We start from the raw sequence: 42,677 nt of genomic DNA, 5'->3' as shown, positions 1-42,677 counted from the left end.
GCACTACATTGATCCTGTACGAGGAAAGCCTCTGCCGAGCATGGCTCGGCACTACGCTGATGCTGTACGGGGAAAGCCTCTGCCGAGCACGGCTCGGCACTACAGGAGCTTAGAACTTCAAACCCTCGGCGCTGGCCTCGGCCGCCTCGATCGTGTTCTGCATCAGCGTGGCCACCGTCATCGGGCCAACGCCACCCGGCACCGGGGTGATCCAGCTGGCGCGCTGCGCTGCCGCTTCAAAACCGACGTCACCGACCAGTCGACCATCTTCCAGGCGGTTGATGCCGACATCGATCACCACCGCGCCCGGCTTCACCCATTCACCCGGAATCAGCTGCGGAATGCCCACCGCGACGACCAGGATGTCGGCGTTGCGCACGGCCTGTTCCAGCACGTCCTTGGGGGTGAACTTGTGGCAGCTGGTCACCGTGCAACCGGCAATCAGCAACTCCAAACCCATCGGCCGGCCGACGTGATTGCTGACACCGACGATGGTGGCATTGCGGCCGCGTACCGGCTGGTCGGTATGGCCGAGCAGCGTGGTGATGCCACGCGGGGTGCACGGGCGCAGGCCAAACTCGCGCAGCACCAGGTGACCGACGTTCTGCGGGTGGAAGCCGTCCACGTCCTTGCGCGGGTCGATGCGCTGGATCAGCCGGTTGGCATCTGGGATACCCGGCAGCGGCAGCTGGATCAGGATGCCGTGGATCTTCGGATCGGCGTTGAGCTGGTCAATCAAATCCAGCAGCTGAGCCTCGCTGGTGCCTTCCGGCAGATCGTAATCAAACGCCTCGATACCCACCTTCTCCGCAGCACGGCGCTTGTTGCGCACGTATACCGAAGACGCTGGGTCGCCGCCCACCAGCACCACCGCCAGACCAGGGCGAGCACCGCCAGCGGCCAGGCGGGCGTCAACGCGCACCTTCAAATCGTCGAGCAGTTCTTCGGCGATGCGGCGGCCATCAAGGATGCGGGAGGTCTGGGTGGAGGCGTCGGCGAGGACAGTCATGGGGTATGGCGGTGAACACGGGGGCGGCTATTGTCCCTGATTCCGGCCAAGGCCACACCTTGTCATGGCCCCGCCACCCTGCCTGAATCGGCAGCGGCCGCCTCCCCTGCCCCGGCAATGGCATCAGGATTGAGTGGACGCGACTCACGCCGCGGCGGGGTGAACGGCGTCGGCATCGGCGCCCCGGGGGTATTGCGGTACATCAAGCCGGTGTCGGCCTGCAGCCCGCCACCTGCCATTTCCAGCTCGAAACGTTCGGCATCGCGGCGGCGGATTTCGCGCGCTACCAGGTCGGCTTCGCCCTCATCCACCCCCAGCTGCAACAAGGCTGCGCGACCAAATTCCACCGCCGACTCGAAGGTCTCGCGGATCTGGAAATCGACCCCGGCATGTATCAACGACAACGAATGCTCGCGGTCGAACGAACGTACCAGCAGCTTGGCCAGCGGGAACTCATGCCGCACCAGTTCGACAATGCGATCAGCGGCAGCGCGATCATCCACACACACCGCAATGGCGCGCGCGGTTTCTGCTCCGGACGCGCGCAGCACGTCCAGTCGCGTGCCATCGCCGTAATAGATTTTGAAACCGAACCGGGTGGCACTGCGGATCATGTCGATATCGTTGTCGATGATGGTCACGTCCACATCGCGCGCCAGCAGCGACTGACTGGACACCTGACCGAATCGACCAAAACCAATAACCAGCACACTGCCCGTGAGCCCATCGGCTGCATCCACGCCATCGGTGGAGACCTGCCCTTCTTTCACCAACAGCCGGTATACCAGCATGCACAGCGGCGTCAGTGCCATCGACAGCACCACAACCGCGGTGAGGTTGGCATTGACCTTGGCATCGATCACGCCAGTGGTCGCGGCGGCGGCAAACAGCACGAAGGCGAACTCGCCACCCTGCGCCATCAGCACGCCGCGATCCAGCGCCTGCCGGTGATCACTGCCCATCACCCGCGCCACGGCGTATATACAGATCGCCTTGGCCAGCATCATGGCCGGCACCAGCAACGCGATCACCTTCCAGTTGGCCGCCACCACCGACAGATCCAGCGCCATGCCGACACTGAGGAAGAACAGGCCCAGCAGGATGCCGCGGAACGGCTCGATATCGGCCTCGATCTGATGGCGGAAAGTAGACTCGGACAGCAGCACACCAGCGAGGAAGGCCCCCATCGCCATCGACAGCCCACCCAGCTGCATCAGCAGCGCCGCGCCCAACACCACCAGCAAGGCCGCCGCCGTCATCACTTCGCGCGCCTTGGCGGCGGCCAGGATGCGGAACAAGGGATTGAGCAGGTAGCGGCCAACCAGCACCAGGCCAACGATAGCGCCGGCCCCAATGGCAATGCTCGCCCAGCGCGAGCCCTCGTGCGCACCGATCTGCGCCGGTGCCATCCACGCAACCACCGCCAACAACGGCACGATCAACAGATCTTCAAACAACAGGATGGAGACAATCTTCTGCCCTGACGGCAGGGTCAGGTCGCCGCGCTCACCCAGCAACTGCATCACCACCGCAGTGGAGGTCAGCACGAAACCGGCGGCGGCAATGAAGGCAATCTGCGGGCGGTAGCCGAACAGGATTGCAACGCCGGTGAGGACCACGGCGCAGGTGACGATCTGCGCCGTGCCAAGACCAAAGATCTCGCCGCGCAGGCTCCACAGGTGCGAGGGCCGCATTTCCAGGCCGATCACGAACAGGAACATGACCACGCCGAGCTCGGCGACATGCAGGATGGCCTGCGGATCGGAGAACCAACCGAAGCCGAACGGGCCGATGGCCAGACCTGCCACGAAATAGCCCAGTACCGAACCCAGGCCGAGACGCCTGAACAAGGGCACGGCCACCACCGCAGCACCCAACAGGGCAACTACCTTTACCAGTTCCTGCGAGGATTCCGCTGACATGCCGCACCGCCTTGTAGTCGTCCAGATGCACGATAAAGCAAAAAACGTGCAGAACCGGTCAGCGCCTGCCGCTTTTCAACTCATGGCGAATGCGAACAGAACGCTGCGTAATCGATATACCCAGGGAATGGCACGCCAGGCGCGCACAACGGACAGGCCGGATCGGCATGCACGCGGGTCTCGCGGAAGCGCATCTGCAGGGCGTCGAAGCGCAGCAAACGCCCGGTCAACGGCTCGCCGATATCCAGCAGCAGCTTCAATACCTCGGTTGCCTGCATCACCCCGGCCAGCCCAGGCAGCACACCGAGCACCCCGGCCTCGGAACAGTTGGGAGCGAATTCAGGCGGCGGCGGCTCCGGGAAGAGGCAGCGGTAGCACGGCGCCACGCCGCGCTGGCGGCCCGCATCGAACACGCTGACCTGCCCGTCGAAGCGCTCGATGGCAGCGTAGACCAAGGGCTTGGCGTGCTGGATGCAGGCATCGTTGAGCAGATAGCGCAACGGAAAATTGTCCGAGCCATCGAGCACAACATCCACGTCCTGTAGCAGGACATCGATATTGGCCGAGGTGACGCGCTCGGTGATCGCCTCGACGGCGATGTGCGGATTCAAGGCCAACAGGCGCTGTCGTGCCGAGTCCACCTTGGCTGTACCCAAGGCCGCCTCGGTATGGATGATCTGCCGCTGCAGGTTGCTGCGCTCGACCACGTCATCATCGACGATACGCAGCCTGCCCACCCCGGCTGCAGCGAGATAGAACGCTGCCGGAGCACCCAAGCCACCCGCGCCCAGCACCAGCACCCGCGATTGCTGCAAGCGGCGCTGGCCAGCCTCGCCTACGTGGGGCAACAACAGATGGCGCGAGTAGCGGTCGTAGAAATCGCGCTCACCGGCATCCAGTATCGGCTGGACCAAGGGCAACCCCGAAGCCCGCCAAGCAACGGCGCCGCCGCTTACCGAGGACAGATTTGTATAGCCGGCGCCCTGCAGCGCCAGCGCAGCGTCGGCCGAGCGTTTGCCGCTCTGGCAGATCAGCAGGATTTCGCGTTCGTACGCGGGCAGGTGCTGGTCCGGCTCGGCCAGCAGCACGGCCTTGGCAATACCGATTGCCCCCTCAGCCATGCCCCCTGCCCGTTCGTGCACCTCGCGCACGTCGATCAGCAATGCGCCATCTGCGTGGCGGGCACGGGCCTGTTCCGGAGTCAGTTCGCGAATGCTCATGACTGGATTATCGGCCAAACGGGAGACAAGGGAGGGAACGGCTTCGAGCTTTGGGCTTTGGGCTTTGGGCCTTGGGCCTTGGGCCTTGGGCTTTGGGTTTCTCAAGCTCGTCATTCCCGCGCAGGCGGGAATCGCTTTTGCTTTTGCTTTTGCTTTTGCTCCGGCTCCAGTCTCCGCAACACGTCTTCTCCAAGCAAAAACAAAAGCGGCCTTTCGGCCGCTTTTGTTTACACCACTCGGTACGCTTGAACCGCGCCCCGGGCCTGAATCACTTCCTGCCCTTGACGTGCTTCATCAGGCGACGCTTGGCCTTGACCTGACGGTCCGTCAACACATTCTTCTTGCCCTCGTACGGGTTGGCACCCTCACGGAACAGGAAGGTCACCGGCGTACCCACCAGCTTGAAGCGTTTGCGGAAGAAGTTCTCCAGGTAACGCTTATACGAATCCGGCAGCTCCTTCAGGCGCGTACCGTGCACGATGAAGGTCGGCGGATTGCTACCGCCCGGATGCACATAACGCAGCTTGGAGACGTGACCACGGATGCTCGGCGGCGGGTTGGTCTCATAGGCGATTTCCAGCGCCTTGTTGACCTCGGCCGTGCTGAACTCGTGCGTTGCGGAGGCATGCGCCCGGTGGATCGCCTTGAACAACTCGCGCAGGCCCGAACCATGCAGCGCGGAAATCCGCACGTTCTCGGCCCACGGCACGAAGCCCAGCTTCAGCGACAACAGGGTTTCAGCCTGCTGCTTGTCGTACTCGCTCAAACCGTCCCATTTGTTGATCGCAATCACCAGGGCACGACCAGCATCCAGCACCGCACCCAGCACACTGGCGTCCTGATCGGTCACGCCTTCGTGGGCGTCCAGCAACAGCACCGCCACCTGGCATTGTTCGATCGAGCGCAGCGTCTTGACCACGCTGAACTTCTCGACCACTTCGTCCACGCGCGACTTGCGACGCAGGCCGGCGGTATCGATCAAGCGGTACAGCTGATCGTCGCGCTCCAGATCCACCGCGATCGAATCGCGGGTGGTGCCGGGCACTTCCGAGGCGATCATCCGCTCCTCACCGAGGATGCGGTTCACCAGCGTCGACTTGCCCACATTGGGGCGGCCAACGAAGGCAATGCGGATGCGGTTCGGATCGTTGTCCAGGGTCTCGGCGGTGCCTTCTTCGGGCAGGCGGCCGACAACCTCTTCAACCAGATCATCGATGCCCTGCCGATGCGCGGCAGAGACAGTCAGCATCTCGCTGAAGCCATAACGGGAAAACTCCGAACGAACGGCATGTTCGTCCGTACCGTCGATCTTGTTGATCAACAGCAGGGTAGGCCGCGCGAGCTTGCGCAGCCAAGACAGGATCTCGTCATCCAGGGCCGACGTGCCATCACGCGCGTCAACAACAAATACGATCAGATCCGCCTCACCGGCGGCGGCACGGGCTTGGCGCGCAGTGGCGCCAGCCAGCCCTTCCTCTTCACCGGCGATACCACCGGTATCGACGATCAGGAAGGGATTGTCCTCATCTAGACGGCAAACACCGTAGTTGCGATCGCGGGTAACACCCGGCTGGTCATGTACCAGCGCATCGCGCGTACGGGTCAACAGATTGAAAATGGTGGACTTACCGACGTTCGGTCGTCCAACCAGGGCGACCAAAGGCAGCATCGCTATGACTCCTTATTGGGCCAACCGGAATGCGGTCAGCTTTCCATCAACGTTCTGCACCAGCAGGATGCCGTCAGCGACGACCGGCTGCGCCAGCAGAGCATCACCACCGCTCTTCTCACGCGCTGCCAACTCGCCATCGCTCAAGCGCAGCCAATGCAGATATCCCTTGTAGTCCCCCACCACGGCATAGTCGCCCTGGATGGCGGCACCGGTCAGCGAGCGGCGCGCCAGCGCCTGCTGTGACCACATTGCCGAGCCGGAGGTCTTGTCCAGCCCGTACACCACACCCTTGCCATCGGTGACCACGACATTGCCCGAGGACACCGCAACACCACCGCCACCGCCGTGGTCACGCGACCACATCGGACGACCGGTCGGGCCTTCAATGGCCATGGTTTCGTTCTTGAAGCTGGTCACGAACAGCGTATTGCCTTCCAGCACCGGCGCGCCATCGATGTCAGCCATGCGTTCCAGTTCGGTACGGCCTTCCGGCGTACCCACCATCTGTTCCCACAGCGGACGACCGTCCTGCATCGCCAGCGCAGCGACAGTACCGTCGTCATTGCCGATGAACAGCACGCCCGGGCCAGCCACGACCGGCGCATTGCCGCGCACGGTCAGGGACGGCAGTTCCTGCGAGTTGAACCAGCGCTGCGTGCCAGTGGCCGCATCCAGCGCGGTGGTACGGCCATCGTTGCTGCGCACGAACACCAAACCCTGCGCTACGGCCGGGGCGGCAATCACTTCGCCGGTAACCTTGGACTTCCACTTTTCGCTGCCATTGGCCGCATCCAGCGCAATCACCTGCCCGTCCAGCGTACCGATCACAACCAGGCCATCACCAACGCCGGGACCGCCGGAAAGACGCAGCTTGGGCTTCTTCTTTTCCTTGGCCGGGCTGTATTCCCAGATTTCCTTGCCGGTCTGCAGGTCCAGCGCATGCACGCCGCCCTGCACCGCTGCCGCGTACACGCGGCCATCAGCCACCACCGGCGCCTGACGCAGGCCGATACGGCCTTCGCCCTTGCCAACGTTCGCCGACCAGATCTTGTTGACCTTGACGCTGGGCTCGAACTTGGTCAGCTCAGCCGGCTCCAGCGCCTTCTTGGCCGCAGCATCCTTGCCTGCAAACCAACCCTTGACGGTGGAACAGCCGGTCAATGCCACTGCCATCAAGGCAATGCCTGCAACTTGCTTGAACTTCATCAATTCTTCTCCGCTGCAGGATCAGCCACGGTGCCGCCGGCGTCCATCAATTTGGTTTCCAGCAAGCGGCGCTGCGGTGCAGCCACGTCCAGCTTGGCCAGCGCCTGGTTATACAGCTCGCGTGCTTCATCACGCTTGTTCTGCGCCATCAAGGCATCAGCACGGATTTCCAGACCCGCGCTGTCGTCAGCCTTGCCCAGCAGGGCGACTGCGTCCTGCGGCTTGCCGGTCTCAATCAGCAGGCGTGCAATGCGCTGGTCGATCAAGGCCTTGAACTCACCCTCGGTCTTGAGCGCACGCAAGGTCTTGATCGCGTCGTCGTACTTGCCCGCTTCTACCTGGGCCTTGGCCAGCTCCAGCGCTGCCAGATCGGCGTAGATGCTGGCCTTGCCACCGCCCAGCGCCGCAACCTCCTTGGCCGCCTCGTCCAGATTCTTGGACTGGAGACTGCGAGAGACGGCTTCGTAACGGACGTTGGCCTCGGCAAGTTTGCCGACCTGCTCTTTCTGCCACCACTGCCAACCGGCAATAGCGCCAATGCCGAGAACTACTCCGCCGAGAATTCCGGCGCCATTCTTGCGCAGCCACGTGCGGACACGTTCGCTTTGTTCGTGCTCGTCGAGCAGGTCGTCAATCGCCATGCGTACTCTCGCTCACCCTGGCGGGGAGCCTTGTTGTTTTGTCAGACGCCTGGTTTCAGTGTGAAACCGGCGCCACGGAGCCTTCAGAGGATACCGTAAAGCGGGCCACATTGCCGCGCTTGTACGGAGCCAGGTCGACGTTACCCGTCGCCTGCTGAACCTCAACCTCGGCTGCATTACCCAGCACCATGCGCCCCACCTGACCTGCCGCGAAGCTACGGCTTTCACCGGCGCGTATCAGGGCTTTTTCGACGGTTGTGCCGTCCGGAGCAGTGATGTCCACCCAGCTGTCACCCTTGAAACTCAGCGTCAGCGCCGACGGAGCAGCTGTCGCCTGGCGCACCATGGGAGCCATCGAGGCAATGTAGGGACCAGAATCCGCTGCAGGCGCTGCCTGAACAGGTGCGACCGGCTGCCCGGCAGTTGCCGGCGCTGGCGTCGGCACCACGTCCAACGACGCCGTACTGGGCGGGGCACTATTGGAATTGCCGCTGATCACATACCAGACCGGCACCGCCAGCACTGCCGTGATCACCACATAGACCGCGCGCCGCCCGATATTCTCGGCCACCCGCCGCAGCCGCGGGGTATGGGTATGACTGACCAGCTTGGGTGGCTCGACCGGCGCGATCCGCGCCTGTTCCAGCAAGCCCCCCAGGTCCACCTTCAACAAGCGCGCATAACTGCGCAGCTGACCACGCACAAACACCGCTGCACCCAAGCGCGACCATTGCTCGGCTTCCAGCGCGGCAACCACCTGCTGCGGCATGCGCAATTGACCGGCGACCTGATCCAGGGACAACCCGGCAGCCTCCCGCGCCCTGCGCAGCTGCTCACCGCAACCCACCACACCATCTAAAGCATTTACACCCGGATCATTGATCACAATGCGTCAGCCTTGGGGATTCGAGGTTGCTGTCGAAGGAAACTCTTCGCGCAACCGCTGTTGGAACCGACCGGCAGCCGTCCTGTCGCCGAGTCGCTCTTCAATCTGAATGGCAAGTTGTAACACGGAAACCGTGGCCGGCGCAGCCGCCAAACGCCGCTGGTAGAAGGCCCTGGCCTCAAAATAGCGGCCGTGCAGCACTTCATTGCGGGTCATGGCCTCCAGCGCATAGGCGTTGTCCGGCGCCAACGCCAGCGCCTGGCGAAGATTGTCCTCGGCCCGCTCAAGCTGCCCGGCATCCAGTGCGCAGCCGCCAGCATTGGCCAAGGCATCTGCGCGCCCGCCATAGTTCGGATCGGCCAAGGCACGATCAAACCAGACCAAGGCCTCGGCCGGGTGGCCACTGCCGCACAGCCAGGCACCATAGTTATTGAGTACATCACCCTGCTGCGGAGCCAGTTCGGCTGCCTTGCGGTACAGCACACCTGCAGCCTGGGCATTGCCCTTATGCCCTTCGATCACCGCCTGCATGGTATAGGCGTCCGGCAAATCAGGTTCCATCTTCTGTGCCGAACGCGCGAACTGCAGCGCCTCGTCCAGCTGGCCGCGGCCAAAACGGTCGCCGGAAAGGCGCAGGAATTCCTGGTAGCGCATCCGCTTGTGTGCGGTCTTGTCCTGCTTGATGCTGTAATCCGGGGCCACAATCTGCGGGCGACCAATCTTGAGATTGTCCCGCCCGCACGCTGCAGTGAGCGCAACCAGAACCAGCAGCAACAACCAGCGATCAGGCGACCGCATCCCCGCCTTCCTGTTCCTGCAGCAGACGATTGAACTCGGCCTGGCGACGGGTACGATCCATCACCTGACCCTTGAGCTGGCCGCAGGCGGCGTCGATGTCATCGCCACGGGTACGACGCACCATGGTCAGCACCTGCGAATCGAGCAGGATCTTCTGGAAGGCGCGGATCTGCTCTTCGTCCGAGCGCTCATAGCGCGTACCCGGGAACGGGTTGAACGGAATCAGATTGACCTTGCCCGAATCCTTGGCCTGCACCGCGTTGTCGAACTGGCGCATCAACCGCGCCAGCTGGCGGGCGTGTTCGGGCTGGTCGTTGACGCCCTTCATCAAGGTGTATTCAAAGGTCACCGAGTCGCGCTTCTTGTTGCCGCGCAGGTAGCGCGCACAGGAGGCCATCAACTCGGCAATCGGGTATTTCTTGTTGAGCGGCACCAGCGTCTCGCGCAGCTCGTCGTTCGGCGCATGCAACGACACCGCCAGCGACACATCGCTCTCGACCGAGAGGCGATCGATCTGCGGCACCAGCCCGGACGTGGACAGGGTCACGCGCTTGTTGGCCAAGCCATAACCAAGGTCATCGCGCATGATGCTCATGGCGCGGATGACGTTGTCGAAATTCATCAGGGGCTCGCCCATGCCCATCATCACCACGTTGGTGAGGCGGCGCATCTGGTGCGGCACATTGCCCAGGTGGCGCGCGGCAACCCACACCTGGCCGATGATCTCGGCGGTGGTCAGGTTGCGGTTGAAACCCTGGGTGGCAGTCGAACAGAAGGTGCAATTCAAACCGCAGCCGACCTGCGAGGACACGCACAGCGTGCCGCGGGTCTTGTCCGGAATGTAGACGGTTTCGATGGCGTTCTTGCCATCCACGCCCATCGCCAGCAGCCACTTGTGGGTGCCGTCGTTCGAGGGCTTGTCGAATACGATGTTCGGGACGACGACCTCGGCATGCTGCTGCAGCTTGGCGCGCAGCGACTTGCCGAGGTCGGTCATCTGGTCGAAATCGGTGACGTAGCGATGGTGGATCCACTTCATCACCTGATGGGCCCGGAATTTCTGTTCGCCGAGGATATCGACGAAGAAATGCTCCAGGCCCGCGCGATCAAGGTCGAGCAGGTTCTGCTTGCCAGCTTTTGCTGCCGTTTTCGGCAACGGCTGGATGGCGGGTGTCTGTACGACCTCGTTCACGACTTCAACCTCTAATTAACGCGAAACAACTTCGGTAGCAGCAAAGAAGTAAGCCACTTCATTGGCTGCGTTCTCGACCGAATCCGAGCCGTGCGCGGCGTTGGCATCGATCGAATCAGCGAAATCAGCGCGGATGGTGCCCGGCGCTGCGTCCTTCGGGTTGGTGGCGCCCAGCAGGTCGCGGTGGGCCAGGACGGCGTTCTCGCCTTCCAGGGCCTGGATCATCACCGGGCCGGAGATCATGAACTCGACCAGCGCGTTGAAGAACGGACGCTCGCGGTGCACGGCGTAGAAGCCTTCGGCTTCACGGCGCGAGAGCTGCTTGTACTTGGCAGCCACGACCTTCAGGCCAGCCTTTTCGAAGCGGGCGTAGATTTCGCCGATCACGTTCTTGGCAACGGCGTCGGGCTTGATGATGGAAAGGGTGCGCTCGAGCGCCATGGGAATTCTCCGGTATTGGGCCGGTCGGCCCGAGGGTACATTAAAAAAACCCGCGTGCGGACGCGGGCTTAGCCTGAATTGCGGTGGCTAATTCTACCGGGTGACCCCGGGCTTTGCACAGCGCCAGATGAATGATGCTGCGACGCAGCATGACCCGAGCAGCCGGGCGGGCGTAGCATCCAAACAATCGTTTGATTGATTGAGCCAGCCATGGGCAAACCCGCCAGCTTCTCCACCAAGGACCGCATCCTCGGCGCGGCCGAGGAACTGTTCGCCCAGTACGGTTTTGCCGGCACCTCGCTGCGTCAGGTGACCAGTCACGCCGATGTAAACATTGCTGCGGTCAACTACCACTTCGGTTCCAAGGACAACCTGGTCAATGAAGTGTTCCGTCGCCGCATGGACGAAATGACCGCCGCCCGCCTGGGTCAACTGGAGCAAGCCCGCAACACCCGCCCGGGCGATCTGCGCGCGGTCCTGGCCGCCTTCGTCGAGCCGGCGCTGGCGCTGGCCCAGGACCGCCAGAGCGGCGGCGCCTTTGTCCGCGTCATCGCCCGCGCCTATGCCGAAAAGAACGACAACCTGCGCAAGTTCCTGTCCGACCACTACGGCCACGTCCTGCGCGAGTTTGGCAAGGCCATCGGCGCCTGTGTGCCGGGCCTGAGCAAGGAAGAGCTGTACTGGCGCCTGGACTTCCTGGCCGGTTCGCTGACCTACGCCATGGCCGACTTCGGACTGATCAAGCGTCCGCACAACATCAGCGAGGCCGAGCACCGCAGCAAGGCCGCGCAGGAATTGATCCATTTCGCCGAAGCCGGGTTCCGCGCCAGCGTGCGTAACCCGACCTCCCCCGCCGTTCCCTGATCCAACCGTCATCGCAGACCAAAGGTTTATCGATATGTCCAATTCCCTGCTTGTCCGCCGCGCCGCCGTCCTGGGCGCAGGCGTCATGGGTGCGCAGATCGCCGCCCACCTGACCAATGCCGGCGTCGACACGGTGTTGTTCGACCTGGCCGCCAAGGAAGGTCCTGCCGACGGCATCGTGCTCAAGGCCATTGCCAACCTGGGCAAGCTGAGCCCGGCCCCGCTGGCCAGCAAGGCGCTGGCCGAAGCCATCACCCCGGCCAATTACGACTCCGGCCTGGAGCAGCTGCGCGACTGTGACCTGATCATCGAAGCCATCGCTGAACGGATGGACTGGAAGCAGGACCTGTATAAGAAGATCGCGCCGTTCGTGAACGAACACGCGGTTCTGGCTTCCAACACCTCGGGCCTGGGCATCAACAAGCTGGCCGACGTGCTGCCGGAAGAACTGCGCCACCGCTTCAGCGGCGTGCATTTCTTCAACCCGCCGCGCTACATGCACCTGGCCGAGCTGATCCCGGCCAAGACCACCGACAAGGCAGTGCTGGAAGGCCTGGAAACCTTCCTGACCACCAACCTGGGCAAGGGCGTGGTCTACGCCAAGGACACCCCGAACTTCATCGGCAACCGCATCGGTGTCTTCTCTATCCTGTCGACCATTTACCACACCCAGCAGTTCGGCCTGGGCTTTGACGAAGTGGACGGCCTGACCGGCCCGCTGGTCGGCCGCCCGAAGTCGGCGACCTACCGCACCTCCGACGTGGTCGGCCTGGACACCATGGCCCACGTCATCAAGACCATGGGCGACACCCTGCCCGACGACCCGTGGCACAAGTACTTCAACGCGCCGGCATGGCTGGGCGCGCTGATCAGCAAGGGTGCACTGGGTCAGAAGACCGGCGCCGGCATCTTCCGCAAGGTTGGCAAGGACATCATGGTCATCGACCTTGAGAAGCAGGACTATCGTCCGGCTGACCGCGTTGCCGCGCCGGAAGTGGTCGAGATCCTGAAGATCAAGAACCCGGCCGAGAAGTTCGCCAAGCTGCGCGAAAGCCAGCACCCGCACGCACAGTTCCTGTGGGCAACGTTCCGCGACCTGTTCCATTACAGCGCCTACCACCTGGCCGATATCGCCGAAACCGCGCGCGACGTGGACCTGGCCATCCGCTGGGGCTACGGCTGGTCCCTGGGCCCGTTCGAAACCTGGCAGGCCGCCGGCTGGAAGCAGGTGGCACAGTGGATCGCCGACGACATCGCCGCCGGCAAGAGCATGAGCAATGCCCCGCTGCCGGCCTGGGTACTGGACGGCCGTGATGGCGTGCATGCCGCCGAAGGCAGCTACAGCCCGACGCAGAATGCCCTGGTGCCGCGCTCCTCGCTGCCGGTGTACCAGCGCCAGCGCTTCCCGGATGCACTGCTGGGCGAGAAGTTCGCACAGGGCGAGACCGTGTTCGAGAACGACGGCATCCGCTTGTGGACCGACGGTGACGGCATCGGCGTCATCAGCTTCAAGACCAAGATGAACACCGTCTCCGACCAGGTGCTGGACGGCATCCAGCACGCGATCGGCCTGGCCGAGAAGCAGTTCAAGGGCGTGGTGATCTGGCAGAACAAGGAGCCCTTCTCTGCCGGTGCCGATCTGTCCGGCGCACTGGGCGCGCTGAAGGCCGGCAAGTTCGCCGAGTTCGAGGCGATGGTGGCCAACTTCCAGCGCACCAGCCAGCGCATCAAGTACGCCACCGTGCCGGTGGTGACCGCCGTGCGCGGCCTGGCCTTGGGTGGCGGCTGCGAATTCCAGATGCATGCGGCCAAGTCGGTAGCAGCATTGGAAAGCTATATCGGCCTGGTCGAAGCCGGCGTCGGCCTGCTGCCGGCCGGTGGTGGCCTGAAGGAGATCGCCGTGCGTGCCTCGCAGGCGGCCGGTCCGGACGGCGACGTGTTCGCCGAGCTGAAGAAGACCTTCGAAACCGTGGCCATGGCCAAGGTCTCCAACTCGGCGGTCAACGCCAAGGAACTGGGCCTGATGCGCGGCACCGACAAGGTCGTGTTCAACAGCTTCGAGCTGCTGCACATCGCCAAGGCCGAGGTCACCGCACTGGCCGAAGGCGGCTACCGTCCGCCGCTGCCGGCACGCCGCATCCGCGTGGCCGGTGACGTTGGCATCGCCACCTTCAAGATGATGCTGGTCAACATGCTGGAAGGCCGTTTCATCAGCCCCTACGACTACGAGATCGCCGAACGCATCGCCACCGTGCTGTGCGGCGGCAAAGTTGATCGCAACACCGTGGTCGACGAAGAGTGGCTGCTGACCCTGGAGCGCAAGCACTTCGTCGAACTGGCCCAGCAGGAAAAGACCCAGGCCCGCATCGCGCACATGCTGACCACCGGCAAGCCGCTGCGGAACTGAGTGAGCGTGCCTCGGGGTGGCGCTGCCAGCGCCGCCCTCGCCCGCCCTCACGCTCACACCTATTGAAGAGATCACTGCAATGACCAAGCAAATCCAGGACGCCTACATCGTCGCCGCCACCCGCACCCCCGTTGGCAAGGCGCCCAAGGGCATGTTCCGCAACACCCGCCCGGACGACATGCTCGCCCACGTGCTCCGCTCCGTGGTCGCACAGGCCCCGGGCGTGGACGTCAACCGCATCGACGACGCCATCATCGGCTGCGCCATGCCCGAAGCCGAGCAAGGCATGAACGTGGCGCGCATCGGCGTGCTGCTGGCCGGCCTGCCCAACACCATCGCCGCGCAGACGGTGAACCGCTTCTGCTCCTCCGGCCTGCAGGCCGTGGCGATGGCTGCCGACCAGATCCGTCTGGGCAACAGCGACCTGATGCTGGCCGGCGGTACCGAGTCGATGTCGATGGTGCCGATGATGGGCAACAAGATCGCGATGGCACCGAGCGTGTTCGACAACGACCACGTCGCCATTGCCTACGGCATGGGCATCACCGCCGAAAAGGTCGCCGAGGAATGGAAGGTCTCGCGCGAAGAACAGGATGCCTTTGCCCTGGCCTCGCACCAGAAGGCCATCGCCGCGATCCAGAACGGCGAGTTCAAGGACGAAATCAGCCCCTACGACATCGTCTCGCACCTGCCCGACCTGGCCGATGGCAAGCGCATCATCACCCGCAACAAGATCGCCGACACCGACGAAGGCCCGCGCCTGGATTCGTCCGCGGAAGGCCTGGCCAAGCTGCGCCCGGTGTTCCGCAACGGCCAGTTCGGCGGTTCGGTTACCGCTGGCAACTCCTCGCAGATGAGCGACGGCGCCGGTGCGGTGCTGCTGGCATCGGAGCAGGCAATCAAGGATTACGGCCTGACCCCGCTGGCCCGCTTCGTCAGCTTCTCGGTCGCCGGCGTGCGCCCGGAAGTGATGGGCATCGGCCCGATCGCGGCAATTCCGAAGGCATTGAAGCAGGCAGGCCTGAGCCAGGACCAGCTGGACTGGATCGAGCTCAACGAAGCCTTCGCCGCGCAGTCGCTGGCGGTGATCCGCGATTGCGGCCTGGACCCGTCCAAGGTCAACCCGCTGGGCGGCGCCATTGCCCTGGGCCACCCGCTGGGCGCCACCGGTGCGATCCGTACCGCCACCCTGCTGCACGGCCTGCGTCGTCGCCAGCAGAAGTACGGCATGGTGACCATGTGCATCGGTACCGGCATGGGCGCAGCAGGTGTTTTCGAATCGTTGTAAGCATTTCGTTGCAACGCTGACGAAGAAGGCGGCCAACAGGCCGCCTTCTTCGTTGCTCAATCCCAACAGGAGCATGTAGTGCCGAGCCATGCTCGGCAGAGGCCTTCCCGATAGAGCCTCAGCGCAGCACAGCTACGCCCTGCATGCACCGGCTCATACGAAACAGCGGACACCTCCTGCACAGGCACTCCAGAAGCAGAAAGGCAGCCCTCCCGGCTGCCTCTCTCCAATCTACGATGCCGACAAACGCCATCGGCTCCCAGAATGATCGCCGGCGCCTACTCCACCAGCATCCTCTGCATCATCGCGCGCGCAGGCCCAGCCAGCTTCTCGTTCTCCAGCGCAAACCGAACGGTCGCCTCGACCAGTCCGAGGTGCGTACCGCAGTCAAAACGCGTGCCTTCAAAGCGGTATGCATCCACCTGCTCGGTCTTGAGCAGCTGCGCGATCGCATCGGTCAACTGGATCTCGCCGCCGGCACCAGTACCGGTGGCTTCCAACAGTTCAAAGATCTTCGGGCTGAGCACGTAACGCCCCACCACGGCCAGATCACTGGGTGCATCGGCGGGCTTGGGCTTCTCGACGATCTGGGTGATATGGCCCTTGCGGCCATCGAACTTGTCGGTCGCGACGATGCCATAGCTGCCGGTCTTTTCGTGCGGCACATCTTCCACCGCGATGACGCTGGCGCCAGTGGCAGCGTTGAGATCGGCCATCTGCTTGAGCGCGCCATCGCCGCGGTTCCAGATCAGGTCGTCCGGCAGCAACACCGCGAAGGGCTCGTTGCCAACAATCGCCTTGGCACACAGCACCGCATGACCCAGCCCCAACGCCTCGGCCTGGGTCACGAACACCGCGCGCACGCCCTTGGGCAGCACATGGCGGATCAGCTCCAGCTGTTCCTGCTTGCCAGCACGCTCGAGCTTCTGCTCCAGCTCGTAGGCCTTGTCGAAATAGTCGGCCACCGCGTGCTTATAGCGGTTGGTGATGAAGATCAGTGTGTCGCAGCCCGCCTCGATGGCTTCGTCGACGGCGTACTGGATCAACGGCCGATCAATGATCGGCAGCATTTCCTTCGGCACTGTTTTGGTAGCGGGCAGGAACCTGGTTCCAAGACCGGCAACCGGAAATACTGCTTTCTTGACTCGACCGTGCATCAATGACTTCTTCCGGCTTCTTTGGAGGATGGGAACGGAACGATGTTGGCTGTACCCGTCTTTGCCGCCGCGTCCTCGGCAGGCATGAATTCGGGAATTGTTGTCGCAAGGATAGCGCGCATCGCCTCCACGTCATATGCCGCAACAGCCTTCCTGAGTGCCGTCACGTTGTTCAACACCAGCTCCGGGGAGAACTCGCGCACCCCGGCGGCCATTACTTTCGGGTGTGCCGTCGGCTGGCAGTTCTCATCAGCGTAGAACAAGCTCTCATGCAGCTTCTCTCCTGGTCGCAGGCCCGTATAGATGATTGGAACATCGATCCCGGGCTGCTTACCCGCCAACCTGATCATCTGCTCTGCGAGCTGGCGGATGAACACGGGCTCGCCCATGTCCAACATATAGATCGCACCGCGTGAAGAGGATGCCGCTGCCTGCAGAATCAACAGACAGGCCTCCGGAATCGTCATGAAATAACGGCTTACATCGGGATGCGTAACGGTAATCGGGCCGCCTTTGCGGATCTGCTCACGGAACATCGGCACCACGCTCCCCACCGATCCAAGCACATTGCCGAAGCGGACGGTGACAAAGCGGGTGTGGGCACTGCGCCGATTCAAGCTCTGGCAGATCATCTCGGCGTAGCGCTTGGTTGCACCCAATGCATTGGCCGGATCAACCGCCTTGTCGGTGGAAATGAAGACGAAGTTCTCAACCCGCGACTCGATACAGGCCGTGGCAACGCATTCGGTGGACAAGGTGTTGTTGCGCACTGCTTCGCGCAATTGCGCCTCCAGCAGAGGCACCTGCTTGTAAGCCGCCGCGTGGAATACGGTATCCGGGTTGTAACTGCGCAGCGCATGACGGATGACGGCAGGATCGCCGCAATCACCGAGCACACCGTGCACCTCCATATCCGGAAAACTCCTGCTCAACTCTGCCTGGATGTTGATCATCAACAGTTCGCTGATTTCCAGGACCACGATGCGCGATACACCGTGCCGCGCGCACTGGCGGCAAAGCTCCGAACCAATGGAACCACCACCACCGGTGACCAACACGGTACGCCCGCGCAACCAGCTGCGCAGCAGCTCCCAGTCCGGCAGGATGGGCTTGCGCCCGAGCAGGTCTTCGATGGCCACTTCTTTGAGCTGACCCGGCAGCGAGCTGCCTTCCAGGATATCGGTCAATCGCGGAACCGTGCGGAACGGCAAACCGGTGCTTTCACAAAGCGCGACCACACGCTGCATACCCGCCGCGTCAAGCGTCGGAATGGCGATAACCAACAGTTTGGCACTGGTCTCCCTGGCAACCACCGCGACCTCATCCAAGGTACCGAGAATTGCCGCGCCATGCAGCCAGGCTCCCTGCAGATGGGGCGAGTCATCCAGCAAACCCACCGGCTCATAGTCGCCGGATCGACGCAGGTCCTTGATCAGCGATTCAGCTGCCTGACCAGCCCCGAGCACCAGCACCCGCCGCGCGCGGGCGTCGGAATGCTGCGCCTGATAGTCCTTCCATGCGCGATAAAGCAAACGAGGCCCGCCCAACATCGCAGACAACGCGAACGGGTAGACCACCAACACGGAGATTGGGATCCCTTCCAGGCGGCGATAGGAAAACACCACCACTATCGCCAACAGCCCAATGAAACTGGCCTTGAAGATATTGATCAGATCGGCGACCGAAGCAAATCGCCACAGGCCTCGGTACAGCCCGACCTTCCAGAACGCGACCGCCTGGATCGCAATGACTGCCGCAACATCAAGCGAGAACCACGGATGCACGGGGCCTGCATCCAGCAGTGCGAAACGCGCCATCAACAGCAATTGCCAGCACAACCAAACCATGACGAGGTCGTGCAGCATCACCGCGTAGCGCGGACCACCGCCTACAAAGCGCTCGAACCAAGACGCCATAGAAAACTCTGTCCTTAATTAAGTGCCTTAGCACGCAGGAATACCCATGCCAGTGCCGTAGCGGCCAGCCAGGTAACGCCCCCTGCCCACCCCCAACCTAGGGGAAGCCTTGAAAACACTGCTGCAAGTGTAAGCCCCGCAACACTGAAGAGCGAATACCCCAACGTAACAGCTGCGTGACTGTATTCACGTTTCACAAAACGCTGATAAAGATGCTGGGTATGCGGCTGCATCCAGGGCTCGCCTTTCAGCATGCGTGACAGCAGCGTGAAACCCGAATCAGCCAGAAATGCCGCTGGCAGCATCAGCCACAGTACCGGCACGGTGTCAGTGACACTCAGCCCAAGCGCCAACAGACCTGCCACCAGATAACCCAACGCGCCGCTGCCAACGTCACCCAGGAAAATTCTGGCCCGCGGGAAGTTGAACGGCAGGAACCCCGCACAGCCGGCCGCCACCACCCAGCCAGCCAACGCATAAGGGGCAGGCAGCAACCACGCCGAGCCCAGCCCGACCAGGATGGTCTGGGTAGCGGCCAGGCCATTGATGCCATCCATGAAGTTCCAGATGTTCACCAGCGACACGGCCAGTCCAAAGCAGAACACCGCTTTCACCAGGCTAGCGGTGCCCAACCACACCAACGCCGCGAGCATCAGTCCGGCCAATAGATGGACGCATAGACGCGGCAACGCTGGCAATGAGCGGTGATCGTCCCACCAACCTATCCCTGCCACCATCAACAGGCCCAGCGCGAATACCAGCAGAGCAAGCGCGTGGCCCGGCAGCGACAGCGCCCCCAACAGGCAGGCCAGCAGTTGCGAGGCGACGATACCGACACCACCGCCTCGTGGAGTAGACACGTTGTGACTGCGGCGCTCGCCGGGCTGGTCGATCAACTGCTGCCAACGCGCATAGCGGATTGCCAGCACGGTCACCACCGCTGCGGTAATCAATACCAGCAGCACCACCCAGTAATTCAGCTCCAGCACTCAGAGCACCGCGAAGTTCAATAGCGGCTTGACCGTGCCCCACTCCTTGCAACTCGGACATTGCCAGTGGTGCGTGCGCGCACCAAAGCCACAACGCGTGCAGCGGTAGGCCGGGTTGCGGACCAATAGCTGATCGGTGATGTGCTTCAGGTCCTGCAACGTCGCGACAGGATCAGCACCTTCGGCCAAGGTCAGGTCGATCAGGGCGGACTCGCCACGCACCGACGGCCGGTCCTTGAGCTGGCGCCCCAGGTAGGCACGCGCAGGCGCCGGCCCCTCCTGCTCTTCCATCAAACGGGTCAGCGCCAATACCGGGGCGATGCCGCGATAGTGCTCGGTCATCTCGGCCAGGAACGCGCGCGCGCCGGCAATGTCGCCGACATTGCGGTAGTTCTGCAGCAACTGCGGCAGGATCTCCGGCAGGTAGTCCGGGTCATTGCGTGCCGCACGCTCAAAAGCACGCACAGCAGCCTCATCGTTGCCGAAATCACTTTCCAGACGGCCTTCGATGATGCCGGCGCGCACACTCATCGCATCGGCGGCATTGGCTCGATTGATCGCCGCCCGTGCATCGTCCAGGCGCCCCGCCGCGCGGTAGCGCTCGGCCAACTCGCACTCGAACTGACCAATCAGCTTGCCCATCGGCTCGTCGGTCACCGCCTCATAGCGGGTTGCATTCTCGATGGCTTTTTCCCAATCGCGCTCGGCCTGATAGATGCCGATCAGATGCTTCAAGGCCTGCGGCGCGCGTTGGTCGAGCTGCGCCAACTCGGTGAATACGGTTTCGGCACGGTCCAACAGGCCGGACTTCATATAGTCCTCGCCGAGCGCAAGCAATGCCTGCACGCGCTGCGTGTCACTGAGATCGTCGCGATTGACCAGGCCTTGATGCAGGCGGATCGCCCGGTCCACCTCGCCACGCCGACGGAACAGATGCCCCAACGCAACCTGGGTTTCGAAGGTTTCCTTGTCCAGCTCTGCAATATGCAGGAACAACTCGATAGCCTTGTCCGGCTGCTCGTTGAGCAGATAGTTCAAGCCACGGAAATAGGTACTGGAAAGACGAGTGACCTGATTCTCGCTGTGGCGCTGACCACTGCGGCGACCAATCACCCAGCCGCCGATCGCGGCAACCGGCAGGCACAGGAAAAACCAGAACCACTCACTGATGAAAGCCATCGCTGCTCAGCGTCCGTCAAAAGGGGAAGGTGCCTGTGCGGCAGGCGCAGCAGGCTCGGATGCCGTTGTGGCGGCGGCTTTATTGGCGCGACGCAGCTTGGTGTACATCGGCACCACGAGTGCCGCCATCACCATGCCGCCGCCCACCAGGGCACCGAGCAACAGCGATGCAATGATTGCGATACCCGAGGTAGTTTTGAGTACCCAGAACGCAAGGCTGATTTCGATGGGCTGCGAGTTGAGCGAGCCGATCACCAGACCGCCTATCAACACCGCCAGCAGAATCACTAATCGAACGGTCTTCATGCGCCGGCTTACTCCTGTAACAAGAGCCCGTAGCTTACCGTTCAGCGGAAGAAATGGCAGCAGTCAATCTGCTGCGCAACATCCCGCCAGAATCACTCAGGCCGGGTCGCTTTCCAGCGGCACCACCGAGCTCACGCGCTCGCGCAGCTCCTTGCCCGGCTTGAAATGCGGAACATGCTTGCCCGGCAGCGCAACCGACTCACCCGTCTTCGGGTTGCGGCCCAGGCGCGGCGGGCGGTAATGCAGGGAAAAACTACCGAAACCGCGGATCTCGATGCGGTCGCCGGAAGACAGCGCCCCACCCATCATTTCCAGCAAGGACTTCACCGCCAGATCGACATCATCAGCCTTCAGGTGCGCCTGGTGGCGCGCGAGGATTTCGATCAATTCGGATTTGGTCATTGCGTACTCGTCAATGGCAGGGTCTTACCCTGAAACGGCCCGGACTGATGTCCGGGCCGCCAGGTCAAATCTACAACAGGAAGCCGATTACTCGGACTTGTTGCCGTTCAGCTGTGCACGCAGCAGCGCGCCCAGCTGGGTGGTGCCGCTGGATGCCGAAGAGGACTGGTATTCCTCCAGCACTTCGCGCATTTCGGCGTCGTCCTTGGCCTTGATCGACAGCTGCAGGGTGCGGCCCTTGCGGTCCATGCCCACGAACTTGGCTTCGATCTTGTCGCCGACCTTCAGGAACTGGGTGGCGTCGTCGACGCGCTCGTTGGCGACGTCACGTGCCGAGACGTAGCCTTCGATGCCGTCAGCCAGCTCGATGGTTGCGCCCTTGGCATCAACTTCCTTCACGACGCCTTCGACCTTCGAACCCTTCGGGTTGGCAGCCATGTACTGACCGAACGGGTCCTGCTCAAGCTGCTTGACGCCCAGCGAGATGCGCTCGCGCTCCGGATCGACGGCCAGGACCACTGCGTCCAGGGTGTCGCCCTTCTTGAAGTTGCGAACCACGTCTTCGCCGGTGGTGTTCCAGCTGATGTCCGACAGGTGAACCAGACCGTCGATGCCGCCGTCCAGGCCAATGAAGATACCGAAATCGGTGATCGACTTGATCTGGCCGGAAACCTTGTCGCCCTTCTTGAAGATGGCGGCGAAGGTTTCCCACGGGTTGGCAGCAACCTGCTTCATGCCCAGCGAGATGCGGCGACGCTCTTCATCGACGTCCAGCACCATCACTTCGACTTCATCACCAACCTGGACAACCTTGGACGGGTTGACGTTCTTGTTGGTCCAATCCATCTCGGACACGTGCACCAGGCCTTCCACGCCCGGCTCGATCTCAACGAACGCGCCGTAATCGGTCACGTTGGAGACCTTGCCGAACACGCGGCTGTTGGCCGGGTAACGACGTGCGATGTTGTCCCACGGATCCTCGCCCAGCTGCTTCAGGCCCAGCGAAACGCGGTTGCGCTCGCGGTCGAACTTCAGCACGCGCACGTCCAGCTCGTCGCCGACGTTCACGACTTCGGACGGATGGCGCACGCGCTTCCATGCCATGTCGGTGATGTGCAGCAGGCCGTCGATACCGCCCAGGTCCACGAATGCGCCGTAATCGGTCAGGTTCTTGACGACACCCTTCAGGATGGCGCCTTCCTGCAGCTTGTCCATCAGCTGCTCGCGCTCTTCCGAGTGCTCGCTCTCGACAACTGCACGACGCGACACGACCACGTTGTTACGCTTGCGGTCCAGCTTGATGAGCTTGAATTCCAGCTCCTTGCCTTCCAGGTAGGCCGGGTCGCGCACCGGGCGCACATCGACCAGCGAACCAGGCAGGAATGCGCGGACATCCTTGATGTCCACGGTGAAACCACCCTTGACCTTGCCGCTGATGCGGCCGGTGATGGTTTCGTTCTTTTCCAACGCTTCTTCCAGCTCGTCCCACACCATGGCGCGCTTTGCCTTCTCGCGCGACAGGACGGTTTCGCCGAAGCCGTTCTCGATCGAGTCGAGAGCAACCTTCACCTGGTCGCCCACGCCCACATCGATCTCACCAGCGTCGTTACGGAACTGTTCGATCGGCACGATGCCTTCGGACTTCAGGCCGGCATTGATGATCACCACGTCGCCGCGGACATCAACGACGGTACCGATAACGATGGCACCGGGCTTCAGCTTGGCCAGATTGGCCTGACTGGCTTCAAACAGTTCTGCAAATGATTCGGTCATTAGATTTACTCAGTTGAACATATGGACAGCGGATCTGTTGCGAAAACCCGTACTGTCCAGCCTGTTGGACGACCCTGAGACAGCAGCCGCATGTGAATGAAAAAGCCCACCACGCACCATTGCGCAGCGGGTTGTTGCAACATCTCTGGTGCGACTGCGATCGATCTACTGATCGCACTCAACGCTGCGAGGATCAGGCTTCCTTGGAAACCAGACCCAGCACCTTGGCAACGACGTCGTCGATGCCAATACCGCTGGTGTCGATGAGGATGGCGTCGTCGGCCGGCCTCAGGGGCGCCACTGCGCGCTGTGCATCACGGGCGTCGCGGGCCATGATCTCACGCAGGAGGTCTTCAAAGTTAACCGAAACCCCTTTTTCTTTCAACTGTTTATGCCGCCGTTCGGCCCGCTCCTCGGCGCTCGCGGTCAGGAAAACCTTGAATGGGGCGTCCGGAAAGATGACTGTACCCATATCGCGGCCGTCAGCCACCAATCCGGGCGAAACCCTGAATGCGCGCTGACGTTCCTTCAGTGCAGCCCGCACCTCGGGAATGGCTGCAATCGCCGAGGCCAGCGCACCAGTGGTCTCCAGGCGCAATTCATCGGTGGCGTCGGTGCCATTGACCAGCACCCGCAGGCTTTCGCCCTGCTCCACGAACTGCACCTTGGTATCAAAGGTGCAGCGCACCAGCGCCGAAGCATCGGAGGTATCGATATCAGCCCAGCTGGCGGCGACGCCCACGGCGCGATACAGGGCACCGGAATCGAGGTAATGCCAGCCCAGTTGGCGGGCGACGATACGACTGACGGTACCCTTGCCGGCCCCGGACGGGCCATCAATGGTAAGAACGGGGGGCAGCTGGCTCATTTAAACGCCTGTCTGGAACGAGAATCAGGCTATTCTAGGCCCCGCACCGCCCTGCCCGCACCCGCTTGCACGCAAGCACTTGAACTGGCGCGGAAATACCCAGTAGAATGGCGGGCTTGAACGGGCGTTATCCTGCATATCCGCGGCCACGCTCCTAAGATCTCCTTACCAGTATCCGCCGAGGTATGTCATGAAAGTTCTGTCCTCCCTGAAGTCGGCGAAGACCCGTCACCGTGATTGCAAAGTTGTGCGCCGTCGCGGCAAGATCTTCGTGATCTGCAAGTCGAACCCGCGCTTCAAGGCTCGCCAGCGCTGAGCCAACTGGCGCAGGCCAGCGCTTGATCCGCAAGGGTCGGGCAACGTCAAAAAGCCGCCCCTGGGCGGCTTTTTGCGTACCGGGCCAAGTACCGCAGTGACGCATTGCTGGGTGCGTGCAGTAATAACGACGCAGGACTGCACTTTCCTCGCCATTTTTTGCTGTAATCGCAGCCTGTCCTCTGGGGAGATGTGACCATGAAGCACGCATTCAAGATTTTGAGCCTGACCGCCGTACTGGCTGCCGCGCCGGCAGTGCATGCCGACACCTTGTTGATCGAGCGCGCACAGGAAAAGCCGGCCCAAGCCATTCCGGCCCGCGGCCAGAGCATGACCGAGGTGGAAGCCCGCTTCGGAGCACCCAGCGAACGCATGGAGCCGCGCGGCGGCCAGAAGCGCCAGTGGCCAACCATCAACCGCTGGGTCTACCCCGCGTTCACCGTGTACTTCGAGAAGCAGCGCGTAATCGACGTAGTGGCCCGCCAGGCCAGCCCGAATGAAGTCGGACCCAAGCCGCCGATCCGCTGAATCCTTTCCACGCAGCAGACCCTGACCTGCTGCTCCAACGCCCACCCGGGCCGAACGCATCCGAGAAGAATGAACGAAACGCTCCGCTTTCCAGCCGAATGGGAAACCCAGTCCGGCGTATTGATCGCCTGGCCGAATGCCGACACCGACTGGGCCGAGCGCCTGGCCGAGGTCGAGGAAACCTACATCGCACTGGTCAGCGCCATCACCCGCTACCAGCCGGTGCTGATCTGCGTGGCCGATGACGACATCGAGACCTATGCGGAAATGCGCCTGCGCTCGAACCGCGTGGACATGGATCGCGTGCAGTTCGTCACCGCGCCTTACGACGACACCTGGCTGCGCGATTCCGGCCCAATCGCCCTCAAGCGCGCCGACGGCAGCTTCCAGCTGCTGGATTTCCGCTTCACCGGCTGGGGCGGCAAGTTCGAAGCCAGCCTCGATGACCAGTTGGTCAGCGTGCTCGATCAAGCGCAGGTGTTCAACAACGCGCAGGTACGCAGCATTCCGTTCGCATTGGAAGGCGGCGCCATCGATACCGACGGCGCCGGCACCTTGCTGACCACCTGGAAATGCCTGCACGAACGTCACCCCGACCGCGACCGCGAATCCCTCAGCGCCGACATGGCCAGCTGGATGCAGCAGGACCGCGTACTGTGGCTGGATCACGGCTATCTGGAAGGCGACGACACCGACGCCCACATCGATACCCTCGCCCGCTTCGCCTCGGTCGACAGCATCGTTTACCAGAACTGCGACGACCCGCAGGACTCGCATTACGCCGAGCTGCAGGCCATGGGTGCCGAACTGGCCGCCCTGCGCACCAGCGAAGGCAAGCCCTACCGCCTGTTCCCGCTGCCCTGGGCCGAACCGGTTCTGGATGAAGGCCGCCGCCTGGCAGCCTCGTACGCCAATTTCCTGATCATCAATGGCGCGGTGCTGATGCCGGCCTATGGCGATGCCGCCGATGATGCAGCGCGTGACGTACTGGCCCAGGCCTTCCCGGACCGCGAGATCGTGCAGGTTCCCTGCCGCTCGCTGATCTGGCAGAACGGCAGCCTGCACTGCATCACCATGCAGCTGCCAGCCGGCCTGCTGAAAAACTAATCGCCGCACCTGTAGTGCCGAGCCATGCTCGGCAGAGGCTTCACAAGCGAAAGCCGCCCTCACCCCACCCCCTCTCCCGTAAACGGGAGAGGGGCGCAAGCGTGGTGCCGAGCCACGCTCGGCGGCCTTTCGCCCAAGGCCGTGCAATCCGGATCAGCTACGTACATGTTCAGCCGAGCATGGCTCGGCTCTACCTGAGAAGCGCAAGCAACCGCATGCGCGCCGCAGCCCCATCCGTTCAGCCCAGACCGCATTGCCAGCCCGCATCCGCGTTAACATGCGCGTTTTCCCCCGCAGGATCGCAGCATGAACTCGCGCAGCCCTCTTACCGTTGCCCTGGTGCAGGAACGAAACCACGGTGATGCCGCCGCCAACCTGGCCGTGATCGACGCACGCGTAGCCGAGGCTGCCGCGCAGGGCGCGAAACTGGTGCTGCTGCAGGAACTGCATAACGGCGCGTACTTCTGCCAGCACGAATCGGTGGACGAATTCGACCTGGCCGAGCCGATCCCCGGTCCCAGCACCGAACATCTGGGCGCGCTGGCCAGGAAGCATGGCGTAGTCATCGTCGGCTCACTGTTCGAGCGACGCGCCGCTGGCCTGTACCACAACACCGCCGTGGTCTTCGAAAAAGACGGCACCTTGCTGGGCAAATACCGCAAGATGCACATCCCCGACGACCCGGGCTTCTACGAGAAGTTCTACTTCACCCCGGGCGACATAGGCTTCAAGCCGATCGACACCTCGGTCGGTCGCCTCGGCGTGCTGGTCTGTTGGGACCAGTGGTATCCGGAAGCCGCCCGCCTGATGGCGCTGGCTGGTGCAGAACTGCTGCTCTACCCGACCGCGATCGGCTGGGACCCGGACGATGTGCAGGACGAGAAGAACCGCCAGCGCGATGCATGGGTGCTGAGCCACCGCGGCCACGCCGTCGCCAACGGCGTGCCGGTACTGAGCTGCAATCGCGTCGGCCACGAAGCCTCGCCACTTGGCGCGTCCGGCATCAACTTCTGGGGCAACAGCCACGTGCTGGGCCCGCAGGGCGAATTCATTGCCGAAGCCGGCACCGACGCAACCCTGCTGGTCTGCGACGTCGACCTGCAGCGCAGCGAGCACGTGCGCCGCATCTGGCCGTTCCTGCGTGACCGTCGCATTGATGCCTACGGCGACCTGCTCAAACGCTACATCGACTGACCGGATCTGACATGACCCTGCAGCTGCGCACCGCAACACCCGCTGACATCCCGGCCATCACCGCGATCTACGCGGTAGAGGTGCGCGAGCTGGTCAACACCTACGAGTACGAAGTTCCCGCCGCGTCCGAAATGGCGCAGCGCATGCAGGACATCACCGCACGCGGCTTCCCCTATCTCGTCGCCACCATCGACGACGAGGTAGCCGGTTACGCCTATGCCAACAGCTACCGCGCCCGTATCGCCTACCAATGGACCGTGGAGAACTCGGTCTATGTCGATGCCCGCTTCCAGGGCCAAGGCGTTGGCAAGGCCTTGATGCAGGCCCTGATCGACGAATGCACCGCGCGCGGTTACCGGCAGATGATCGCGGTGATCGGCGAACCGACCAATACCGCATCGATCAAGCTGCACGAACGTTTCGGCTTTGAGCTGGTCGGCGTGTTCCGCGGCCTCGGCCGCAAACATGGCCGCTGGCTGGACACCGTGCAGATGCAACGCGCACTCGGCGACGGTGCCGACAGCGCCCCCTCCAATGAATGAAGCAATGACTGACACCTCTATTGAGACCGGTGGCGAAGTGCTCGCCGGCCAGCCCGTGCGCGTGGTTGAACGCGACGGCGTGCGTTACACCTTGCTGGGTACCGCCCACGTATCCGCCGCCAGCGTACAAGCTGTCGAGCAGGCAATCGCCAGCGGTCAGTACGACGCAGTCGCGGTCGAACTTGATCCGCAACGCCTGCAGGCATTGACCAATCCGAACGCCTTGGCGCAGCTCGATCTGGTCGAGGTGATCCGCAAGGGCCGCGTGGCGCTGTTTGCCGCCAACCTCGCGCTGGCTGCGTACCAGCGCCGGCTCGCCGAGCAGTTGGGCATCGAGCCCGGTGCCGAACTGAAGCGCGCAGTGGAACTGGCCAAGGCCAACGATCTGCCGGTGCACCTGATCGACCGCGATGTCGGCCTCACCTTCCGCCGCGCCTCGCAGAGCCTGGGTTTCTTCGGCAAGATCAAGCTGGTGATGGGACTGGGTGCTGGCCTGTTCTCCTCGGAAGACGTCGGCGAAGACGAGATCGAGAAACTCAAGCAAGGCGACATGCTGGAGTCGAGCTTCGGCGAATTCGCCAACGAAAGCCCGGCGCTGTATCAGGCCATCATCGGCGAGCGTGACCGCTACATGGCCACGCGCCTGCGCGAAGAGCACAACAGCGAGCAGCGCAATGTGCTGGCGGTGGTTGGCGCGGGTCACCTTGCCGGCCTGGCCCGCTATCTGGAAACCGATACCGATGCCCCCGGCCCGCTGCGCGAGCAGCTGGAATCGGTGCCGAAGAAGCGCAACATCCCATGGATCACGCTGGGCATTCTGGCCATCGTGCTGGGTGGTATCGGGTTTGGCTTCTGGAAGGGCGGCATGGGCATGGGTGCCGACATGCTGTTGACCTGGGCGATGTTTACCGGCGGTCTGGCTGGTCTTGGTGCACTGCTTGCCGCCAGCCATCCGTTGAGCATCCTGACCGCGATCGTGGTTGCGCCATTCAAGCCTTTCCGATTGAGCATTCCTACCGGTGCGTTTTCGGCGCTGGTGGAGACGCGGCTGCGCAAGCCGACATATCAGGACTTCCTGCAACTGCGTGATGATGCGCAAAGCGCCAAGGGCTGGTACAGGAACCGCGTCACCCGCATTGTGCTGACTTTCATGTTGACCAATTTGGGCAGCATGCTGGGGCTGTGGCTGACCGGTTTCAGTGTTTATGGGAAGTTGGCTGGGTGAAGCCTTGGGGCTTTAGAGCGTTGGAAGCTTAAAAGCGCCCTTACCCCTACCCTCGCTCCGCGCCCCGGCCCTTGCGCTGACGCAAGGGCGTTCGATGGGCAGCGAACCGTTGGTTCGCAAACTGCCCCTCTCACCCCATAAACGGGAGAGGGGATTGGCTCTCATGCATGGGCATTTGCTGCTGGCTCATCGGCGCCGGCAGCAGAAGCCAGATCGCCTGCTTTGGCTTTGGCTTTGGCTTTGGCTTTGGCTTTGGCTCTGGCTCTGGCTTTGGCTCTGGCTTTCGCTTCGGCTGTCCCCTCTCCCGCTTGCGGGAGAGGGGTAGGAGTGAGGGGAGCTTTTGCTTCTGACGTTGCTGTCGCATTCGCTTTTCGCAAACTCAGCAACTACGGCCAGCCTCCAGCCTATCAGCCCTCTACAACAACCGCTTGCTCCACCGGCGGCAAGCCGCGCGCACGCCGCACCAACCGCGCCGTGCCGGTACGAAGATCATCCAGCAACGCATAGATGGTCGGCAGGAACAGCAGGCTGACCACCGTCGAGAACGCCAGACCACCAGCAATCGCACGCGCCATCGGGTAATACGGCGGCATGCCATCGGCCGTGGTCGTGTTCAAGGCAATCGGCACCATCGCCAGGATCGCCGTGCCCATCGTCATCATGATCGGGCGCAGACGCTCACGGCTGCCTTCGATCAAGGCCTCGGTGCGCGACGTCCCCCGCCGACGCAGGTTGTTGATGTGCTCGATCATCACGATGCCGTTGTTCACCACCACGCCCATCAGCACCAGGATGCCGATCACCGCCATGATGTTCATCTCGGTACCGGTCAGCCAGAACAACCAGTACACGCCATAGATCGAGAACAGCACGCAGGACATGATCGCAGCCGGGAACAACAGCGACTCGAACACCGCCGCCATGATCACCACCATCAGGATCAGGGCGATGAAGATCGCACTCACCATCTGGTCCATGCCGTCGAAGTTGATGTTGAAGCCGGCACCATTGAACGTATAGCCATAGCCTGGCGGGAACTGCACGCGGTCCAGGGTCTCCTCGACCGACTTGCGCGCCTGGTCCATCGGCACGTCCTTGGCCAGGCCGGCTTCGATGCGCAGCATGGTCTGCCGGTTCAAGCGCTGGATGGAGTTGGCCGCCGGATTGACGTTGACATCCACCATCGCCAGCAACGGAATCTCCTTGCCACTGGAGCTGCGCACCATGAACGACGACAGGTCTTCGATGCCATAGCTCTCGGAGCCAGAGAAGCGCACGTTGACCGGAATCTCAACATCATCCCGGTGGAAGTCGCGCAGCGATGAGCCACGCAGCGCCATGCCTACGAACTGCGCCACCTGCTGGGCACTGAAGCCATACGACGCTGCACGTTCGCGGTTGACCCGCACCGCCAGCTCGGCATTGGCATCGCCCACATCCACACGCACGTCGCGCAATTTGGGGTTGCGCGCCAGGATCGGCACGATGTCGTCGGCCAGCTCGCGCAAGGTCTGGCTCGAATCACCAACCAAGCTGAAACGCAGCCCGCCACCGTCGCTACCCATGCCGCCCGGCCAGCCGATACCGATCTTGGCACGCGCCGACTGCGGCAATCCCTTGCGCACTTCCTCCTCGATCTTCTTGCTCTGCTCGCGGTCGTCGATGCTCAGGTACAGGCGCGTCTGCGCCCAGCCCTGTTCGGCAAAACGGCTGTAGACGCGCTTGATCTTGAACTCGTCGCGGTTGGCGTTGACGAAGTCCTCGACCCGCTGCACTTCCTTGCCCATTTCCTCCTTGGAATAGGAGCCCTTCCATTGGTAGAAGATGTTGATCTCATCCGGATCATTGTCATCGCCACCACCACTGGTATGGGTCATCGGCCACACGCTGAGCACCGACACCAGCACGATACCGGCCACGCTCCAGCCACGGTTCTGCAGGGTCCAGCGCAGCATCCGCGCATAGCGTTCCTGCAAGCGGCTGATGAATGGCGACTTCAATGCCGGCGGCGTCTTCATCCGCGCCGACAGCATCGGGATCAGGCTCACCGCCACCAGCCACGAGGCCAGCAACGAGAAGGAGATGGTCAGCGCCAACTGGGTCAGGTAGATGGTGATGATGTTCTTCTCGCCGAACATCATCGGCAGGAACACCACGCAGTGGCACAAGGTACCGGCCGACAGCGCGATCGCCACATGACGGGTACCGATGATGGATGCCATCTCCGGTTTGCCGGGGTATTTCTCGCGCTCCTGATAGATGCTCTCCACCACCACCACGGCGTTGTCGACCAGCATGCCGACCGCCAGCAACAAGCCCATCATCGAGATGATGTTCAGGCTGATACCGGTGAAGTACATGAAGCCCAGGGTCATGATGAAACAGATCGGTATCGCCATCGACACCATCAGCGTTGATGGCCAATGGCGCAGGAAGGCGTACAGCACGATCACCGACAGCAACAAACCGATCGCACCAGCCTCGGCCAGCGCAAGCAGCGAACTGGTGACGGCCTTGCCTGAATCCCAGGCAATCTCGATGTCGACACCGCGCAGGGCCGGATCCTCGCCCAACAGCGCGACCTCCTTGGTCACAGCGCGCGACAGGTCCACCAGGTTCGCCGAGCGCTCCTTGTAGATGTCCACGCCCACGCTGGGCTTGCCTTCCATGCGCCGCACATAGCTCATGCGCTGCGGTTGCAGGCTGACCTCAGCGATGTCCGACAGGCGGGTACCACGATTGTTGACCGGCAGGTCGCGCAGCTCCTGCACTTCCAGCAGCTCACCCTTGGGCTGCACGCGCAGGCGGCGGCCGTCCTCGGTGATCTGCCCGGCCGATACCGCGAAGTTGGCCGCCTGCAGCTTCTGCACCAGATCATTCAGGGCAACGCCGTGCGCGCTGATGCGGTCCTTGTCCAGCGCGATCAGCACTTCCTGCTTGGCAACGCCTTCCACTTCAACACGGGCCACGCCGGGCAGACGCTCCAGGCGTTGCTTGATGGCACGCTCGATCATGTCGGCGCGCGCAGTCAGGTCCTCGGCACTGTTCAGGCGCAGGCTGATCGCTTCCTGGTCGCTGGTGCTCCAGCGCTGCACGTAATAACGGCGGAAGTCGTCCGGCAACTCGTCGCGTACCGCATCAATGCGCTCGCGCGCTTCGGAAGCGGCCATGGCGATGTCGCGGTTCCAGTCGCTGAATTCGACCTGGATCTGGCCGCCTTCGGCGTTGGCACGCGAGTTCATCGTCTTGATGCCGGGCATCGTGGCGATGGCCTCTTCAACCGGCCGCAGCAGGTTGCGCTCCACTTCTTCCGGGGTCGACCCCGGATACGGCAGTGCGATGAAGAAGAACGGGATCGATGCTTCCGGCTCCGACTCCAGCGGCAGCTTGAACGCAGCAATCAGGCCGATCACCACCATCGACACGAACAACATGATGGTGGTGACAGGGCGGCGGATGGACAGCTCGGTGATATTCATCCGCTCAGTCCTTGATGCCGCCAATGGGGTCCTGCTCGTGGCTCAGCACCTGCTCGGCCTGGGCCATCGCCTGGCGTGCGCGACGGCCGCGTTCGGCGTAGTACTCGTCCGGCTTGCGGTCCAGCAGGTCGTACACCACCGGGATCACCAACAGGGTCAGCAGGGTCGAGACCAGCAGGCCACCGATCACCGTGATCGCCATCGGCGAGCGCACTTCGGCACCTTCACCGAAGGCCAGGGCCAGCGGCAGGAAGCCGAACACCGCGCACAGCGTGGTCATCATGATCGGCCGCAGACGCGAACGTGCGCCCTCAACCAGGGCCTCGCGCTTGGCCACGCCCTCCTCGCGCAGCTGGTTGACCTTGTCGATCAGGATGATGGCGTTCTTCACCACCAGACCGACCAATAGGATCAAGCCGATGAACACAACCACCGAGACCGGTGAGCGCGCCAGCAGCAGGGCTGCAACCGCGCCAACCAGCGCCAGCGGAATGGTGAACAGGATGACGAAGGGATGCAGCAGCGATTCGAACTGCGATGCCATCACCAGGTAAACGAGGAACACCGCCAGTGCAAAGGCGAACAGCAGCGAGCGGATCGACTCACCCAGTTCCTGGCCCTGGCCACCGATATGCATGCCGACGTCAGTGCCCAACGGATTCTTGGCAACCATGCTCTGCACTTCGGTGATGGCCTTGCCCAGATCGATATCGCGCAGGTTGGCCGAGACAATCGCCACGCGGCGCTGGTTGGCGCGGTGGATTTCGCTGGGGCCGGTGGTGGCGATGACGTCGGCCACCGAGCCCAGCTCGATCGCCTTGGCGCCGGTCGGGTTGACGATCAGACGGCGGATGTCGTTGACCGAGGAACGCTCCGACTCCTGCACGCGCACCAGCACGTCGATCTTGCGATCACGGAAGCTGTAGCGGGTGGCGACATTGCCCTTGACCTTGTTGACCACCGCATCGGCGATCTGCCGCGTGGTCAGGCCCAACGCCGCAGCACGGTCCTGGTCGAACACCACCTGGATTTCCGGGAAGCCCTGCTCCACCGTCGACTTGACGTCGGCGTAGTGCGGGTTCTCGCGCAGCATGCCGGCCAGGCGATTGCCGGCGACGCGGATGTCTTCGAGGTTATTGCCCTCGATTTCGATTTCCAGCGGCGGCGACAGCGCAAACAGTTCCGGGCGGGCGAAATCCACCTGCGCCGACGGCCAGGCCTTCATGGTTTCGCGCAGCTTTTCGGTCAGTGCCGGTTCCAGCTTGGTGTCGTTCATCACCACCGAAAGCTTGCCGATGTTCTCGCCGCTCTCGGTCGGGCTGGCATCCAGTCGCGTACCGGTGCCGGAGACGCCGTACAGCAGGCGCACGCCTTCTTCGCCAGCATGCTTGCGCTGCACTTCGCGCACCAGTGCATCGGTCTGCGCCAGCGGCGTGCCTGGCGGCAGCTTGGCGGTCATCTCGAAGCGGTCCTGGGCCAGCTGCGGCAGCAGGTCCACACCCAGCAACGGCAAGGCTGCCAAGGTCAGGCCAAAGGCCAGGGTTGCAAAACCCAGAATCGGCCACGGACGTTTCAATGCCGCCGGCAGCACGCGCAGGTAACCCGCCTCAGCGCGGCCATACGGCGCCATTGCCAGGTCACTGGCCTTGCGCATCACCGGGCCGACCACCGCAGCAATGCCACGGAAAATCCGCACCACGCTCCAGGCCAGGAAGTAAAAACCATATCGGAACATCGCACCGATACCACGGCCTGCGTAGGCAGCCGGCTTCTTCCAGCGGCTCTGGGGGCGCCACGGCTCACGCGGGTCCTCGGCCGGGAACTCCAACGGCGGGCGGCCCTTGAGTGCGCTCAGCATCGGGATCAGGGTCATCGACACCACCAGCGACACCGCGATGGCGATCGACACGGTCAAGGCCTGGTCACGGAACAACTGGCCGGCAATGCCTTCGACGAACACCAGCGGCAGGAACACCGCGATCGTGGTCAGGGTCGAAGCAACCACCGCCATGAACACTTCGCGGGTGCCCTTGATCGCCGCCTCCAGAATGCCCATGCCGCGCTCACGCGCCTTGGCAATCGATTCAAGCACCACGATCGAGTCATCCACCACCAGGCCGGTGGCAAGCGCCAGACCGCCGAGTGACATCACGTTCAAGCTCAGCCCGAGTTGGCCCATGAAGAAGAACGTGGCGATGATCGAGATCGGCAGCGACAGCGAGATCACGAAGGTGCTCCAGCCATCACGCAGGAACAGGAAGATGATCAGCACCGACAGCAAGCCGCCGATCACTGCATCGATCTTGACGTCCTTGATGGCATGGCGGATGAAGACCGACTGGTCCTCGACCGTGGTCATCTCGATGTCCTTGGGCATTTCCTTGCGGATCTGCTCCAACTTCGCTTCCAGCGCATCAGCAGTCGAAACGGTATTCGCGTCGCCCTCCTTGTAGACAGCGAGTTCAACCGCTTCATGGCCAGCAGCGCGGATCACTGCTTCGCGTTCCTTGTAGCCCTGGCGTACTTCCGCCACGTCCTTCAGGCGCACGCTGGGCGCGCTGCTGCTGCCGTCACTGCGCATCGCCGCGATCACATTGGGATCGCTACTACCGAGGATGGCGGACATGAGCTGACGATTCTCACCGGCCGAGCTGGCGGTGCTGGAGCCACTGGCCGTGGTCAGCAGCATCTCGCGCATCTGCTCGACCGTGGCGAACTGGTTGACGGTACGCACCAGGTAACGCTGCGAGCCTTCTTCCAGACGACCGCCGGACAGGTTGACGTTCTCCTGCTGCAGACGCTGGATCACCGTGTCCAACGACAGACCGAGAGCAGCCAACTTGCGCTGATCGATATCAACCTGGATCTCGTCTTCCAGACCACCGCCGACCTTGACCGCAGCCACACCGCTGACCGGCTCCAGCTTGCGCTTGAGGTCTTCATCGGCGTAACGACGCAGTTCCATCAGGCGGCGCACGGCATCGGCGTCGTTGCCGGCTTCCTGCTTGGACGACAGCGCCAGCCGCATGATCGGCTGAGTGGACGGATTGAAGCGCAACAGTACCGGCGGCTTGGCCTCCAGCGGCAGCTGCAGCGTTTCCATCTTGTCGCGCACGTCCAGCCCAGCCTGCTGCATGTCCGTGCCCCAGGCGAACTCCAGCACCACGTCGCTTTGCCCGGTGCGCGAGATCGACTTGAGCTTGCGCAGGCCCTTGACGATGCCCAGCGCTTCTTCGGCCGGCTGCGAAATCAGGGTTTCCACCTCGGCAGGCGCCGCACCTTCGTAATCGGTACGCACGGTCAGGGTGGGATAGCTCAGGTCCGGCAGCAGTTCGACCTTCAGGCTGGACAGTGAGATCAGGCCAAACAACACCAGGGTCAGCGTCATCATCGCGATGGTGACGCGGCGGCGGGTGGCGAACTCGATCAGATCGAAGCCACCGCCGGAAGCCGACGGTCCGTGGTCGCTCATTGCTTGGTCGCCTGTGCAGCTGCCGGCGCCTTGGCCGCCGCGGCGACCGCCTTCTCCTTGCCGATCACCTGCACCGCACTGCCTTCACGCAGTGCTGCCTTGCCGGCGATGACGACTTCATCACCCTGCTTCAGACCGTTGCGTACCTCGATGAAGCCTGCATCGTCGTAACCCAGGGCCAGCTCGGTGCGCACGGCCTTGCCGTCACGCACCACATAGACTGCAGGCTTGCCGCCGTCTTCCAACAGTGCGGTGCGCGGCACCACCAACGCATCGGCGCGCTGGTCGTAGTTGATGCTCAGGCGGCCGAACATACCGGCCTGCAATGCGTCTTCACCGGTGAACGTGGTCACCACGCGGAAGGTGCCGGTGCCGTTGTCGACCACCGGCGCAACGCGGTCCACCGTACCGGTGAACGGCTTGCCCGGCAGCGCGTCCACCTGCAGCGACACGGCCTGGCCCGGCTTGAGCTTGGCGATCTCGCGCTCGGGCACATTGAGGGTGGCTTCCAGCTGGGCACTGTCGACGATGCGGATGATCGGCGAATTGATCTGCACGAAGTTGCCCGGCTTGATCTCGCGCGAGGCGACCACTCCGCTGATCGGCGCGACCACCGTCGTGTAGGACAATTCCAGCGTCGCCATCCGGTACATCGCCCGCGCGTTCTCCAGGTCATAACGCAGCTGGTCCACATCGGCAGCACTGACCAGCTGCTGCTGCACCAGCTTCTCGGCGCGGTGATAGCTGTTCTCCAGCTTGCGCATCTGCGCCTCGCTTTGTGCCACGCTCAGGCGCGCACGATCCGGGTCCAGCCGAACCAGGGGCTGCCCGGCGCGCACCTGCTGGCCTTCCTCGACCAGCACCGCCAGCGCCACGCCGGAAGTCTTGGCGACCACCTGCGATTCAGCGCGCGGCTCCAGTGCGGCAGTACCGGTATAGCTGGCGGCAATGGCACGGCGCTCGGCCTTGGCCACTTCCACCGGTACGGCGTCACTGGCCTTCTGTTCATCCGGCGTCTTGGCCTTGGCTTCCTCACCACCGGCCTTGCAACCGCCGAGCAACAGGGAAGTGGTGATCAGGAGTGCAGCAGCGCAGCTTCCGGTGCGGGCGTGCAGAGTGAAAAGTCGCGACATCGTCTTGTCCCTGGGGATGCGTAGGCAGGTGTTGTAGCAAAGTATTGCACCACCCCACGCCTACACCATGCCCCGAAAGTCATGGGTACCTGCACCTTTGCTTCTGCCTACCGCATTGCAGCATCCAAGTGCCTGTTCCGAACGGGTAAATACGCGGGCTATACTCGGCCCGTTCCGTATCCCACGGCGGAACCCCAGACCCGCTCACCGGATAAGGAAACCATGCGCTCGCAGCCGCTCGCCGCTTGTTTCGCTCTGGCTTTTGCCCTGACCCTCGGGGCCGCCCAAGCTGATCCGCAGTCTGCTACACCCGCCGTCGCCCCCGCCGCTGCTGCCCCCGCCGCCACACCGGCACCAGCCAGCACGGGCAATGCCGCCACTGGCCGAACCCTGGCCTATACCTGCCAGGGCTGCCACGGCATCACCGGCTACAAGAACGCCTACCCCAGCTACCGCGTACCGAAGATCGGCGGGCAGTCGCCGCAATACCTGACCCAGGCGCTTACCGAATACCGCGAAGGCAAGCGCAAGCATCCGACGATGCAGGCGCAATCGATGAGTTTCAGCCCGCAGGACATTGCTGATCTCTCCGCCTACCTGTCCACCCTCAAATAAGCGCCGACCATGACGAAAGCCACGCACGCACTGCGTTTGTCCATCGCCCTGTTCGCCGCCATGGGTCTGGCTGCCTGTACGCAGTCGGAGGTCGAGTCCAGCAGCAAATCCGCGGCCGATCCCGGCCATGCCAGCGGTGAACACGGCTCCAGCTCCTCCGCTGGCCTGCCCACCGGCCGCATCGCCGCCGGTGAGCACCTGGCAGCAGCAAAGGGCAAGGCCACCGGGCAGAGCTGCATCGACTGCCACGGCGCCGACGGCAACAACCCCATCGACCCAACCTATCCCAAGCTCGGCGGCCAATACGGTGACTACCTCGCCCACGCACTGCAGGCCTACCGTGCCAGCACCCGCGACCACATGCTGATGACGCCGCAGGCACAGAAGCTCAGCGACCAGGACATCGCCGATCTGGCTGCCTACTTCGGCTCGCGCCCCAGCCAGTTGCGCGACCTGCACGGCGTGGATTGAGGGCAACCATCGAGGCACCGCACTGACACAACAAAGCCGCCCTCGGGCGGCTTTGTTGTAATTGACCCGCGCTCACGCGATGCGCCTGGCACTGGTTTTGTAGGAGCGGCGTAAGCCGCGAAGCTGGCATTGCCGAAACCGCAGGCAAATGCGCCATCTGATACGGTACGAGCTTCGCGGCTTACGCCGCTCCCACAAGAACCACCGGCACGCGGGAAGCCATCAACGACTGCCGTTGTCTTCCTGCAGCTCTTTCTTGAACGGGATATCCGGTGGCGGGCGCGCCTCTGCTGGCTGCTCCTGCATGTTCGGGTTGGTCAGGCCACAGCCACCACCGAACTGCAGCATCGAAACCACGCAGGAAATCTTGCTCTTCGAGCCCGGGATCGGAATCTCCACACTCTTGATGCCCTTGCGCACCCACTCAGCCAGCAGCGATTCGTTCGGCGCCCAGTACTTGTCGAACGAGGTTGGTGTGTAGTCGTAAGGCGGGCGCTTGAGCCAGGTGCCGGACTCGGCAATGCGCTCGCGGCTCCAGGTGTCGGCATCACCGCCCGGCGCACCGCGCTTGGCAGCGTCCTGACCCAGCCCCTCGTTGCCGCCCAGTTTTACGCTGCCATCGGCATTGAACAGCCCCGTACCTTTGTCAGCCTGACCGCCAGCGCTACCGGCAACCTGGCGTTGCGCTGCACCCCAATCATCGCCACGGTTAGGTGCCGCCCAACCGCCGCTGCGATCTTCCGGCTTCGGGCCTGCACCCGCACTGGTCCCAGCGCGCGGATTCGGATTGGCCACCGCTTGCCCACCAGCGCGCGACGGGCTGGCCGATGCACTGGCTGCCGCCGCACTGCTTGATGCCTGCGTCGCCGCAGCTGGAGACGTCGCCGCCTGTGCGGCGGGCTTGTCTGGAACACCGGGCACTGCACGCTCACGCACCGTCATCGTCGGCGTCTTCACTTCTACCTGGGCAGCGCGCGATGGCAGCGTGGCCATCGCCACCGATTCCTGCGTTGCGGTTTCGATCTGGCGCTCACGCACGCCAAGCACCGGCGTGCGGATCTGCACCTGTGTTTCACGCGCCTGTGGCTGGCTCACCGCTATCGGTTGCTGTGTGGCCACTTCGATCTGGCGTTCGCGCACCTGCACCTGGGTAGTACGCAGCTGTACCGAAACTTCGGCAGGCTTGCGCAACGCCTGAGTTGGCTGCGGACGATCAAGTGCCGTTTCGATGGTGCGCTCGCGCACTTGCGCTTGGCCGTTGCGCAACACAGGTGCCTTCACCGTGGCGGGAGGCACCACGAACTCACTGGTCGGCTGGCTTGTCTCCGTCACCTGCAGCGGTTGCTCGCTGGCGGTTGGCGGCTCCGGCACAGGTTTGGATGCATCAACCTGCATCGACTCGGGCTCGAATATTGGCTCGGCAGCAGCCGCCACATTGGCCTGCGATGCGCTCGCAGCCGGGACTTCAATCGATTCCTGAGCCGCAGGTACTGATGGCTCAGCAGACGCTGCGCCAGACTGCGCAGCTACGGCTGCCTGCACGCCCCCCGCTTCAGCTGCTTGCGGCGCACCACCGCCCTCCTCGTCCGGCGTACCGCGCCCGACATACTCCACCTGCACGCGCTCGCCTTCTTCGGCGTTCGGTTCGGGCACATTGCTGCGCACCAACGCCACCCACAGCAACAGCAGCGCGAACAACACATGCAGGCCGGCACTGAAGAAACCGGCAAACCAACGCAGGCCACGCTGATCGCGCGGCGGCGCTTCGCCTCCATTCCAGAACAGCAACACGATGTGTTGCCACAGCGGCAACCGTGCAGGTACACCCGCGCGAGGTCGCGGTGGCCGCGCCGCCATGGCTTCGGCGGCATCGGCATCGACAAAGGCGGAAAGCCCCTTGGAGACACGCGTGCGCAGCCAGTTGCTCCAGCTGTACGGCATGCCGGTGCGGCGATCGTGCAGGATGCTGGTCTGCCGGCGCGAGGCCAGCAGATTGATCAGCTCGGTAACCGATGTCACCGGCATGCGTGGCAGCGGCTCAGCCCGCGCCGTCGCGCGGAATATACGGGGCCTGACCGGTTTCGTGGTCGGTGGCATCACGCACGGCGGTGATGCCCGGCACCCGGCCCATCAAGGTCTTTTCGATCCCCTGCTTCAAGGTCACATCGGCCATGCCACAGCCGTGGCAGCCACCGCCGAAGCGCAGCAATACCACGCCGTCGGCGGACACTTCCTGCACCGCAACACGGCCGCCATGCGAAGCCAGCTGCGGATTGATTTCGTTTTCAATCACCCAACGCACACGCTCGACGATGGACGCTGCATCACCCGGGGCTTCGCCCTTGATCTTGGGTGCCTTGATGGTCAGCTGCTGGGTACCGGCAGCCTGGGTGACGATGTCGATCTCGGCGCCATCGAGCCACGCCACGCTGGTGGCGGCGACATACAAGGTGAAGCCATCGCAGTCCACGGCCCACTCATCACCGAGCAGGTCAGCCGGCTCGGCAAATTCAAGGCGCGCGTCTGCGCTCGGGGTTCCGGGGTCCATCGCGCTCAGGCGCACGCCCATCCCGGGCACGGCCTCGCGTTCGATCAACTTGCGGAAATGCGTTTGGGCGGTATCTGAGATCTGGATCATGCGGGTATTCTAGCCGTGTCTTGGTTGCCACCGATGGGACAGTGATTCCAAGGTCGGCACAGTTCAGTCACCTGTTATGGAGGTATGCATGGCCCCTGATCTCATCCCGCTGGCACAAGCGCACTGCAGCCCGCGCCGGGGCAGCGAATATCGCCTGAGCCAGGCCCGCGTTGCCGAGCTGCTGCCGCAGGTGCCGGGCTGGGAGCTGGCCGAGAATGGCCAGGCCCTGACCCGTACATTCCGCTTTGACAACTACCACGGCACCATGGCCTTCGTGAACGCCTTGGCCTGGGTTGCGCATCGCGAAGACCACCACCCCGACCTGGGCGTGCACTACGACCGTGCCGTTGTGCGCTTTTCCACCCACGATGTGGGCGGACTGAGCGAAAACGACTTCATCTGTGCCGCCAAGGCATCCGCACTAACGGAGCAATGACATGAACCTGCGTCTGCTGTTCGCTGCATTGGGCACCGTGGCCACATTGAGCGCCTGCAACTCCTCCAATCAACCGGACGCACCGGTCATCGCCCCGACCGAAGTGGCTGCCGTACAGACCCCGCCGCCGGACTACCCGGCCGAATTGGCCTGTACCGGCGTTGGCGGCAAGAGCGTACTTCGCGTGGTAGTTGGCCCGCAGGGCACGCCTACCGAGGTTTCGCTGGTCACCAGCAGCGGCAACAGCCAGCTGGACGACTCCGCCGCGCGCCGCGTGCGCGAATGGAAGTTCAACCCGGCCACCCGCAACGGCCAACCGGTACCCACCACCATCCAGGTACCGGTCAGCTTCAACCCGCCGGACCCGAAGCCAAATGAGTGCTTCGCCATTGAAGAGCGCGCGCGCCGCGGCGGCTGAGCCAACAACGGCCTGCGCGCATGCACGCGATCCCTGGTGACAACCTCTGGCTTGCGTTCAGCCTGACCCTCGCTGCCGGCCTGGCCACCGCCGTCGGCAGCCTGCTGGTCCTGTTTTCCAAACGCCCGAACCCGCGCCTGCTGGCGTTCGGGCTGGCCTTTGCCGGCGGCGCGATGGTCTACGTCTCGCTGTCGGAGATCCTGAACAAATCGATCAGCTCGTTCGCCCAGGCCTATGGCGACCGCCTCGGCTACACCTATGGCACCCTGTGGTTCCTCGGCGGCGTGCTGCTGGTGGTGTTGATCGACCACCTGGTGCCGAACCCGCACGACAGCCTGGACAAGCAGGACCCGGCCTTCCACGACCACAGCCACACGCAGATCCGCCGGGTCGGCCTGCTCAGCGCCATCGCCATCACCGCGCACAACTTCCCGGAAGGCCTCGCCACCTTCTTCGCCACCCTGGAAAGCCCCTCGGTCGGCCTGCCACTGGCCTTTGCCATCGCCATCCACAACATCCCCGAAGGCATCGCCATCGCCGTTCCGGTGTACCTGGCCACTGGGCGCAAGTCCTATGCTTTCGGCGCCAGCCTGCTGTCGGGCCTGGCCGAGCCGGTCGGCGCCGCCATCGGCTACTTCCTGCTGGCGGACGCCCTGTCCCCGGCCACCTTCGGCGCAGTGTTCGGGCTGATCGCCGGCATCATGGTATTTCTGGCGCTGGATGAACTGTTGCCGGCCGCCAAGCGCTACGCCCAGGGCCACGAGACCGTTTACGGGCTGGTGATCGGCATGGCGACCATCGCGGTGAGCCTGGTGCTGTTCAAGTGGTAGGAAGCCGGGGCCGGCGGGCAACCCAGCTGATTCCGAATTCGGCTTTTTGTAGGAGCGGGGGGGGGGGGGGCGGCCGCGCCCCGCCGGGGGTCGCGCGCGCGGTGGGGGGGGGGGGGCGGGGTGGGGGGGGGGGCGGGG

At 63.3% G+C, this 42,677-nt stretch carries 37 protein-coding genes; 14 read left to right on the top strand and 23 right to left on the bottom strand.

What is annotated here, in order from left to right:
* Positions 1–109: 109 nt before the first annotated feature.
* From folD to ndk, 10 genes are all read right to left on the bottom strand, one after another.
* Positions 110–1,009, bottom strand: coding sequence for a bifunctional methylenetetrahydrofolate dehydrogenase/methenyltetrahydrofolate cyclohydrolase FolD (gene folD / locus ACVOL0_RS10235; RefSeq protein WP_481548995.1), 900 nt, complete (start codon positions 1,007–1,009; stop codon positions 110–112).
* Between the two features lie 62 nt (positions 1,010–1,071).
* Entirely contained in the window at positions 1,072–2,931 is a 1,860-nt protein-coding gene (locus tag ACVOL0_RS10230; RefSeq protein WP_481548994.1) for a monovalent cation:proton antiporter-2 (CPA2) family protein, read from the bottom strand.
* A gap of 80 nt (positions 2,932–3,011) precedes the next feature.
* Positions 3,012–4,151: a molybdopterin-synthase adenylyltransferase MoeB gene (gene moeB / locus ACVOL0_RS10225; protein ID WP_481548993.1), complete on the bottom strand. Its 1,140-nt coding sequence runs from the start codon at positions 4,149–4,151 to the stop codon at positions 3,012–3,014.
* Between the two features lie 268 nt (positions 4,152–4,419).
* A complete protein-coding gene (der, locus tag ACVOL0_RS10220) occupies positions 4,420–5,820 on the bottom strand; it encodes a ribosome biogenesis GTPase Der (protein WP_481508273.1) in 1,401 nt (466 codons plus the stop codon).
* 12 nt (positions 5,821–5,832) lie between these two features.
* Positions 5,833–7,029 carry an outer membrane protein assembly factor BamB gene (gene bamB, locus ACVOL0_RS10215; protein WP_481548992.1) on the bottom strand — a complete coding sequence of 399 codons (1,197 nt, stop codon included), beginning with the start codon at positions 7,027–7,029 and terminating at the stop codon, positions 5,833–5,835.
* Positions 7,029–7,670, bottom strand: a complete 642-nt coding sequence (locus tag ACVOL0_RS10210) for a YfgM family protein (protein ID WP_481548991.1) — start codon at positions 7,668–7,670, stop codon at positions 7,029–7,031. The genes bamB and ACVOL0_RS10210 overlap by 1 nt, the downstream gene beginning before the upstream one ends.
* A gap of 55 nt (positions 7,671–7,725) precedes the next feature.
* Positions 7,726–8,556 carry a helix-turn-helix domain-containing protein gene (locus tag ACVOL0_RS10205; RefSeq protein ID WP_481548990.1) on the bottom strand — a complete coding sequence of 277 codons (831 nt, stop codon included), beginning with the start codon at positions 8,554–8,556 and terminating at the stop codon, positions 7,726–7,728.
* Positions 8,557–8,562: 6 nt separating this feature from the next.
* On the bottom strand, positions 8,563–9,330 hold the full coding sequence (gene pilW, locus ACVOL0_RS10200) for a type IV pilus biogenesis/stability protein PilW (protein WP_481548996.1): 768 nt from the start codon (positions 9,328–9,330) through the stop codon (positions 8,563–8,565).
* A 10-nt stretch (positions 9,331–9,340) separates the two neighbouring features.
* A complete protein-coding gene (gene rlmN, locus ACVOL0_RS10195) occupies positions 9,341–10,546 on the bottom strand; it encodes a dual-specificity RNA methyltransferase RlmN (RefSeq protein ID WP_481548989.1) in 1,206 nt (401 codons plus the stop codon).
* Between the two features lie 15 nt (positions 10,547–10,561).
* Entirely contained in the window at positions 10,562–10,987 is a 426-nt protein-coding gene (gene ndk / locus ACVOL0_RS10190; RefSeq protein ID WP_057628193.1) for a nucleoside-diphosphate kinase, read from the bottom strand.
* Between the two features lie 210 nt (positions 10,988–11,197).
* Here ndk and ACVOL0_RS10185 point away from each other — a divergent pair, with 210 nt between their 5' ends.
* From ACVOL0_RS10185 to ACVOL0_RS10175, 3 genes are all read left to right on the top strand, one after another.
* Entirely contained in the window at positions 11,198–11,851 is a 654-nt protein-coding gene (locus ACVOL0_RS10185; protein ID WP_481548988.1) for a TetR/AcrR family transcriptional regulator, read from the top strand.
* 34 nt (positions 11,852–11,885) lie between these two features.
* Positions 11,886–14,258 (top strand): 3-hydroxyacyl-CoA dehydrogenase/enoyl-CoA hydratase family protein, encoded by a 2,373-nt coding sequence (locus ACVOL0_RS10180; protein WP_481548987.1) that lies wholly within the window; start codon positions 11,886–11,888, stop codon positions 14,256–14,258.
* Between the two features lie 79 nt (positions 14,259–14,337).
* Complete coding sequence (locus ACVOL0_RS10175; protein ID WP_481548986.1) at positions 14,338–15,546, top strand: acetyl-CoA C-acyltransferase; 1,209 nt, start codon at positions 14,338–14,340, stop codon at positions 15,544–15,546.
* 278 nt (positions 15,547–15,824) lie between these two features.
* Here the strand turns inward: ACVOL0_RS10175 and galU are convergent, their stop codons facing one another.
* The 8 genes from galU to cmk all read right to left on the bottom strand — a co-directional run bounded on the left by galU (position 15,825) and on the right by cmk (position 24,136).
* Positions 15,825–16,703, bottom strand: coding sequence for a UTP--glucose-1-phosphate uridylyltransferase GalU (gene galU, locus ACVOL0_RS10170; RefSeq protein WP_481548985.1), 879 nt, complete (start codon positions 16,701–16,703; stop codon positions 15,825–15,827).
* Complete coding sequence (locus tag ACVOL0_RS10165) at positions 16,703–18,619, bottom strand: polysaccharide biosynthesis protein (protein ID WP_481548984.1); 1,917 nt, start codon at positions 18,617–18,619, stop codon at positions 16,703–16,705. Before ACVOL0_RS10165 ends, galU begins: the two co-directional genes overlap by 1 nt.
* A 14-nt stretch (positions 18,620–18,633) precedes the next feature.
* The gene (locus tag ACVOL0_RS10160; RefSeq protein WP_481548983.1) at positions 18,634–19,608 is read right to left on the bottom strand and encodes an MraY family glycosyltransferase; all 975 of its coding nucleotides are present in this window, start codon (positions 19,606–19,608) and stop codon (positions 18,634–18,636) included.
* Positions 19,609–20,787, bottom strand: coding sequence for a lipopolysaccharide assembly protein LapB (lapB, locus tag ACVOL0_RS10155; protein WP_481548982.1), 1,179 nt, complete (start codon positions 20,785–20,787; stop codon positions 19,609–19,611).
* Positions 20,788–20,793: 6 nt separating this feature from the next.
* Positions 20,794–21,093, bottom strand: coding sequence for a lipopolysaccharide assembly protein LapA domain-containing protein (locus ACVOL0_RS10150; RefSeq protein WP_481548981.1), 300 nt, complete (start codon positions 21,091–21,093; stop codon positions 20,794–20,796).
* Positions 21,094–21,189: 96 nt separating this feature from the next.
* A complete protein-coding gene (locus tag ACVOL0_RS10145) occupies positions 21,190–21,495 on the bottom strand; it encodes an integration host factor subunit beta (protein ID WP_057628209.1) in 306 nt (101 codons plus the stop codon).
* An 87-nt stretch (positions 21,496–21,582) separates the two neighbouring features.
* A complete protein-coding gene (gene rpsA, locus ACVOL0_RS10140; protein WP_481548980.1) occupies positions 21,583–23,268 on the bottom strand; it encodes a 30S ribosomal protein S1 in 1,686 nt (561 codons plus the stop codon).
* A 193-nt stretch (positions 23,269–23,461) separates the two neighbouring features.
* Entirely contained in the window at positions 23,462–24,136 is a 675-nt protein-coding gene (gene cmk, locus ACVOL0_RS10135) for a (d)CMP kinase (protein WP_481548979.1), read from the bottom strand.
* Positions 24,137–24,326: 190 nt separating this feature from the next.
* Between cmk and ykgO the strand changes: the two genes are divergently transcribed.
* The 6 genes from ykgO to ACVOL0_RS10105 all read left to right on the top strand — a co-directional run bounded on the left by ykgO (position 24,327) and on the right by ACVOL0_RS10105 (position 29,047).
* Complete coding sequence (ykgO, locus tag ACVOL0_RS10130) at positions 24,327–24,452, top strand: type B 50S ribosomal protein L36 (RefSeq protein WP_057628212.1); 126 nt, start codon at positions 24,327–24,329, stop codon at positions 24,450–24,452.
* 197 nt (positions 24,453–24,649) lie between these two features.
* Positions 24,650–24,979: a hypothetical protein gene (locus tag ACVOL0_RS10125; RefSeq protein ID WP_481548978.1), complete on the top strand. Its 330-nt coding sequence runs from the start codon at positions 24,650–24,652 to the stop codon at positions 24,977–24,979.
* Between the two features lie 69 nt (positions 24,980–25,048).
* A complete protein-coding gene (locus tag ACVOL0_RS10120) occupies positions 25,049–26,086 on the top strand; it encodes an agmatine deiminase family protein (protein WP_481548977.1) in 1,038 nt (345 codons plus the stop codon).
* A gap of 306 nt (positions 26,087–26,392) precedes the next feature.
* Complete coding sequence (locus ACVOL0_RS10115; protein ID WP_481548976.1) at positions 26,393–27,280, top strand: carbon-nitrogen hydrolase; 888 nt, start codon at positions 26,393–26,395, stop codon at positions 27,278–27,280.
* 11 nt (positions 27,281–27,291) lie between these two features.
* Positions 27,292–27,822, top strand: coding sequence for an N-acetyltransferase family protein (locus ACVOL0_RS10110; protein WP_481548975.1), 531 nt, complete (start codon positions 27,292–27,294; stop codon positions 27,820–27,822).
* A complete protein-coding gene (locus ACVOL0_RS10105) occupies positions 27,815–29,047 on the top strand; it encodes a TraB/GumN family protein (protein WP_481548974.1) in 1,233 nt (410 codons plus the stop codon). Before ACVOL0_RS10110 ends, ACVOL0_RS10105 begins: the two co-directional genes overlap by 8 nt.
* A 407-nt stretch (positions 29,048–29,454) precedes the next feature.
* Here ACVOL0_RS10105 and ACVOL0_RS10100 read toward each other — a convergent pair whose 3' ends face one another.
* Genes ACVOL0_RS10100 through ACVOL0_RS10090 form a run of 3 tightly spaced genes read right to left on the bottom strand, consistent with a single transcriptional unit; the run spans position 29,455 to position 37,131 of the window.
* Entirely contained in the window at positions 29,455–32,526 is a 3,072-nt protein-coding gene (locus tag ACVOL0_RS10100; protein WP_481548973.1) for an efflux RND transporter permease subunit, read from the bottom strand.
* A 4-nt stretch (positions 32,527–32,530) separates the two neighbouring features.
* Positions 32,531–35,998 carry an efflux RND transporter permease subunit gene (locus ACVOL0_RS10095; protein WP_481548972.1) on the bottom strand — a complete coding sequence of 1,156 codons (3,468 nt, stop codon included), beginning with the start codon at positions 35,996–35,998 and terminating at the stop codon, positions 32,531–32,533.
* The gene (locus ACVOL0_RS10090; protein WP_481548971.1) at positions 35,995–37,131 is read right to left on the bottom strand and encodes an efflux RND transporter periplasmic adaptor subunit; all 1,137 of its coding nucleotides are present in this window, start codon (positions 37,129–37,131) and stop codon (positions 35,995–35,997) included. Before ACVOL0_RS10090 ends, ACVOL0_RS10095 begins: the two co-directional genes overlap by 4 nt.
* A 222-nt stretch (positions 37,132–37,353) precedes the next feature.
* Here ACVOL0_RS10090 and ACVOL0_RS10085 point away from each other — a divergent pair, with 222 nt between their 5' ends.
* Both ACVOL0_RS10085 and ACVOL0_RS10080 read left to right on the top strand, forming a co-directional pair.
* Positions 37,354–37,746, top strand: a complete 393-nt coding sequence (locus ACVOL0_RS10085; protein ID WP_481548970.1) for a c-type cytochrome — start codon at positions 37,354–37,356, stop codon at positions 37,744–37,746.
* A gap of 9 nt (positions 37,747–37,755) precedes the next feature.
* Positions 37,756–38,217: a c-type cytochrome gene (locus ACVOL0_RS10080; protein WP_481548969.1), complete on the top strand. Its 462-nt coding sequence runs from the start codon at positions 37,756–37,758 to the stop codon at positions 38,215–38,217.
* Between the two features lie 222 nt (positions 38,218–38,439).
* On the opposite strand, the gene ACVOL0_RS10075 is transcribed toward ACVOL0_RS10080, so the two are convergent.
* Positions 38,440–40,242, bottom strand: coding sequence for a hypothetical protein (locus tag ACVOL0_RS10075; protein ID WP_481548968.1), 1,803 nt, complete (start codon positions 40,240–40,242; stop codon positions 38,440–38,442).
* 13 nt (positions 40,243–40,255) lie between these two features.
* On the bottom strand, positions 40,256–40,855 hold the full coding sequence (locus ACVOL0_RS10070) for an NfuA family Fe-S biogenesis protein (protein ID WP_481548967.1): 600 nt from the start codon (positions 40,853–40,855) through the stop codon (positions 40,256–40,258).
* Between the two features lie 88 nt (positions 40,856–40,943).
* On the opposite strand from ACVOL0_RS10070, the gene ACVOL0_RS10065 reads away from it, so the two are divergent.
* The 3 genes from ACVOL0_RS10065 to zupT are packed head-to-tail and all read left to right on the top strand — an operon-like array spanning position 40,944 to position 42,539.
* Complete coding sequence (locus ACVOL0_RS10065) at positions 40,944–41,291, top strand: 4a-hydroxytetrahydrobiopterin dehydratase (RefSeq protein WP_481514891.1); 348 nt, start codon at positions 40,944–40,946, stop codon at positions 41,289–41,291.
* Between the two features lies 1 nt (position 41,292).
* Positions 41,293–41,709, top strand: coding sequence for an energy transducer TonB (locus ACVOL0_RS10060; RefSeq protein ID WP_481548966.1), 417 nt, complete (start codon positions 41,293–41,295; stop codon positions 41,707–41,709).
* 20 nt (positions 41,710–41,729) lie between these two features.
* Complete coding sequence (gene zupT, locus ACVOL0_RS10055) at positions 41,730–42,539, top strand: zinc transporter ZupT (protein ID WP_481548965.1); 810 nt, start codon at positions 41,730–41,732, stop codon at positions 42,537–42,539.
* The last annotated feature ends 138 nt before the right edge of the window (positions 42,540–42,677 follow it).

This window comes from Stenotrophomonas sp. STEN021 (assembly GCF_056760175.1).
This window is presented reverse-complemented; position numbering and strand designations above follow the sequence as displayed.

Coding starts and splice junctions, on each gene's coding strand:
- folD (WP_481548995.1), bottom strand. CDS start 1,009: ATGACTGTCCTCGCCGACGCCTCCACCCAGACCTCCCGCATCCTTGAT.
- ACVOL0_RS10230 (WP_481548994.1), bottom strand. CDS start 2,931: ATGTCAGCGGAATCCTCGCAGGAACTGGTAAAGGTAGTTGCCCTGTTG.
- moeB (WP_481548993.1), bottom strand. CDS start 4,151: ATGAGCATTCGCGAACTGACTCCGGAACAGGCCCGTGCCCGCCACGCA.
- der (WP_481508273.1), bottom strand. CDS start 5,820: ATGCTGCCTTTGGTCGCCCTGGTTGGACGACCGAACGTCGGTAAGTCC.
- bamB (WP_481548992.1), bottom strand. CDS start 7,029: ATGAAGTTCAAGCAAGTTGCAGGCATTGCCTTGATGGCAGTGGCATTG.
- ACVOL0_RS10210 (WP_481548991.1), bottom strand. CDS start 7,670: ATGGCGATTGACGACCTGCTCGACGAGCACGAACAAAGCGAACGTGTC.
- ndk (WP_057628193.1), bottom strand. CDS start 10,987: ATGGCGCTCGAGCGCACCCTTTCCATCATCAAGCCCGACGCCGTTGCC.
- ACVOL0_RS10185 (WP_481548988.1), top strand. CDS start 11,198: ATGGGCAAACCCGCCAGCTTCTCCACCAAGGACCGCATCCTCGGCGCG.
- ACVOL0_RS10180 (WP_481548987.1), top strand. CDS start 11,886: ATGTCCAATTCCCTGCTTGTCCGCCGCGCCGCCGTCCTGGGCGCAGGC.
- ACVOL0_RS10175 (WP_481548986.1), top strand. CDS start 14,338: ATGACCAAGCAAATCCAGGACGCCTACATCGTCGCCGCCACCCGCACC.
- galU (WP_481548985.1), bottom strand. CDS start 16,703: ATGCACGGTCGAGTCAAGAAAGCAGTATTTCCGGTTGCCGGTCTTGGA.
- ACVOL0_RS10165 (WP_481548984.1), bottom strand. CDS start 18,619: ATGGCGTCTTGGTTCGAGCGCTTTGTAGGCGGTGGTCCGCGCTACGCG.
- lapB (WP_481548982.1), bottom strand. CDS start 20,787: ATGGCTTTCATCAGTGAGTGGTTCTGGTTTTTCCTGTGCCTGCCGGTT.
- ACVOL0_RS10150 (WP_481548981.1), bottom strand. CDS start 21,093: ATGAAGACCGTTCGATTAGTGATTCTGCTGGCGGTGTTGATAGGCGGT.
- ACVOL0_RS10145 (WP_057628209.1), bottom strand. CDS start 21,495: ATGACCAAATCCGAATTGATCGAAATCCTCGCGCGCCACCAGGCGCAC.
- rpsA (WP_481548980.1), bottom strand. CDS start 23,268: ATGACCGAATCATTTGCAGAACTGTTTGAAGCCAGTCAGGCCAATCTG.
- cmk (WP_481548979.1), bottom strand. CDS start 24,136: ATGAGCCAGCTGCCCCCCGTTCTTACCATTGATGGCCCGTCCGGGGCC.
- ykgO (WP_057628212.1), top strand. CDS start 24,327: ATGAAAGTTCTGTCCTCCCTGAAGTCGGCGAAGACCCGTCACCGTGAT.
- ACVOL0_RS10125 (WP_481548978.1), top strand. CDS start 24,650: ATGAAGCACGCATTCAAGATTTTGAGCCTGACCGCCGTACTGGCTGCC.
- ACVOL0_RS10120 (WP_481548977.1), top strand. CDS start 25,049: ATGAACGAAACGCTCCGCTTTCCAGCCGAATGGGAAACCCAGTCCGGC.
- ACVOL0_RS10115 (WP_481548976.1), top strand. CDS start 26,393: ATGAACTCGCGCAGCCCTCTTACCGTTGCCCTGGTGCAGGAACGAAAC.
- ACVOL0_RS10110 (WP_481548975.1), top strand. CDS start 27,292: ATGACCCTGCAGCTGCGCACCGCAACACCCGCTGACATCCCGGCCATC.
- ACVOL0_RS10105 (WP_481548974.1), top strand. CDS start 27,815: ATGAATGAAGCAATGACTGACACCTCTATTGAGACCGGTGGCGAAGTG.
- ACVOL0_RS10100 (WP_481548973.1), bottom strand. CDS start 32,526: ATGAATATCACCGAGCTGTCCATCCGCCGCCCTGTCACCACCATCATG.
- ACVOL0_RS10095 (WP_481548972.1), bottom strand. CDS start 35,998: ATGAGCGACCACGGACCGTCGGCTTCCGGCGGTGGCTTCGATCTGATC.
- ACVOL0_RS10090 (WP_481548971.1), bottom strand. CDS start 37,131: ATGTCGCGACTTTTCACTCTGCACGCCCGCACCGGAAGCTGCGCTGCT.
- ACVOL0_RS10085 (WP_481548970.1), top strand. CDS start 37,354: ATGCGCTCGCAGCCGCTCGCCGCTTGTTTCGCTCTGGCTTTTGCCCTG.
- ACVOL0_RS10080 (WP_481548969.1), top strand. CDS start 37,756: ATGACGAAAGCCACGCACGCACTGCGTTTGTCCATCGCCCTGTTCGCC.
- ACVOL0_RS10075 (WP_481548968.1), bottom strand. CDS start 40,242: ATGCCGGTGACATCGGTTACCGAGCTGATCAATCTGCTGGCCTCGCGC.
- ACVOL0_RS10070 (WP_481548967.1), bottom strand. CDS start 40,855: ATGATCCAGATCTCAGATACCGCCCAAACGCATTTCCGCAAGTTGATC.
- ACVOL0_RS10065 (WP_481514891.1), top strand. CDS start 40,944: ATGGCCCCTGATCTCATCCCGCTGGCACAAGCGCACTGCAGCCCGCGC.
- ACVOL0_RS10060 (WP_481548966.1), top strand. CDS start 41,293: ATGAACCTGCGTCTGCTGTTCGCTGCATTGGGCACCGTGGCCACATTG.
- zupT (WP_481548965.1), top strand. CDS start 41,730: ATGCACGCGATCCCTGGTGACAACCTCTGGCTTGCGTTCAGCCTGACC.